50 protein-coding genes and 1 tRNA gene (1 of these 51 cut by a window edge) are annotated in these 56977 nt (G+C 74.0%); 25 read left to right on the top strand and 26 right to left on the bottom strand.

Going from position 1 to position 56977, the window contains the following annotated elements:
- On the top strand, positions 1-125 hold the 3' portion of the coding sequence (locus Cco03nite_RS29550; RefSeq protein WP_203695974.1) for a nucleotidyltransferase domain-containing protein. The gene continues 658 nt to the left of window position 1, outside the view; the window shows 125 of its 783 coding nt (coding positions 659-783); its start codon lies beyond the left edge, outside the window; the stop codon is at positions 123-125.
- Between the two features lie 49 nt (positions 126-174).
- Here the strand turns inward: Cco03nite_RS29550 and Cco03nite_RS29545 are convergent, their stop codons facing one another.
- Positions 175-564: an acyl-CoA thioesterase gene (locus tag Cco03nite_RS29545; RefSeq protein WP_203695972.1), complete on the bottom strand. Its 390-nt coding sequence runs from the start codon at positions 562-564 to the stop codon at positions 175-177.
- Between the two features lie 147 nt (positions 565-711).
- Here Cco03nite_RS29545 and Cco03nite_RS29540 point away from each other — a divergent pair, with 147 nt between their 5' ends.
- The 3 genes from Cco03nite_RS29540 (at position 712) to Cco03nite_RS29530 (ending at position 5129) form a co-directional block, all read left to right on the top strand.
- A complete protein-coding gene (locus Cco03nite_RS29540; RefSeq protein WP_373314356.1) occupies positions 712-2250 on the top strand; it encodes a M28 family peptidase in 1539 nt (512 codons plus the stop codon).
- 216 nt (positions 2251-2466) lie between these two features.
- Positions 2467-3654 carry a type III PLP-dependent enzyme gene (locus tag Cco03nite_RS29535; protein WP_239167762.1) on the top strand — a complete coding sequence of 396 codons (1188 nt, stop codon included), beginning with the start codon at positions 2467-2469 and terminating at the stop codon, positions 3652-3654.
- The gene (locus Cco03nite_RS29530; RefSeq protein ID WP_203695969.1) at positions 3651-5129 is read left to right on the top strand and encodes a saccharopine dehydrogenase NADP-binding domain-containing protein; all 1479 of its coding nucleotides are present in this window, start codon (positions 3651-3653) and stop codon (positions 5127-5129) included. The genes Cco03nite_RS29535 and Cco03nite_RS29530 overlap by 4 nt, the downstream gene beginning before the upstream one ends.
- Before the next feature lie 111 nt (positions 5130-5240).
- Here Cco03nite_RS29530 and Cco03nite_RS29525 read toward each other — a convergent pair whose 3' ends face one another.
- Together Cco03nite_RS29525 and Cco03nite_RS29520 are read right to left on the bottom strand one after the other, a co-directional pair.
- On the bottom strand, positions 5241-5777 hold the full coding sequence (locus Cco03nite_RS29525) for a hypothetical protein (protein WP_203695967.1): 537 nt from the start codon (positions 5775-5777) through the stop codon (positions 5241-5243).
- Positions 5737-6918 (bottom strand): DMT family transporter, encoded by a 1182-nt coding sequence (locus Cco03nite_RS29520; protein WP_203695966.1) that lies wholly within the window; start codon positions 6916-6918, stop codon positions 5737-5739. The genes Cco03nite_RS29525 and Cco03nite_RS29520 overlap by 41 nt, the downstream gene beginning before the upstream one ends.
- A gap of 94 nt (positions 6919-7012) precedes the next feature.
- On the opposite strand from Cco03nite_RS29520, the gene Cco03nite_RS29515 reads away from it, so the two are divergent.
- Positions 7013-7939: a LysR family transcriptional regulator gene (locus Cco03nite_RS29515; protein WP_203695964.1), complete on the top strand. Its 927-nt coding sequence runs from the start codon at positions 7013-7015 to the stop codon at positions 7937-7939.
- A 267-nt stretch (positions 7940-8206) separates the two neighbouring features.
- Complete coding sequence (locus tag Cco03nite_RS29510; RefSeq protein WP_203695962.1) at positions 8207-8701, top strand: hypothetical protein; 495 nt, start codon at positions 8207-8209, stop codon at positions 8699-8701.
- A 52-nt stretch (positions 8702-8753) separates the two neighbouring features.
- On the opposite strand, the gene Cco03nite_RS29505 is transcribed toward Cco03nite_RS29510, so the two are convergent.
- The gene (locus tag Cco03nite_RS29505) at positions 8754-9827 is read right to left on the bottom strand and encodes a hypothetical protein (RefSeq protein ID WP_203695960.1); all 1074 of its coding nucleotides are present in this window, start codon (positions 9825-9827) and stop codon (positions 8754-8756) included.
- Positions 9828-9903: 76 nt separating this feature from the next.
- On the opposite strand from Cco03nite_RS29505, the gene Cco03nite_RS29500 reads away from it, so the two are divergent.
- Positions 9904-10533 carry a hypothetical protein gene (locus Cco03nite_RS29500; RefSeq protein ID WP_203695958.1) on the top strand — a complete coding sequence of 210 codons (630 nt, stop codon included), beginning with the start codon at positions 9904-9906 and terminating at the stop codon, positions 10531-10533.
- A 66-nt stretch (positions 10534-10599) separates the two neighbouring features.
- Positions 10600-11259, top strand: coding sequence for a class I SAM-dependent methyltransferase (locus Cco03nite_RS29495; protein WP_203695956.1), 660 nt, complete (start codon positions 10600-10602; stop codon positions 11257-11259).
- Here Cco03nite_RS29495 and Cco03nite_RS29490 read toward each other — a convergent pair whose 3' ends face one another.
- The 5 genes from Cco03nite_RS29490 to Cco03nite_RS29470 form a co-directional block, all read right to left on the bottom strand.
- Positions 11260-11847: a TetR/AcrR family transcriptional regulator gene (locus Cco03nite_RS29490; RefSeq protein WP_203695954.1), complete on the bottom strand. Its 588-nt coding sequence runs from the start codon at positions 11845-11847 to the stop codon at positions 11260-11262.
- A 13-nt stretch (positions 11848-11860) separates the two neighbouring features.
- Positions 11861-12871, bottom strand: a complete 1011-nt coding sequence (locus Cco03nite_RS29485) for an aldo/keto reductase (protein ID WP_239167761.1) — start codon at positions 12869-12871, stop codon at positions 11861-11863.
- A gap of 33 nt (positions 12872-12904) precedes the next feature.
- Entirely contained in the window at positions 12905-13582 is a 678-nt protein-coding gene (locus tag Cco03nite_RS29480) for a glycine zipper family protein (protein WP_203695952.1), read from the bottom strand.
- Between the two features lie 178 nt (positions 13583-13760).
- Positions 13761-14381: an SGNH/GDSL hydrolase family protein gene (locus Cco03nite_RS29475; RefSeq protein WP_203695950.1), complete on the bottom strand. Its 621-nt coding sequence runs from the start codon at positions 14379-14381 to the stop codon at positions 13761-13763.
- 38 nt (positions 14382-14419) lie between these two features.
- A complete protein-coding gene (locus tag Cco03nite_RS29470) occupies positions 14420-15022 on the bottom strand; it encodes a hypothetical protein (protein ID WP_203695944.1) in 603 nt (200 codons plus the stop codon).
- Positions 15023-15130: 108 nt separating this feature from the next.
- Between Cco03nite_RS29470 and Cco03nite_RS29465 the strand changes: the two genes are divergently transcribed.
- Entirely contained in the window at positions 15131-15709 is a 579-nt protein-coding gene (locus tag Cco03nite_RS29465; protein WP_203695942.1) for a TIGR03086 family metal-binding protein, read from the top strand.
- 30 nt (positions 15710-15739) lie between these two features.
- Here Cco03nite_RS29465 and Cco03nite_RS29460 read toward each other — a convergent pair whose 3' ends face one another.
- The 3 genes from Cco03nite_RS29460 to Cco03nite_RS29450 all read right to left on the bottom strand — a co-directional run bounded on the left by Cco03nite_RS29460 (position 15740) and on the right by Cco03nite_RS29450 (position 17277).
- The gene (locus Cco03nite_RS29460) at positions 15740-16093 is read right to left on the bottom strand and encodes a VOC family protein (RefSeq protein ID WP_203695940.1); all 354 of its coding nucleotides are present in this window, start codon (positions 16091-16093) and stop codon (positions 15740-15742) included.
- A gap of 68 nt (positions 16094-16161) precedes the next feature.
- Positions 16162-16416 (bottom strand): DUF6343 family protein, encoded by a 255-nt coding sequence (locus tag Cco03nite_RS29455; RefSeq protein ID WP_203695938.1) that lies wholly within the window; start codon positions 16414-16416, stop codon positions 16162-16164.
- Between the two features lie 39 nt (positions 16417-16455).
- Positions 16456-17277 (bottom strand): GNAT family N-acetyltransferase, encoded by an 822-nt coding sequence (locus Cco03nite_RS29450; RefSeq protein ID WP_203695936.1) that lies wholly within the window; start codon positions 17275-17277, stop codon positions 16456-16458.
- Positions 17278-17371: 94 nt separating this feature from the next.
- Here Cco03nite_RS29450 and Cco03nite_RS29445 point away from each other — a divergent pair, with 94 nt between their 5' ends.
- The gene (locus Cco03nite_RS29445; RefSeq protein ID WP_203695934.1) at positions 17372-18214 is read left to right on the top strand and encodes an SDR family oxidoreductase; all 843 of its coding nucleotides are present in this window, start codon (positions 17372-17374) and stop codon (positions 18212-18214) included.
- 58 nt (positions 18215-18272) lie between these two features.
- On the opposite strand, the gene Cco03nite_RS29440 is transcribed toward Cco03nite_RS29445, so the two are convergent.
- The 5 genes from Cco03nite_RS29440 to Cco03nite_RS29420 all read right to left on the bottom strand — a co-directional run bounded on the left by Cco03nite_RS29440 (position 18273) and on the right by Cco03nite_RS29420 (position 30686).
- Entirely contained in the window at positions 18273-20183 is a 1911-nt protein-coding gene (locus Cco03nite_RS29440; protein ID WP_203695932.1) for a hypothetical protein, read from the bottom strand.
- Between the two features lie 79 nt (positions 20184-20262).
- Positions 20263-23796, bottom strand: coding sequence for a DUF5682 family protein (locus tag Cco03nite_RS29435; RefSeq protein WP_239167760.1), 3534 nt, complete (start codon positions 23794-23796; stop codon positions 20263-20265).
- 1 nt (position 23797) lies between these two features.
- The gene (locus Cco03nite_RS29430) at positions 23798-24955 is read right to left on the bottom strand and encodes an ATP-binding protein (RefSeq protein ID WP_203695928.1); all 1158 of its coding nucleotides are present in this window, start codon (positions 24953-24955) and stop codon (positions 23798-23800) included.
- Complete coding sequence (locus tag Cco03nite_RS29425) at positions 24952-29730, bottom strand: hypothetical protein (RefSeq protein WP_203695926.1); 4779 nt, start codon at positions 29728-29730, stop codon at positions 24952-24954. The genes Cco03nite_RS29430 and Cco03nite_RS29425 overlap by 4 nt, the downstream gene beginning before the upstream one ends.
- A 29-nt stretch (positions 29731-29759) precedes the next feature.
- A complete protein-coding gene (locus Cco03nite_RS29420; protein ID WP_203695924.1) occupies positions 29760-30686 on the bottom strand; it encodes a DUF4132 domain-containing protein in 927 nt (308 codons plus the stop codon).
- A gap of 340 nt (positions 30687-31026) precedes the next feature.
- Here Cco03nite_RS29420 and Cco03nite_RS29415 point away from each other — a divergent pair, with 340 nt between their 5' ends.
- From Cco03nite_RS29415 to Cco03nite_RS29375, 9 genes are all read left to right on the top strand, one after another.
- Positions 31027-31863 (top strand): patatin-like phospholipase family protein, encoded by an 837-nt coding sequence (locus tag Cco03nite_RS29415; protein WP_239167759.1) that lies wholly within the window; start codon positions 31027-31029, stop codon positions 31861-31863.
- Between the two features lie 376 nt (positions 31864-32239).
- Positions 32240-32312, top strand: a tRNA-Cys gene (locus Cco03nite_RS29410).
- 26 nt (positions 32313-32338) lie between these two features.
- Complete coding sequence (locus Cco03nite_RS29405; protein ID WP_203695920.1) at positions 32339-33760, top strand: SDR family NAD(P)-dependent oxidoreductase; 1422 nt, start codon at positions 32339-32341, stop codon at positions 33758-33760.
- Positions 33754-34899: a leucine-rich repeat domain-containing protein gene (locus Cco03nite_RS29400; protein ID WP_203695918.1), complete on the top strand. Its 1146-nt coding sequence runs from the start codon at positions 33754-33756 to the stop codon at positions 34897-34899. The genes Cco03nite_RS29405 and Cco03nite_RS29400 overlap by 7 nt, the downstream gene beginning before the upstream one ends.
- A complete protein-coding gene (locus tag Cco03nite_RS29395; protein ID WP_203695916.1) occupies positions 34896-36545 on the top strand; it encodes an ankyrin repeat domain-containing protein in 1650 nt (549 codons plus the stop codon). The genes Cco03nite_RS29400 and Cco03nite_RS29395 overlap by 4 nt, the downstream gene beginning before the upstream one ends.
- 64 nt (positions 36546-36609) lie before the next feature.
- Positions 36610-37788, top strand: coding sequence for an AAA family ATPase (locus Cco03nite_RS29390; RefSeq protein WP_203695914.1), 1179 nt, complete (start codon positions 36610-36612; stop codon positions 37786-37788).
- On the top strand, positions 37785-39140 hold the full coding sequence (locus Cco03nite_RS29385) for a vWA domain-containing protein (RefSeq protein ID WP_239167758.1): 1356 nt from the start codon (positions 37785-37787) through the stop codon (positions 39138-39140). The genes Cco03nite_RS29390 and Cco03nite_RS29385 overlap by 4 nt, the downstream gene beginning before the upstream one ends.
- Before the next feature lie 68 nt (positions 39141-39208).
- On the top strand, positions 39209-39721 hold the full coding sequence (locus Cco03nite_RS29380; RefSeq protein WP_203695912.1) for a hypothetical protein: 513 nt from the start codon (positions 39209-39211) through the stop codon (positions 39719-39721).
- A gap of 94 nt (positions 39722-39815) precedes the next feature.
- Entirely contained in the window at positions 39816-40514 is a 699-nt protein-coding gene (locus Cco03nite_RS29375) for a class F sortase (RefSeq protein ID WP_239167757.1), read from the top strand.
- A gap of 40 nt (positions 40515-40554) precedes the next feature.
- Here the strand turns inward: Cco03nite_RS29375 and Cco03nite_RS29370 are convergent, their stop codons facing one another.
- From Cco03nite_RS29370 to Cco03nite_RS29360, 3 genes are all read right to left on the bottom strand, one after another.
- Positions 40555-41004 (bottom strand): Lrp/AsnC family transcriptional regulator, encoded by a 450-nt coding sequence (locus tag Cco03nite_RS29370; protein ID WP_203695911.1) that lies wholly within the window; start codon positions 41002-41004, stop codon positions 40555-40557.
- Positions 41004-42347, bottom strand: coding sequence for a transaminase (locus Cco03nite_RS29365; RefSeq protein ID WP_239167756.1), 1344 nt, complete (start codon positions 42345-42347; stop codon positions 41004-41006). The genes Cco03nite_RS29370 and Cco03nite_RS29365 overlap by 1 nt, the downstream gene beginning before the upstream one ends.
- 139 nt (positions 42348-42486) lie before the next feature.
- Positions 42487-45252 (bottom strand): helix-turn-helix transcriptional regulator, encoded by a 2766-nt coding sequence (locus Cco03nite_RS29360; RefSeq protein ID WP_203695907.1) that lies wholly within the window; start codon positions 45250-45252, stop codon positions 42487-42489.
- A gap of 118 nt (positions 45253-45370) precedes the next feature.
- Here Cco03nite_RS29360 and Cco03nite_RS29355 point away from each other — a divergent pair, with 118 nt between their 5' ends.
- A complete protein-coding gene (locus Cco03nite_RS29355) occupies positions 45371-46045 on the top strand; it encodes an esterase/lipase family protein (RefSeq protein WP_203695906.1) in 675 nt (224 codons plus the stop codon).
- An 85-nt stretch (positions 46046-46130) separates the two neighbouring features.
- Here Cco03nite_RS29355 and Cco03nite_RS29350 read toward each other — a convergent pair whose 3' ends face one another.
- Together Cco03nite_RS29350 and Cco03nite_RS29345 are read right to left on the bottom strand one after the other, a co-directional pair.
- Positions 46131-47966, bottom strand: coding sequence for a glycoside hydrolase family 15 protein (locus Cco03nite_RS29350; RefSeq protein ID WP_203695904.1), 1836 nt, complete (start codon positions 47964-47966; stop codon positions 46131-46133).
- Positions 47967-47970: 4 nt separating this feature from the next.
- Positions 47971-48765, bottom strand: coding sequence for a hypothetical protein (locus Cco03nite_RS29345; protein ID WP_203695902.1), 795 nt, complete (start codon positions 48763-48765; stop codon positions 47971-47973).
- Positions 48766-49021: 256 nt separating this feature from the next.
- On the opposite strand from Cco03nite_RS29345, the gene Cco03nite_RS29340 reads away from it, so the two are divergent.
- The 5 genes from Cco03nite_RS29340 to Cco03nite_RS29320 all read left to right on the top strand — a co-directional run bounded on the left by Cco03nite_RS29340 (position 49022) and on the right by Cco03nite_RS29320 (position 52927).
- Positions 49022-49432 carry an RlpA-like double-psi beta-barrel domain-containing protein gene (locus Cco03nite_RS29340; protein WP_239167755.1) on the top strand — a complete coding sequence of 137 codons (411 nt, stop codon included), beginning with the start codon at positions 49022-49024 and terminating at the stop codon, positions 49430-49432.
- Positions 49433-49449: 17 nt separating this feature from the next.
- Entirely contained in the window at positions 49450-50052 is a 603-nt protein-coding gene (locus Cco03nite_RS29335; RefSeq protein ID WP_203695900.1) for a cell wall protein, read from the top strand.
- A gap of 104 nt (positions 50053-50156) precedes the next feature.
- Positions 50157-51047, top strand: a complete 891-nt coding sequence (locus tag Cco03nite_RS29330) for a MauE/DoxX family redox-associated membrane protein (protein WP_203695898.1) — start codon at positions 50157-50159, stop codon at positions 51045-51047.
- A gap of 268 nt (positions 51048-51315) precedes the next feature.
- Complete coding sequence (locus Cco03nite_RS29325) at positions 51316-51753, top strand: hypothetical protein (protein ID WP_203695896.1); 438 nt, start codon at positions 51316-51318, stop codon at positions 51751-51753.
- A gap of 52 nt (positions 51754-51805) precedes the next feature.
- Complete coding sequence (locus tag Cco03nite_RS29320) at positions 51806-52927, top strand: hypothetical protein (protein WP_203695888.1); 1122 nt, start codon at positions 51806-51808, stop codon at positions 52925-52927.
- Position 52928: 1 nt separating this feature from the next.
- Here Cco03nite_RS29320 and Cco03nite_RS29315 read toward each other — a convergent pair whose 3' ends face one another.
- The 4 genes from Cco03nite_RS29315 to Cco03nite_RS29300 form a co-directional block, all read right to left on the bottom strand.
- Positions 52929-53360 carry an NUDIX hydrolase gene (locus tag Cco03nite_RS29315; protein ID WP_203695886.1) on the bottom strand — a complete coding sequence of 144 codons (432 nt, stop codon included), beginning with the start codon at positions 53358-53360 and terminating at the stop codon, positions 52929-52931.
- Positions 53357-53812 (bottom strand): MaoC family dehydratase, encoded by a 456-nt coding sequence (locus Cco03nite_RS29310; RefSeq protein WP_203695884.1) that lies wholly within the window; start codon positions 53810-53812, stop codon positions 53357-53359. Before Cco03nite_RS29310 ends, Cco03nite_RS29315 begins: the two co-directional genes overlap by 4 nt.
- A gap of 226 nt (positions 53813-54038) precedes the next feature.
- Complete coding sequence (locus tag Cco03nite_RS29305) at positions 54039-56039, bottom strand: endo-1,4-beta-xylanase (RefSeq protein WP_203695882.1); 2001 nt, start codon at positions 56037-56039, stop codon at positions 54039-54041.
- A gap of 208 nt (positions 56040-56247) precedes the next feature.
- Positions 56248-56977: substrate-binding domain-containing protein (locus tag Cco03nite_RS29300; RefSeq protein ID WP_203695880.1), on the bottom strand; the 730-nt coding region annotated here is incomplete at its 5' end.

The raw sequence follows: 56977 nt of genomic DNA, 5'->3' as shown, positions 1-56977 counted from the left end.
TGTGCGAGCGGGTCGTACGCTCGCGGGCCGGCGGCGACGAGCCGTTCACCGCCACCGACGGCGTGGCCTGCCTGCGGCTGGTCGCCGACGTCGTCGCCGACGCCCGCACCCGCTGGCCGGGCTGACCGGCCGTCGCCGTGTCCTCGCCCACCCCGCGACTTGATAGACGCCGGCCTATCTGATCGAAAAATCTGAGATCAGACTCGACGTGATAGGCCAACGTCGATATAAGGCGGAACGGCGCTCAGGCGGCGCATGCCGGAACCGGATCACCTTCTCGCGAACTTCCAGCAGCTCAGAGTGCACGGTGACCGTGTCGCCGGCGAAGACTTCGCGTTGGTACACGATGTGCTGCTCCACTGCTGCCATGCCGCGCGCGGCCGACCGGAGGTAGTCCGGCGTGAGGCCCAGCGTGCTGAACAGGTTCCAGGTCGCCTCGTCGAACTTGCCGACGTACCACATGACGTTCACGTGCCCCATGTGGTCGCAGTGCCACGGGTACACCGCGCCCCGGTAGGTCAGGACCGGCTCGGCCATCGCACGCTCCTCCGCCATGACGATCATGCGCGGTCCAGCGCAACCGAACGTTCGTTAAGTCCGGCGCGGAGCGCAGGTCACGGAACGATTAACCACTACGTCCATCTATTCGCATTAATCATTTCGATGGCTAGTCTGCGCCTGCCGGTAACCCCCGGCACACCCCGTGATCCCCTGAGGAGTCAGGCCTTGCGACCCTACGCAGCAACACGCGCCCTGCTCGCGCTCGCCCTGGCGGGCACCGCGCTGGCCGCGCCCACGGCCGCCACCGCCGCCCCGGCGCCCGTCGCCGCGCGGGCCGCGGCACTCGCCCTGGCCGCGCCGGACATCTCGCTGACCAACGTGAAGGCGCACCTGCAGCAGTTCCAGACCATCGCCACCAGCAACGGCGGCAACCGCCGCTCGAACACCGCGGGTTACACGGCGTCGGTGAACTACGTGTACAACAAGCTGGTCGCGGCGGGCTTCTCCGTGGTCAAGCAGAACTGCACCTCCGGCTGCACCAGCGGGGCCGGCCCGAACGTGATCGCGGACTGGCCGGGCGGCGACGCCAACAACGTCTACATGTTCGGCGCGCACCTGGACGGCGTCGCGGCGGGCCCCGGCATCAACGACAACGCGTCGGGCTCCTCGACCGTGCTGGAGATCGCGCTGACCCTGGCGGCGACCAACCCGTCGATGCTCAACCACGTCCGGTTCGGCTTCTGGACCGACGAGGAGCAGGGCCTCAACGGCTCGGAGTTCTACGCCAACAGCCTGCCCTCCGCCGAGCGCACCAAGATCAAGGGCTACTTCAACTTCGACATGGTCGGCTCGACCAACGGCGGCTACTTCATCAACCGGATCACCTCCAGCATCGGGCAGGTCCTGAAGGCGTACTACGACACGAACTTCCCGGGCCTGAACCCGGAGGAGAACGTCGAGGGCGCGGGCCGCTCCGACGACGCGTCGTTCAACGCGGTCGGCATCCAGACCTCGGGCGTGGCGGCCGGCGCGAGCGCGAACAAGACGTCGGCGCAGGTCACCAAGTGGGGCGGCAACACCGGGGACTACGACCCCTGCTACCACGCGTCGTGCGACACGTACCCGTCGAACATCAACGACACGATCCTGAACCGGGCCGGCGACGCCGCCGCGTACGCCCTGTGGACGCTGGCCACCGGCACCCCGGCCACCACGGTGTGGACCGACACGTTCGAGACGGCCACCGGCTGGACGACCAACCCGAGCGCCACCGACACCGCCACCACCGGCGCCTGGGAGCGCGGCGACCCGGCCGACACCAACTCCAGCGGCGCCAAGCAGCTCGGCACCACCGTCTCCGGGACCAACGACCTGGTCACCGGGCGGCTGGCGGGCGCCGCCGCGGGTGACTACGACCTCGACGGCGGCGTGAGCAGCGTACGCTCCCCGGCGGTGACCCTGCCGGCCAGCGGCACGATCAACCTGTCGCTGAACTGGTACCTGGCGCACGGCTCGAACTCGTCCAGCGCCGACTACTTCCGGGTGTCCATCGTGCACAGCGGCGGCACGGCGACGCTGTTCACCCAGGCCGGCGCGGCCAGCAACCGCAACGGCTCGTGGGCGTCGGGCACCTGGAACATCTCGGCGTACGCCGGCCAGTCGGTGCGGATCCTGATCTCCGCCGCGGACGCCTCCACGGCGAGCCTCGTCGAGGCCGGCGTCGACGACGTCAAGATCACGGTTTCCTGACCCTGGTCGATCAACCGGGCCCCACCTGCGCTGTTCGGCGGCGCGGGTGGGGCCCGGAACACGTCCCGGACCGATCGTCACCCACTCGGGGTATGAGCATGAACACAGTGCGTCGCGGCATCCCGAGGGCGATCCGTTCACCGTTTGGCCCTAGACTCCACCGTCGGCAACCACACGGGCCGCATTCACCATTTTCACTGGAGGATTAGCGAGACGATGGCGATGACCAACGGCAAGACCCTGGTCACCATGATCGCGGCAGGAAACCGCGAGATCCAGGACTTCCTCGACTCCGACCAGCGCGAGACTCCCTACCTGGTCATTGATCTGAAGGTCGCGGCGCAGCAGTTCCGCCGCCTGACCGACGCCTTCCGCGAGACGACCGTCTTCTACGCGGTGAAGGCCAATCCCCAGCCGAAGCTGATCAGGCGACTCGCCCAGCTCGGCTCCTCGTTCGACGTGGCGAGCCCCGCCGAGATCGATCTCTGCCTCTCCGAAGGCGCCGATCCGAGCAGACTGTCGTACGGCAACACGATCAAGAAGGCCGCGGACATCCGCTACGCCTACGATCGCGGTGTCCGCATGTTCGTCTTCGACAGCGAAGCCGAGCTGCGCAAACTCGCCGAGAACGCCCCCGGCTCCGCGGTGTTCTGCCGCCTGCTGGCCGGCAGCGCGGGTGCGCAGTGGCCGTTGAGCCGCAAGTTCGGGTGCTCCCCGGACATGGCGGTGTCGCTGCTGGTCCAGGCCCGAGAACTCGGCCTGCGACCGATCGGGGTGTCGTTCCACGTCGGCTCGCAGCAGCTCGACCCCACCCGCTGGGATCCCAGCATCGCGCAGGCCGCCCAGGTCTTCCGCGAGGTGGCCGGGCACGGCATCCACCTGACGCTGCTCAACTGCGGCGGCGGCTTCCCCACGGGATACCAGGTGCCGGTCGAGCCGATCGAGGCGTACGCCGAGGCGATCAACTCGGCGGTCGAGCGGCACTTCGGCCCGTACCGGCCGACGCTGGCGATCGAACCGGGCCGCTTCATCGCGGCCGACACGGGAGTGCTGCGGGCACAGGTCGTGCTCGTGTCCCAGAAGTCCTACGACGACGACCACCGATGGGTCTACCTGGACATCGGGCGCTTCGGCGGGCTGGCCGAGACGGAGGGCGAGGCGATCCAGTACCGCCTGGTCACCTCCCGCGACGGGGAGCCGACCGGCCCGGTCGTGCTCGCCGGGCCGACCTGCGACAGCGTCGACATCCTCTACGAGAAGGCGCCCTACCGGCTGCCGCTGGACCTGGAGCCCGGCGACTACGTCGACATCCTCGGCACCGGCGCCTACACCACCACGTATTCTTCCGTTGGTTTCAACGGCTTTGCACCTTTAGCAACGTTTTGTATCGGAGACAGCGCGTGACGACGATCCCCAAGCTGGCCTTCAGCGGCCGCATCCTCCTGCTCGGCAGCGGCTCGGTGTCGCAGTGCCTGCAGCCCCTGCTGCTGCGCCACGTCGACATGGACTTCACGCGCCTGACCGTGATGGACTTCGAGGACCTCGCCCACACCGCCGCGGAGGTCACCGCCGCCGGCGCGACCTACGTGCGTGAGCGCATCACCCCGGAGAACATCGAGACCAAGCTCGCCGAGTACGTCGGCGAGGGCGACGTCCTGATCAACCTGGCGTGGAACATCGACACCGGCGTCATCATCGACTGGTGCCAGCGCCACGGCACCCTCTACGTCGACACCTCCGTCGAGGAGTGGGACCCGTACGCCGACCAGCTCAACGCCACCCCGCAGTCCCGGACGCTGTACGCCCGGCACATGAAGCTGCGCGAGCGGGCCAAGGGCTGGAAGTCCGACGGCCCGACGGCCATCGTCGAGCACGGCGCGAACCCCGGCCTGGTCAGCCACTGGGCCAAGATCGCCCTGATGGACATCGCCACCGCGATGCTCAAGGAGCCCGAGCGCCTGACCAAGCCGCTGGACGCCGACCGCAAGGTCAAGCTCGAGGAGGCCCTGTCCAACCGCGACTTCGCGGCCCTGGGCATGCTCACCGGCACCAAGGTCATCCACATCTCCGAGCGCGACACCCAGGTCAGCGACAAGCCCAAGCAGGTCGGCGAGTTCGTCAACACCTGGTCCGTCGAGGGCTTCTACGAGGAGGGCATCGCGCCCGCCGAGATGGGCTGGGGCACCCACGAGCCCACGCTGCCCGACAACGCGTACACCCACGAGTCGGGTCCGCAGAACCAGATCTGCCTCGCCCAGACCGGCATCACCACCAAGGTCCGCTCCTGGGTGCCGCTCGGCGGCCCCATCATCGGCATGGTCGTGCGCCACGGCGAGGCGTTCACCATCAGCGACCACCTGACCGTGTGGGAGGACGGCAAGGCGGTCTACCGCCCCACCGTGCACTACGCGTACCAGCCCTCGGACGCCGCGCTGAACAGCCTGCACGAGTGCCAGATGAACGGCTACACGCTGCAGACCGACCAGCGCATCATGAACGACGAGATCATCAGCGGCATCGACGAGCTCGGCGTCCTCCTGCTCGGCCACGAGCTCAACGGCTGGTGGGTCGGCTCGCAGCTCGGCATCGACGAGTCGCGTGCCCTGGTCCCGCACCAGAACGCCACCACCCTGCAGGTCGCCGCCTCCGTCCTGGGCGCGGTCTACTGGATGGTCAACAACCCGAACCGGGGCCTGTGCGTCCCCGACGACCTCGACCCCGAGGCCGTCCTCGACGTCGCCAACCCCTACCTGGGCCCGGTCCCGTCGGTCCACACCGACTGGACCCCCCGCAGCTCCTACTACGAGCCGTTCGCCAACTTCCGCCCGAAGACCGGCGACGACACCGAACCCTGGGCCTTCGCCAACTTCCTGGTCTAAGGCAAAGGAAGGGCACCTTCACATCGCTCTGCGTTGTAGAAGGGCACCTTGTTAACGCCGCGGCCCCGGCCACCTGCGGGTGGTCGGGGCCGTCGTGCGTCTGCCGGCGGATCAGGCGGGCAGCGATTCCAGCCGGTGGTCGGCAGCCGTCATGATCCGCTCCAGCCACCACTCGGCGGTCCGCTGGTCCGGGCCCATGCTCGACACCGTGGTCACCACCCCGCCGCGGCCCAGGTAGGCGTAGCAGTTGACCGACCCGGAGACCGCGAAGCAGGCGGCGGCCCCCTTCACCGCGACAGGAAGCTTGATCTTGTTACTCGCCGTGCGGCGGTAGCTGTCGCCGTGGTCGGTGTAGCTCGCACAGCCCTTCAGCATGCTCGCCGCCTTGGCGACCACGTCCTCGGCCCGCTGCCGGGGCAGCACGTGCACCTCCTGCGTGAGCACCGTGCCGTTGACGACCCAGGCCCGCACGTGCGCCTTGACCTGCTTGGCGTCCTTGGCCGCGGACACCGGCCGGGTCCCGCAGGCGGTGACGGTGCCGGCCGGGAAACCCGGCGCGCGCTCACCGTCGTACGCCCGCTCCAGGTCCGTGCCGGACTCGGTCAGCTCAGCCGCCAGCACCTCGTCGGTGACGAGGACCGCGGTCAACTTCTGCGCCGGGGTGAGCACCGCCGCGGGTGACGGGGCGGTCGACGCGGACGGGGCGGCCGGAGCCGACGGGGCGGGAACCCACGCCGCCGGGGCGGAGGGACCGCAGCCCCCAGCGAGCAGCGCCGCCACGACGGCGAGGGGGGCGAGGCGTCTCACGAACGTGCTCATCTCCGGCGGTCGGCGAGGGGACGTCGCAGGATACCGCCACGGCGGCCGTGGCCGCCGACCGGCGGCGCAGCTGGAGCACGGCGACCGACGCCAGCACCGCCAGACCCCCCGCGGCCTGCACCGGAGTGAGGCGCTCGCCGTAGACCAGGGCGGTGGTGGCGACCGTGACGGCGGGCTCGGCGCAGGACAGGATCGCCGCGGCGGACGCGCCGACGTCGCGTACCCCGACGAACATTCCCGCGATCGGCACGACGGTGGACACCACGGCCAGCAGCCCGATCCACAGCCAGCCCGACGCCTGCCCCGGCGCGTGCAGGCTGCCGGTGGCCAGGCCCGCGACCACCATGCTGACCGCGGCGGACGTGCACACGACCGCGGTCACCGCGAAGATGTCCAGGCCGGCGGGCAACCCGGCGGAGACGGTCAGATAGAGGGCGTACGCCACCGCGGCGCCCAGCGCCAGCAGCACTCCCCCGGTGGCGGCCGAGCCGCCGACCCCGCCCGCGCCGAGCATCAGCAGCATGCCCACGGCCGAGCAGCCCAGCGCGGCCAGCCGGCGGCGGTCCGGGCGCTCGCGGCGCAGCGCGATCGCGAGCACGGTCACCAGCGCGGGGTACGCGTACAGCAGCAGCGCGGTCAGCGAGGCGTCGATCTGCGCCAGCGCCCCGAAGTAGAGGCCCGCCTGCAGCGCGTAGCCGAGCGCGCCCAGCCCGACGCAGACCGCCAGGGCCCGCCCCCGGGGCAGCGGCGCGCGCCGCCACGCCACCACGGCCCACAGCAGCACGGCGGCGAGCACGAACCGGCCGGACAGCATCGTCGGCACGTTGAACCCGGCCGCGTACGCCTGCTTGGCGAACACCGCCGACATGCCGAACCCGGTCGCGGAGACGAGCACCAGGACGGCGCCACGGCGGGCCGAACGGGCGCGCGGCGTGCTCACGGGGGCGGGCGCGGAGACGGTGGTGGTCATGGAACAGAACGGTAGGTCGAATCCAGCCATCGAGGTAGCCTTGGTTTCCAGCGTTGTCCGAAGGAATTTCCTATAGATCAGGCGAGGCCGAACCTTGCTGTCGCTGCATCAGCTCCGCTGCTTCCTCGCCACCCTGGAGCACGGGTCGTTCACCGCCGCCGCGGGCGCGCTCGGCTACGCCCAGCCGTCGATCTCCGAGCAGGTCCGGCTGCTGGAGCAGCAGCTCGACACGACACTGTTCCGGCGGGTCGGGCGCGGCCTGGTGCCGACCGAGGCGGCCCGCGCCCTGCAGCCGCACGCCTCCGCCGCGCTGGCCGCCGTCGCCGAGGCGGGCCGGGCCGTCGCCTCGGTGCGCGAGCTGCTCACCGGCACGGTGCGCTTCGGGCTGTTCCGCACCGCCCGGTTCTACCTCACCGCCGACCTCGTCGCCGACGTGCTGCAACGGCACCCCGGCGTGCGGGTCGAGCTGGTCGGGCAGAACTCGGCCGAGGTCCTGGAGCACCTGCGCAAGGGCCGCCTCGAAGCGGCGGTGATCGCGCTGCCGGTCGAGGACGAGAACATGGTCGTCACCCCCGTGCTGCGCGACGAGCTGGTGTACGTCAGCGCCGACCCGGCCCGGCTGCACACCCGGATCACCCCCGCCGACCTGGCCGCGGCCCAGCTGGTGCTGCCCGACGCGAGCTGGCGCGAGACCGACACCACCCGCCGCCAGCTCGCCCAGGCGGTGCAGCGCACCGGCCACCCGCTGCGCCCCCGGATCGAGGTCGAGGACACCGAGACGGCGCTGGAGATCGCGGCCCGCGGGCTGGCCGACACCGTCACCTGGCGCGGCGTGCTGCACGGCCTCGGCGACCGGCTGCCCGCCGGGCTGGGCTGGGCCCCGCTGCGCCCGGCGATGTACGAGACGTTCGCCGTGGTGCACCGCGAGGGCGAGCTCTCCCCCGCCAGCCGCGTCGTCGTCGACCTGGTCACCGCCCGGATGCGCGACCTCGACCGGGCCATGCGGGCGAGGACCGCCTGAGCCCCCCGCCTCCCGCGGTGCCGCCGCGAAGCGGCCGACGGTGCGCTCCGCCTGACGTCGCCGGTGGCAGCCGACACCACCGCCGGGCCGTCCTAGGCTGCTAGGTGAATGGCCCGATCGGACGAGCGCGGGTGTCGCCGTCCACACCGGATCACGACGGGTCGCGTGACACTTCGCCGTCTAGCGTCACTCTTCTATGTGTGGTAAAAATCTTCCCATCGCTGCGCAGCGGACGGCATTTACCTCCAACACCCCAGGAGCACCCCCATGTCCCGCTTCGTACCCCGGGCCCTCGCCGTGGTCGCGGCCGGTGTCATCGCGTCCGTGCTGGCCTTCGCCAGCCCCGCGCACGCCGCGACCTACCTGACCCACTCCGAGGCCGCCGCCCAGCTGCGCGCCGCCGGGATCACCTGGTCGTCCAGCGGCAACTGCAGCGACCGCAACAACTCCACGTGCACCTCGTTCACCAACGTCCGCCAGGTGACGATCACCGGTATCAAGACGCTGAAGAGCGCCAGCGGCTGCGCCATCAACATCACCGCGGGCACCGAGGCCGGACACTCCTCCGGCACGTACAGCCACTGGAACGGCTACAAGCTCGACATCAGCAAGTACACCTGCATCGGCAACTACATCAAGAACAACTTCACCTACGTCGGCTACATCTCCGGCTGGGGCTACCAGTACCGCTCCGGCGCGGGCAACCTCTACACCGACGAGGGCAACCACTGGGACATCCTGTACTACACCTGCGGCTGCTGACCTGCCATCGCAGCCCGCGCGAGGCCGTGCCCCGGGGCACGGCCTCGCCGCGTCACCGGCGCGTGCGGGTGGGCACGGAACCGTCGGGGACCAGGAAGATCTCCTTGTTCTCGGCGACGAACAGCAGGTCGTGCGTGCCGGGCACGTAGCTGCCGCCCTCGACGGAGGCGTTGCCCGCCGCCGACTCGAACGTGGCGGTGTGCACGGGTTTGCCGCTCATCGCCTTGCGCAGGAACTCGTCGCCGGTCAGCTCCGGGTCGGCCGCGAACACCCAGTACCGCGCGTGGCCGGCCAGGGTCAGCCGGGTGCGGTCGTCGGAGACCGTGCTGACCGAGATCTTGTTGACGTTGTAGTCGAACTTCGCCACCGGCAGCAGGGTGACCGGCGTGTTGCGCTCGGCCGGCAGCACCGCCCGGTACACCGGGGAGTTGGCGGTCTTGGCGAACAGGTAGAGCTCCCCGTCGAGCCAGAGCATCGCCTCGGCGTTGCGGGTCTTGCAGCCGGGGGCCGGATCGGGGAAGGCCAGCGGATACTTCGCGGTCACCATGAACGGGTCGTCGGTGTCCGGGTCGGGCTCCAGCGTGCGGTAGAGGTACTGCCTGCTCACGCAGTCGTTGGCCCCGATGTCGCCGATCCAAAGGTTGTCGTCGTCGTCGATGACGACGTCCTCCCAGTCGGCGTTCGGCGCCTCGAAGACCTGCGCGAACGGGAAGTTCTCGCCGCGGCGCACCGGATGGGACTGGGCGTCCTCGCCCAGCCGGATGGTCCACAGCGCGGCCCGCGGCCGCTGCGTCGTCGCGCCGCCGCCGTCGCGCAGCCAGTAGAAGACCCCGGCGTGCCGACGGCTGGCCACCAGGCCGGATGCCTCGTTGGCAGGCAGGTCCGCGGTGTGGATGGCGATCGGCTGCCCCGCCTTGGCCGCCATGCCCGGCATCGCGAACCGCCCGTACGGCGCGGCGGGCGCGGCCGTCTGCGCGGCAGGCGACACCGCGGTCTCCCCCGGCGCGGCGGGGTCGGCCAGGCCCACGGCGGCCGGGTCGGGCTTGCCGGGCCACGGCCGGTTGTCGGGCTCGGTCGCCGACAGCAGCGCCACGGCCGTCGCCAGCACCGCCGCTGCGATGATCACCACTCGGGTCATACCCTGCTAACGGGGCAACCCGCCCCGGCGCAACCGGCGGCCCGCCCGTGGCGTCTAGACATTCATGAACAGCTTTCGATTCACCGGCCGCGCCTTCGCCGCGCTGCTGATCGCCGCGGCCCTGACCGGCTGCGCGGGCCAGGAAAAGGCCGCTGACGAGGCGGCCGCCCCGCCGCCGACCCTGGACGGCGCCGGCACGCCGGGCTGCGGCCTGGCCCGGCCCACGCCCAGCCCCATCGAGACCGCCGGGTCGACCATGTGGCCGACCAGCGCCTCCCTCGACGACGTGCTCGGCCGGATCGGCGTGGCGGGCGAGGGCCGGTTCGCCGAGCACTTCGCCGGCCTGGAGGTGGTGCCGGAGAAGGGGCACGCCATCGTCTACCGGGTGCCCTCGGCCGACTTCGACGCGTTCGTCACCCGCGAGGCCGGGAACGAATGCGTCTACCTGCGTGACGCCGCCTTCGGCAGGGCCACCCTGCAGACCCTGGCCGACCGCGTGATCAACGACTCCGCGTACTGGCGCAAGCAGAACATCCAGATCAACTCGACGTCGGCCGGCAACGACGGCACCGGCGTGACCGTGGGCGTGCTGCCCGCCGACGTCGCCCGCGCCCGCGCCGAGCTGCCCAAGCGCTACGGCACCGCGGTGCCGATCATCATCGAGGAGCAGGAGCCGATCACGCCGGCGTGGTGAACGCGGTGGGCAGACTCACCCGCCCCGCCGTACGCGGCCGGGGCGGGCAGGCGGCACACTTCCAGGGTGACCGACACCGCCGCTGACTTCGTCCGCTCGTACGCCGCGCTCGCTCCCGTGCCCTTCCTGCCCGAGCTCAAGCTGCACCTGGCCGACGAGCCGATCGGCCTGTGGGAGCTGACCGAGGGCGAGTACCGCAGCGAGCAGCCGCCGCCGTTCTGGGCCTTCGCCTGGGCCGGCGGGCAGGCGCTGGCGCGCTACCTGTTCGACCACCCGGAGACGACGGCCGGCAAACGGGTGCTGGACCTGGCGTCGGGCTCCGGGCTGGTCGCGGTGGCCGCGGCGCTGACCGGGGCCGCCTCGGTGCGCGCGGTGGACATCGACCCGCTGTCGGCCGCCGCGATCGGGCTCAACGCCGCCGCCAACGGCGTGCAGGTGTCCGTGGAGCAGGCCGACATCCTGGGCGGGGACGCCGCCGACGCCGAGGTCGTGCTGGCCGGGGACGTGTTCTACAGCCAGGCGATGGCCGACCGGATGACCGGTTTCCTGCGCCGCGCGGTCAAGGCCGGCGCGCGGGTGCTGGTCGGCGACCCCGACCGGGCGTTCCTGCCCAAGCCGCTGTTCGGCGAGCTGGCCGCGTACGACGTCCCGACGCCGTTCGCGCTGGAGAGCGTGACGGTCAAGCACACCCGGGTGTGGGAGCTGCGCGGCCCGGCCAGGAGCTGATCAGCGGGGCACCCCCAGGCCGCTGAGGATCAGCAGCCACACGCCCTCGAAGTCGGTCTTGATCTCGGGGTCGTTCCACTCCGCGAGGTGCGCGGGGTTGTGGAAGCGGCTGGTGGCGTCGAACACGGCCCGGCCCGTCCGGAACGGGTCGGCGACCGTGAAGTCGCCCCGGCCCACCCCGTCGGCGATGATCTCGCCGAGCTGGACCGCCAGCGCGTTGACGTGCGCCCGGACCACCTCGTCGGCCTCCAGCGCCAGCTGGTAGTACGTGGTGAACAGCTCCGGCTCGTCGCGCGCCCGGCTCTGCTTCGCGTCGCACAGCGCGTCCAGCCACCGGCGCAGCCGCGGCTGGGCGGGGCCGCGCTCGGCGGCGATCTCGGCCAGCGGCTCGGCCAGCCGCGCCAGCCAGCGCTCGGCCACGGCCCCGCGCAGCGCCGCCTTGCTGGGGAAATGCCGGTACACGCTGCCGTGGCTGACGTTCAGCGCGCGCGCGACATCGACGACGTTGGCCTTCGCCGGTCCGAAGCGGCGGAGGGCGTCCTCCGCCGCTTCCAGGATCCGGTCAGGTGTGAGCGGAGCGTCTGCCATAACGAGGCAGACCTTACCTCTCGCTGTCGAGCGCCGACATCGAATGCGGGTCATAGCGGTCCCCGGACACCGCTCCGGCCGGCACCGCCGACGCGATCCGGGCCAGGTCGGTCTCGGTCAGCACGACCGGCAGCGCGCCCAGCGACTCCTCCAGCCGCGCCCGGGTGCGCGCCCCGACCAGCGGCACGATGTCGCCGCCCTGGGCCAGCGCCCAGGCCACGGCGATCTGCGCGACGCTGGCGCCCTTGTCCTGCCCGACCTCGCGCAGCGCCTCGACCAGGGCCAGGTTGCGGTCCAGGTTGTCGCCGGCGAAGCGGGGCAGGTGCCCGCGGAAGTCGCCGGGCGCGGTGGCGCGCTCGCGGGACCAGTGGCCCGACAGCAGGCCGCGCGACAGCACGCCGTACGCGGTGATGCCGATGCCCAGCTCACGGGCGGTCGGCAGGATGTCGCGCTCGATCCCCCGGGAGATCAGCGAGTACTCGATCTGCAGGTCGGCGATGGGGTGCACGGCGGCGGCCCGGCGCAGCGTCGACGCGCCGACCTCGGACAGCCCGACGTGCCGGACGTAACCGGCCTTGACCAGGTCGGCGAGCGCCCCGACGGTCTCCTCGATCGGCACGTTCGGGTCGAGCCGGGCGGGGCGGTAGATGTCGACGTGGTCGGTGCCGAGGCGCTTGAGGGTGTACGCGAGGAAGTTCTTGATCGCGATCGGGCGGGTGTCGACGCCGTTCCAGCCGCCCGTGGCATCGCGCAGCGCGCCGAACTTGACGCTGATGACGGCGTTGTCCCGGTCGCGGCCCTTGAGCGCGTCGCGCAGCAGCAGCTCGTTGTGGCCCATGCCGTAGAAGTCACCGGTGTCGAGCAGGGTGATTCCGGCGTCCAGGGCGGCGTGGATCGTGTTGACGCTCTCCGCCTCGTCGGCGGGGCCGTACAGGTCGGACATGCCCATCAGGCCGAGCCCCAGCGCGGAGACGCGCGGGCCGGAGGTGCCGAGCGGGCGGGTGGTCATGGTGTCGGTAGCCATGCCCAGAACCATAGGGATGACAGATGACAGATTTCAAGTTTTGTCAGTCGTATAGTGATCACGGTCACCCTGATCGTGGCGCCCACGCCGGGAGCGGGCCCTGCGGCGGACTCGGCGACCCGGCCTGGGCACGGGCAGGTCGCCGTAGCGGTCCCGGACGTCGCGGCGGTATGCCCAGGCCTCGTGCCAGACGTGCAGGTAGACGCCGCGGGTGAAGTAGCGGCCCGGTCCGGTGATCGGGTAGCCGGCGTGATCGTGGTAGAGCCACCACACCGGCAGCACGCTGAACAGGGCGTAGTTCAGCCCGACCAGAGGCAGGTAGAGCGGCCCCAGCAGGCGCGCCTGGCGTACGTGCAGATCTTCGTGGCGCTCGTTGGCCGGGGTCCCGCCGGCGATGACGTTGCCCAGCGTGGTGGCGTACCCCCGGACGGCCTGCTCGTGAAGGTCGATCCGGCCGCGGTGGCAGCAGCGCGGCGGGTCCAGGTGATGCCCGCGGGCGAGGTTGACGGCCAGGAATCCGGCCCCGGCGATCGTGTTGACCAGGCTCCAGCTGTGGTCGACCGCGAACAGCGCCACCCCGCGCAGGCTCGCCGGATACGCCCGCACCCGCCCGACCGCCCAGCCGTACGGCACCGCCACGCCCGCGACCGCCACGCCCGCGACCACCGCCCAGCCCGCACCCAGCAGCGACCCGGCCGCGACCGCCGCCACGACCTGCACCAGCGCCGACAGCGCCCCGACCGCATACGCCCCTATGCCCGCACCCTACCCACCCGCCACACCCCGGGCCGTCTCGATCATCCGACTTGCCCGGCAGTCGGGCGTATCTTGGACCGCCATTCGCCCATGTGCCAGGCAAATCGGATGATCATCCGGCGCGGCGGGCGGGTCAGCCGATGACGTCGAGGAACGCGCGGGCGATGACGGCGTGCCCGGCCAGGTTGGGGTGGATGCGGTCGTGGGCCCAGTCGGCGGGCCGGGTCGAGGCCAGCACCCGGTCGAACGCGGCCTGCACGGGCACGTGCAGCGCGCCGAACTCCTCGGCCAGCGCGGCGACGGTCGCGGCGTAGTCGCCGGTCATCGCGTACTGGGGGTCGTCGTGATCGGACTCGATCAGGTACGGGTCGGCGAGGATCAGCCGGCAGCCGGTGCGCTCGACCGCCGTGGCCAGCAGCGTACGCAGGGTGGCCGTGTACTCGTCGAGCGGCACCGCGGCGTCGGGCCGGTTCTCGAAGAAGCGCCAGACGTCGTTGATGCCGATCTTCACGCTGAGCCAGTCGGGGCGCTCGCCGACGACGTCGGTCTGCCACCGGGCGGCCAGGTCGCGCACGGTGTCGCCGCTGACGCCGCGGTTGACCCAGCTCAGCCCGAGGTCGGGGCGGGCCGCGGTCACGAACGCCTGCACCAGGCTCATGTAGCCGTCGCCGTACGGGGCGGCGATGTCGCGCCGGCCGCAGTCGGTGATGCTGTCGCCGATGAACACGATGCGCTGATCCTGCTCGAAAATCACCGGCCCATGGTAGGTGCCCGGCAGCGCGGGCGCGACCCTCAGCGCGGCGAGAACAGCCAGGGCTCGGTCAGGTCGTGATAGGACAGCATGGACGTCAGCTCCTCGGCCCGGTCCAGGGCGCCCTGCAGCTCCGGCGGCAGCCGTCGCTGCTCCCCGGCCCGCGCCTGCTCCAGCGAGGTGAAGTACACCGCCTCGGTGAAGGTGCCGTCGTGGTGCAGCGCCACCGTGCCGCCGATCAGGTCCGGGCGGAACTGGTGCAGGCTGGCCGACAGCCGTACCACGCTGTCCATCATGCGGTCCGGGTCGCTGGTCTGGCCGGTGATGACCTGCACGAACCCGGCGTCGTCGGAGCCGGTGGCCAGGTAGCCGCGCACGTCGGCGCTGTCGTGGAAGGTCGGGTCGAACACCAGCGGCGCGGTCTGCCGCCACCAGCGGTCCTGTTCGGGACGCCTGCTGTTGGCCCGGGCCGCCTCCTCCGAGGCGAACCGGGCGAGCACCACCAGCCGCCCGTCGGCGGTGACTCCGCCGGTCGTGCCGAGCCAGCCGTCCGCCCCGGGCGACAGGTCCCGCACCCAGCCGTCGAACGCCTCCCGGGCCGCCTCAGGATCGGACACGCGGCCGCGGATGACCTGAACGAACATGGCGGACCTCCCCTCCCCCCGACGGTACGTCCCGCCCGGCCACCCGGGTCGCCGAAGCCGGATCTCGGCCCGTTCCGCCTGCATATACTGCTTGGCGAGGTGGATGCCATGGACCTGCTGAACGGCTACCGGGCCAGTCTCGCCGAGTTCACCGACCGCGTCGCGCAGGTGCGGCCGGAGCAGTGGACCTCGCCCACACCGTGCACGGAATGGGACGTCCGTTCGCTCGTCAACCATCTGGTGGGCGAGGACCGGTGGACCGTGCCGATCTTCGCCGGGGCGACCATCGACGACGTCGGCGACCGGTTCGCCGGCGACCTGCTGGGCGCGGACCCGGTCGCGGCGGCCGCCGACGCCGCGCGTGAGGCCGAGGCCGCGGTGACCGCGCCCGGGGCGATGGACCGCATCGTGCATCTGTCCTTCGGCGACACCGCCGCCAGCGAGTACGCCTACCAGCTCACCGCCGACCACCTCGTGCACGCCTGGGACCTGGCCGTGGCGCTGGGCGTGGACCCGCAGCTGGATCCGCAGGCGGTGCGGGTGGTCGCGGACTGGTTCGACACCGAGGAGCACGCCTACCGCGGGGCCGGGGTCATCGGGCCGCGAATCGACCTGCCCGACGGGTCCGACCCGCAGGACCGGCTGCTGGCCGCGTTCGGCCGCGACCCCGCCTGGGCCCCGGACTGAGCCGGGGCCGGTGAGCGCGCGGCGAGCGGGTCAGGCCGCGCTGTACGCGGTGGCGTGGGTGGGCCGGTAGACGCCCAGGGTCGCGCCGCCGGGCAGGCGCACCACGGCCTCGGTGCCCCACTCGCGCACGGTCGGCGCGACGATGACCTCCAGGCCGCGCTCACCCCACTGCGCCACCGTGGACTCGACGTCGTCCACAGTCAGGTAGAGCTCGCAGCGGGTGTGCGCCTCGGCCGGGTGGAACGCGATCTCGGCGGGCGGAGCCTTGAAGATCAACCAGCCCTCACCGGTGTCCACGTGCGGGAAGCCGAGCACGTCGCGGAAGAAGGCGCGGTCGGCGTCGGCGTTCGTGCTGTAGATCAGAGCATGCATACCGTTGATCATGTCTTGATTTTATGCCGCCTGACCTGCACGGCAGCCCGCTTCACCGGGGTCCGTTTCGCACGGACGGCTCACTCGAAAAGCGAGTGCGGCGCGCCGTGGTCCTCGCGGCGGCGCTGCCTCCGGCGGCGGGTGATCACGATCAGGTCGACGACCGTCACGGCCATCAGCAGCACGCACAGCCAGCCCAGCCAGCCCAGTCCGAAGGCGAACGAGATCACCGCCAGCACGCCCGCGAACACCAGCCCGAACCCGGCCAGCGCCAGGCGCAGGTTCAGCGCGCTGTACGGATGGTCGTGGGTGCCGTCCGGCGGGTGTCTGGTCATCGTGGCCTCAACCACCATGGTAGTCCGTATCGCGGCCGCTCAGGACGACCCCGCAGGCCGGGCGCCGAGCATCACCCGGTCCAGCACCGGCCGGAAGCCCAGCGCGCGGTACTTCGCGCCCGCGGCCGCGCTCCCGGCGAAGACCAGCACATGGTCGGCGATCTCGGTGGCGGCGGCACAGGACGCGGCGAACACCGCGTCGGCATGGGCGTCGTCGCCGCCCGGCGCGTGCACCGCGCCCAGCCGGACCATCCCGGCCACCAGCCTGCTGCGACCCGCCATCGCCACCGGCCCGGCCGCCTCCTCCCACAGCGTGATGCCGCCGAAGCCGAGCGGGTCGTCCACCACGTACGCGGCCTCGCTGGGGTCGTCCGGGTAGGCGGCCATCAGCTCGTGGAACCAGGTCAGAAGCAGGTCCCGGTCGGCGGGCCCGGCGACGCGGGCCCGGCCGGGCGGCGGCGTCGGCGGCGTGAACTCCGCGAGCCGGTACAGCGTGATGCGCGAACGCTCGACGGGCCGGTCGCCGCGAGCGGCCCGCCACGCCTCGGCCACCCGGTCGACCAGGCCGCCGTCCACACCCACCGCGTCGACTTCGCCGAGCGCGTCGAACAGGGCGGCGATCGCCGTGTCGGGCAGCAGGGACAGGATCGGCGCGTGCCCCGGCGCTCGCAGGAAGGCCCCCGCGACCTCGCCATCGCTTCCCCGCCACCAGCCGTGATGCTGGTCGGGGACGGCGCTCGGGCGGGCCTGGAGGTAGGCGGCCTCGGTGAGCAGCGCCGTGTGCTCGACCGGGCGCGAGCGCAGGAACTCTCCCGCCGCGTCGAGCAGGGCGTGGACGTCGGTGGCGGTGGACCAGGTCACGGTCACATCCTTGCGGTCCCCGTCGTCGCGCCGCCAGCCCCGTCCCGCAGCGGGCGCATAACATGAGAAAACACTCCAGCAGGCAGGAGATGCCATGTCCGAGGCGACGATCGCCGTCACCGGGGCCACCGGCCGGCTCGGCGCGCGGGTGGCCCACCGCCTGGCCGAGGCCGGGCTGCCCCAGCGCCTCGTGGTGCGCGACCCGTCCCGCGCCCCCGAACTGCCCGGCGCGGAGGTACGCCGCGCGGCGTACGGCGACCGCGCGGCCGCCCTCGACGCGCTGACCGGCGTCGACACGCTGTTCATGGTCTCCGGGGCGGAGTCCGCCGAGCGGGTCGCCGAGCACCGCACGTTCATCGACGCCGCGGTCGCCGCCGGGGTGCGGCGGCTGGTGTACACATCGTTCTTCGGCGCGGCGCCCGACGCGACGTTCACGCTCGCCCGCGACCACTGGGCCACCGAGCAGCACCTGCGGGACACGCCGCTGGCGTGGACGTTCCTGCGCAACAACCTTTACCTGGAGATGCTGCCGCTGTTCGCCGGGCGCGACGGGGTGCTGCGCGGCCCCGCGGGCGACGGCCGGGTCGCCGGCGTCGCGATCGACGACGTGGCCGACGTCGCCGCCCTGGTGCTGCGGGAGCCCGGCCGCCACGGCGGGCAGGTCTACGAGCTGAGCGGGCCGCAGGCGCTGACCCTGGAGCAGGTCGCCGAGATCATCACGTTCGTGACCGGACGCGAGACCGGCTACCACGACGAGACCGTCGAGGAGGCGTACGCCTCCCGGGCCGGGTACGGGGCGCCGGACTGGCAGGTCGAGGCCTGGGTGAGCACGTACCTGGCGATCCGTGACGGCGAGCTGGCCACCGTCACCGACACCGTCGAACGGCTCACCGGCGTGGCCCCGCTGACCCTGGACGACCTGCTGCGCCTGGGCTGACGCCGGTGCGGCGGCCCGGCCCGGCCGCGACGTCGCCGCGCGGCCGGGCCGGGTCGGGTCAGCCCCGGGGCAGCCAGGTGGCGTGGGTCAGTGCCGAGGTGGCGTGCTGCTCGTACACCGCCGCGGCCAGCCAGGCCGTGGTGAACGCCTCCGCGTCGTCGCCGGTGAGGCGGCCGAACGCGTCCCGGGGCCGGAACCGGGCCGCGCCGCTCAGCTCGGCCAGCAGGTACGCGCCGAGGTCCAGGCGGGCCCGCCGCAGCCGGCGCTCCTGGCCGTCGGCGAGCGCGTGCACCGCCCGGCCGCCGCTGACCACCCGCTCCAGGTGGCGGCGCAGCAGTTGCAGCGCCGGATCACCGGTCACCGGCGGACGCCCCGCCACGGCCGGCGGCTGCTGCCCCGACAGCAGCTGGCTGCGGTGCAGGCGGTCGTAGCCCAGGTCGGCATGGCCGGCCCAGGCCTGCGGCAGGCGCAGCCCGTCACCGGTGCCGGGGGCCGTCCCGATCGACAGTGCCTCGACGGTGGCCCGCCGGCCGGGGTCGGGGCGGCCCACCACCAGCAGTTCCAGGCCCGCCGCCGCTCCGAGCAGCCGCAGGTTGTCGCGGTAGGCCAGCTCCGGGTGGTCGTCCGCGACCGTGAGCAGCACCGGAGCCCCGTCGAGGGTCTCGGCGAGCACGGCGTCGCCGGTGGCCGCGCCGCGCAGGCGCACCGACAGGAACACCAGGTCGGAGCCGGCCACCCGGTCGCCGACGGGCTCGGCCAGCGCGCCGAAGGCCCGGCTGACCTGCTCGTCCAGCGGCTGTTCCCACAGCGCGCGGAGCGGCGGTTCGGTCCAGGCCGCTCCGGTGGCCCGCACCGCGCGCACCGACCGGCCCGCGCCGAGCCGCCCCGAGGCGCTCGCCGTACCCCCGGAGACGATCATGCCCGCGCGAGTGAGCTGCCGGTGGCTCAGCCCGGCCTCGCCCAGCGCCACCACGGTGTCGCCGGAGCGGGCGGCCCGGTCCGCGCCGCCCGGGGCGACGTCGGTGACCGTCCACAGCCGACCGTCGCGGTCCGCGACGTACGTGACCGTGCCGGCATATCCGGACTCGGCGACGACGGGCACCGTGCACAGGCCGTACAGGCGCAGCCCGGCCTGCGGGTCGTAGCCGCGGCGGGCCACGCCGAGCAGGTCCGCGGACTGCTCGGCGGGCAGTTCCCCGGCCCGCAGCCGGTGCGCGACGGTCAGCACCTCGCGCAGGTCGTCGGTGAGCTCGGCGAGCCGGAACTGCGGCTGCGCCTCACGCAGCGCCTGCAGCCCGGCGGCGACCCGGGTGCCCGCCGCGGCGGCGCGGTGCAGGCCGTTGGCCCGGCCCTCGTGCACGGCCCGCAGCAGCGCGGTACGCAGCACCAGCCCGCTGCCCGAGGTGCCCGCCGCGAGCACCGCCGCCGCGGCCCGCCACAGCCCCTCGGCGGCTTCCCGCTGCCGTGGCGGGAGCACGACCGGCTCGCCGCCTGGCACGCCGCCGTCTGCTGCCACGTCACCGGTCACCGCGACGGAGGATCCCGCGTCACCGGTCTTCGCCGCACCTGGCCGCTGCCCGTCCGCGGCGCCGAGCCCGCTGTCCGCGGTCGCGGAACCACCGGCCACCGGCGATCCGGCGACCGCTCCGCCGGACCCGGCCGGCTCCGGCTCGTCGTCGAGGCCGTCGTGTACCGGGGCCAGGGCCAGCACCGCCACCCGGTGCAGGCAGTTGGGCGCGAGCAGGCAGCTGCACCGGGCGTCGGCCCCGGTGCGCACCACGCCGCCGGTGAGCACCAGGGTGACCGTGGTGCTCTCGTCGACGGTGACCGTGACCTGGCCGTCGGCCGTGGACACCGGCCAGGCGGCGGCCCGGGTGACGGCGTCGTCGACCTTCTTGCGCAGCCGCCCCGGCAGCGCGTCGAGCGTCTCCGCCAGCGCCGGGGCGGTCACCGCGGGAAGCCCGCTCATGCCCGCTCCTCGCTGCGCTCGTCACGTGCCCGAGCCACCCGCTGCCATGTGGTCCGCTCGCCCTGCTCGCTCGTCGTGGTCATGCGCGCACCTGCTCTCCGACCCAGCGGGCCAGTTCGAGCGGGCTCAGCGCCGCGATCGGCATCCCGGCCGCGACCAGCTGTCCCGCGGCCGACACCGAGTACCGCGGCCGTCCCTCGTCGTCGAGGCTGGCGCAGCCCAGCACGGTCGCGCCGGACTCCACCAGCGCGCGCACCTCGGCCAGCAGGCCGCCCATGGGGTATCCCTCCTCGAAGTCGCTGACCAGCACCACCAGCGTGCGGGTGGGCACGGTGACCAGCGAGCGGGCGTGCCGCAGCCCGGCCGCGATGTGCGTGCCGCCGCCGACCTTCACCTCCAGCAGCAGGCTCAGCGGGTCGCCGACGCGGTCGGTCAGGTCCACCACCTCGGTGGAGAACGCGACGAAGTGCGTCGTCAGCGCGGGCACCCCGGCCAGCACCGACGCGGTCAGCGCCGACCAGATCACCGACGCCTCCATGGAGCCGGACACGTCCACGACCAGCACCAGCCGCCAGTCCACGCCACGGCGGGCGCGGGTGCGGAAGACGGGACGTTCGGGCACCACGGTGACCCGGCCGTCCGCGTCGCGGCGGCTGGTCGCGAGGTTGGCCCGCAGGGTGCGGGCCAGGTCGAGCCGCCCGCCCGGCCGGGAGGTGGGCCGGGGCGTGGTGAGGCCGTTGAGCGCCGGGCGCAGCGTGGTGGCCAGTTCCCTGGTCAGCTCCGCGATGATGCGGGCCACCAGCGGGCGCAGCCGGGCCACGATGCCCTCGGGCAGTCCCCCGGCCAGCGACAGCACGTCACGCAGCAGGTCCATCGAGGGGCGCACCGCGGCGGGGTCGAGCTCCAGCGCGGCGTCGAGGCGGCCGGACTCCACGGCGGCGGCCAGCACCTCCTCACGTACGCCCGGCCCGAACAGCGCGGACAGCTCCTCGGACCATTCGCGTACGCCCGGGAACGACGGTTCGCGCCCCGCTCCCGCGCCGCGGTCCTCACGTGCGCCCTCGCCCCGCCCCCTGCCGTAGAGCTCGTCGAGCGCGGTGGCGTACCGCTTGGCCTTGCCGCCCATGCCGCTGCGGTCGCGACCCAGGATGAGCCGCCAGCGGTCGGCCGGCGACAGCTCCGCGCTCGGCGGTCGCCGGACGGGCTCGCCGGTGAGCCGCGCCGGGCCGCCGGTGTTCCCCGGATCAGCGGCCGGAAGATCCGGATCCGTCGCGGTCGGACCGGCGCCGGCACCCTCGCCGTGTTCCGGTCCGGTGGCCGCGAGCAGCCCCAGCTGCTCCAGCGCGGCTCGCCCGGCCCGGTCGGCGAGCAGCCGGGCCAGCAGGGCGTCCGGGTCGTCGACGTCGCCGAGGTCGGCCACGTCGTGCCCGCCGAGGCGTTCGTCGACCACGGCCAGCAGCCGGTCGCGCCCGGCGGGGCTGGCCGTGTGGAAGCCGCCGCGCAGCGCGGGCAGCCGGTGCAGGAACGCCTCGTCGGGCAGGTTCTCGACGCGGTCGAGCAGCCCGGTCAGCACACCCTCGGCGGCCTGCAGCAGCGGCTCGGCGACGGCCAGCAGGCCGCTGACGTGCCCTTGCAGGGCGCGGCGGGCGTCGTCGGTGCCGGCGGTGTCCACCCAGGACGCCACCCGCACCCCGAACTCCTCCGGCGGCACGTGGCCGAGCAGCACCCGCACCGCGCCCGCCGCGGCGGCCATCAGCGGCGTACCGCGCGCGGCGAGCCGGGCCAGGGCGTCGGCCAGGCGCAGCGCCGACCCGGACGCCTCGGCGCGCTGCGCGAGCGCGGCCAGCGCCCGCGCGTCGTCGACGGCCTCGGAGCCGGCGAGCCCGTCGACCTGCCGGACGGCGGCGGTCTCCACCGCCTCGGCGGCTTCGGTCACAGCGGCCCGGTCGGGTTCGGGCAGGCCCGGCACGTGGCCGTGGCGCAGCCGGTCGAGCAGGGCCAGCGCCGCCATCGCCTCGGTGAGCGAGCCCTGGGCGGGCACCACCGCGGCGACCTCGGCCAGCCGCCGCGCGGCCAGTGCGGGCAGCCCGCACATCGCGGCGGCATGCAGGCCTTCGACGACCTCGGCCGCCGTCGGGCCGCCGTCGGCGGTCTCGCGGCGGCGGCGCTCGCCGAGCGCGCCCTCGGTGGCCTGTTCCAGGGTGACACCGCGCAGCCCGGCGACCTCGATGCCGGCCTCGGTGTGCGGGGTCCACTGCAGCCGCCAGCGGGTGGTGATCGCGTCGACGCCGCCCGCGCCGCCGTCGCCGGCGATCGGTTCGGCGTACCCGACCCCGCAGGTGGAAAGCCGCTGCAGGGTGATCTCGCGGCGGCGGTCCAGGTCGGAGCGCAGCGGGTCGAGGCGGACGTCCTTGGCGGCGTCGCCGGGGCCGGGCAGCCGCAGGGACGCCAGCAGCTCGCGGACCGCGGGTCCGAGGCCCGAGCGCGGGGTTCCCGCGGCCAGGCGGCCGCGGCGGTCCCCCACCATCACGTGCTCCATCGCGGTGGCGACGACGCGGCCACGGCCGAGCACCTCGCCGTGGGCGAGCACGCTCTGCAGCGCCTCGACCAGCTCGCCGCGGCCCGGCGCGGGCAGGCCGCGCAGCCGGGCCAGGTCGACGGCGAGCCGCACGGCCTCGCGGGCCTCGGCGGGCCCGGCCGGGTGCCCGGCGGCGCGCACCCGGGCGGCCACCGCGACGACGGCGGCCAGCGCCGCCGCCTCGACCTGGGCCGGGTCGCCCGCGGCGGCGAGCACGGACTGCTGCCACTGCGGGTCGCGGATACCCGCCGGATAGCCGGACCGGGCGTCGAGCAGCCCGAAGGTGTACGGCACCAGCGAGGTGACCACCTTGCCGCCCACCGGGGCCGGGTTCGCCGGTCCCGCCGCGCGCAGAGCCGGGGCGTGGAACGCGCCGACCAGCATCGCGACCTGCTGCCCGGCGTGCTCGGCCAGGCAGCCGCGCATGTACGCCTCCCGGCGCAGGTCCAGGGTGGACACCCCGTCCCCGGTCTCGGCGTCGCGGCGCAGCGCCCAGCCGACCAGCAGCGCCGCCCGGCGTACCGCCTCGGCGTCGGCGCCCGGCGCGCGGGCCTCGACCATCCGGTCCCACATGTCCTCGTCGGCGCGGCCGGTCGCGGCACCCTTGAGCGCCCCGGCCAGCGACAGCCGCTGCCCGGCCGGGCCCGCCGCGGGCTGTTCCCGCTCGTGCCAGGCGCGGTCTGCCAGCGGCAGGTCGCACGGCACCACGGGCACGCCGTGCCGGTGCGCCCAGCGCACGGCGGCCAGCTCCGGGGAGAAGTCCGCGAACGGGTAGAACGCCAGACCCGCGTCCCCCACCGCGCCCGCCAGGGCGACGGGCGCGGTGGTGTCCGGGTCGGCCAGCCAGGGCAGCCACTCGCCCAGCTCCGGGGGCAGCTCCAGCAGCAGCGCCTCGGGCGCGTACCGGTCGAGCAGCTCGGGCAGCACGACCGACAGCGCGGGCGAGTGGTGCCGTACGCCGATCAGGAACGGGGCGCGCTGCCCGGCCAGCTCGGCGACGGCGACCGCGGGGTCGCCGTCGAGCTCCGTAGTCACCTCAGCCACCGAGGACATCACGCAGTTCCCACAGTCGCCGCCACAGCCGCGCGCCGTCCTCGGCGCGGCGGCGCACCGCCCCGTCCCAGTAGCCGAGCAGCTTCGCGCCGTCGGCCGGGTCGTCCTTGCGCACCACGCCGAGCAGGTGCCCGGGCAGCAGCGACAGCACGTCCCGGTCGCCGGGGAAGTACGCCTGGGCCAGGCCCAGCGACGTCGCCACGGCGACCGCCTCGGCGGTGCTCATCACCGTCGACGGGCGCTCCACGTCCCAGCCCTCGACCGAGCGGCCCTCGCGCAGGTCCCGGAACGCGGTGACCAGCGCTTCGAGCACCGCGTCGTCGACCGCGAACGGGGCCTTGACCCGCTCCAGCGCGGCGCGGGCCTGCTTGCCGACCAGCGCGGTCTCGGCCGCGAGGTCGCCGATCGGGCCGACGGTCTCGAAGTTGAAGCGGCGCTTGAGGGCCGCCGACATCTCCGACACGCCCCGGTCGCGCAGGTTCGCGGTGGCGATCAGGGTGAAGCCGGGCGCGGCGTGCACCGTCGCGCCGTCGGTGCCGGCCAGCTCCGGCACCGCGATGCGGCGGTCGGACAGCAGCGACACCAGCGCGTCCTGCACCTCGGGCAGGCAGCGGGTGATCTCTTCGACGCGGGCCACCGCGCCGGTGCGCATCGCCGACAGGATCGGCGAGGGCACCAGCGCCTCGCTGCTCGGGCCGTGGGCCAGCAGCAGCGCGTAGTTCCAGCCGTAGCGCAGCTGGTCCTCGGTGGTGCCCGCGGTGCCCTGCACGACCAGCTCGCTGCTCCCGCAGACGGCCGCGGACAGCAGTTCGGACAGCATCGACTTGGCCGTGCCCGGCTCGCCGACCAGGAGCAGGCCGCGCTCCCCGGCGAGGGTGACCACGCACCGCTCGACCAGGGCGCGCTCACCGACGAACTTCGCCGGGACCGCCAGCTTGTTCGGCAGGCCGTCGCGGCGGTCCTCCTTGGCCAGCTCCAGCTCGCGGCCGTCGCTGCCGGTGATGAAGGTGACCACGGCGCGGGGGGTGAGCCGCCAGCCGGGCGGGCGCGGCCCGCCGTCGTACGCGGCCAGGAACGCCAGCTCGCTGGCGTACGCGTGCTCGGCAGGGTCGACCTGCCGGGCAGGGGTGGTGGTGGTCATCGGCGCCTCTCGGTTACCAGTTCGTCGAATCGGGGTCCGTCGCCCGCGGTGATCCTGTCCCAGGCCAGCGCGAACAGCTGCGGCGCGGGCGCGACCGGCAGCACGATGTCCAGGCCGGACACCCCGTTCTCGCCGCCGATGAGCAGCGGCAGCTTCCACCGCTCCAGGGGCAGGTGCGGGGCCTTGAGCGCGAGCCAGCCGCAAGGCAGGAACAGGCTGCGCCCGGCCCGGGGCCGCTTGGCCTCGACCACGAGGTCCGTGGCGGCCAGCGCGGCGCGGGCCGCCTTCAGCCGGGCCGGCTTCCAGCCCGTCCACAGCGCCGTGTTGCGGTCGGTCGGGTCCGGCAGCGCGAGCAGCTGCAGGTACAGCGCCGCCGCGTCGGCGGTCAGGCCGCGCTCCTGCGCGACCCGGGCCACCAGGTCGGGCACGGACCGGGTCGGGTCCTGGGCGTACCCGTCGATCCCGGCCGGCACCGGGTAGCCGACCAGCCGCGCGAGCTGGCCGCCGAGCAGCGCGTGCAGCGCCGCGTCGACACCGTCCTGATGGCTGTCGAGCCTGGCCCGCAGCACGTGCCGCACCGGGTCGTCGACGCCGGTCAGCAGCGCGGGGCGCAGGTGCACGACGCGCCAGCCGGTGTCCGGCGGCAGCAGCACCGCCCCGGCCGAGATGCTGCCGTCGGCGCCGTCGACCCGGGTCGCGCCGGTCGCCGCCAGCATGCCGTCGGCCTTGCGTTCGGTGACGTAGCCGATCGGCAGGGACAGCGCCGGGTCGGCCAGCCGGGCCTGGGCCAGCTCGACCGTTCGGGGTAGCGCGGCCCGGATCGGGTCGTCGGCCGGCAGGTGGTAGACCAGCCACGGCAGGCACTTGGCGAGCGCGACGAACACATCGTCGTCGTCGATGCCGTCGACCGTGCCGTGCAGCCAGCGGCAGGTGTCCGGGTTGGCGATGCCGTGGATCAGCTCGGAGGCGTTCATCGAGCCGTCCACATCGGCCTTGTCGATGGCGACGATCAGGTCGTCGCGCACCGGGCGGCGCACGCCGTGGCGCTCCGTCCACGCGGCTGCGAACTGCCCGGACGCCGGACCGGACCGCCACAACGCGGCCAGGTCAGACGGCAGCAGCAGGGCCAGCATCCGCGCGGTCGCGGTGACGCTGCCCGACCGCATCCGGCTCGCGGCGGCGGCCGCCGCGGCGGGGTCGACGCCGAGCAGCTCGCGCACCCATTCCGACTCCGGCTTGTGCCACGCCTGCTGGGGCAGGCCCGCCAGCACCATGGTCGCCTCAGCGAGGCTGATCCCCGCGGCGTCCGAGAGCGCGGCGACCCGATCGGGCTGCCACGCGGTCGGCCCGTTCGCGGCCAGCAGGCGGGTGAACTCGGCGAGCACGGCGGGGGTGGCGATGCCGGTGTCCAGCACCCGCTCCCTGGTGATGGCGTATCCGGGCAGCGCGCCGAACACCCCGTCCGGGGCGTACTCCAGCCCCTTGACCTCACGGTCGTCGGCGTCGGCGGACAGCACCAGCAGGCGGCGCGCGCCGAAGGTCAGCACCGTGCCGGGCAGCCCGTCCTCGTCGACGGGCTGGTCGGCCTTCAGCTCGAGCTGCCGCAGCCGGGAGCCCGGCGTGAGCAGCCCGCTGCGGGCGCACACGTCGAGCAGTTCCAGCAGCGCGGCCCGGTGCTCCGGGCTGGTCACCGGGCTCGCCGCGCGGTACATCGCCGCAGGCAGCACGCCGAGCACGTCGAACCAGTCGTCGTCGGCCTCCAGGTCGAGGTCGCCGGTGGGCGCCTCGGCGGCGGTGAACGCCGCTCCCGTCATGGTGAGCAGGCGCACCGCGCTGTCGCGGCGGCTGTAGCAGTACGGCATGAGGCCGGACAGCGCGTGGCTGAGCACGTGGTCCTGCACGCCGCCGGTCCACTCCTCGGCCGGCTTGGCCGCGGTCTCGACGGCCCGGCCCGCGCACCGGTCGCGCAGCCCGGCGAGCCGGGTGACGTGCACGGTGGCCCGCTCGACGAGCCCGGCGACCCCGGCCCGCAGCGCCGGGTCGGTGATCTCCGGCAGGCGCTCGGCGACCAGCGCCTTCAGCGCCGCGTGCCCGGCCGCGGCGTCCTCCGCGGCGGTGACCGCCGCGGCTGCCGCGTGCAGCAGTTCGGCGCACCGCTCGTCGGTGAGCGCGCGCAGCGCGGCCGAACCGGCCTCGTCGCGCGGGCGCAGCAGGTGCCAGTAACCGGCCCCGGGCACCAGCCGGGTGCCGCGGGCGTACGCCGACGGGCCCTGCGGGGGCGTGTACTCGCCGAGGATCATGCCCGCCGGGTCGACCAGGGTCAGCGTGCTGCTGCGCCAGTTGTTCGAGGTCAGCACCCCGCAGACCACGTCGGAGCCGGGCAGGCGCAGCGCGCCGGTCAGCTCGCCCTTGGCCTTGGCGCCGGCGGGCAGCGTGTACGCGGTGCCGTCGGTCGCCACGCCGGTCAGGCTGCCGTCGGCACCGCGGCGCACCCGCCAGCCGAGCAGCTCGGACGACGGCATGGCCGGGTCGCGCGGCGCGAGCCGGGACGCGGTCAGCACCAGCGATTCGCCGTCGGCCGCGCCGTCCTCGAAGAACGCGGGCAGGCTGGCCCGGCCGCGCTCGCCGGTGACCGGGTTGAACTCCTGGCTGACCAGCTTGTCGCCGTTGTGGCGGATCACCCAGTGCGTGACACCGTCGGTGAGCACCCGGCCGACGCGGCGCTCGCTGCGGTCGCCGACGTGCAGCGGGCGGCCGCCCGCGGTCCGGCCGCCGCCGGGCAGCGGCTGCGAGGCGGTGTTGCCCGTCTCGAAGGCGTCGTCGGGCACGATGAACACGTCGTCGGGCGCGCCGCTCCAGTAGCCGGCCCGTTCCCGGCCGATGTCCCAGCAGACCAGCAGCTGCCCGCCGGTGTAGCGCAGCACCAGCCGCCACAGGTAGTGGCGCTGGTCGGCGGGGATGCGCAGCATGTGCTCCATTTCGACGCCGTTCTCGCCGACGACCAGCACCAGGTCGCCGCGGCGCAGCACCAGGTGCGGCCACTGCGCCACCACGGCGAGGTTGTCCTCGTCGTCGTCGACGGTCACGCCCAGCCGGGCGACCGCCTCCTCCAGCGCGGGCCAGCCGAGCTCGTCGAGCACCCCGGCGCGCAGGGTGCGGCCCAGCAGCGCGGCGACGTCGTGGCCGAGCACCCGCTCGGCCGCCTCCGGGTTGACGGCGACGCCGTCGGAGCAGCCCAGCAGGGCCATCCGGTCCAGGTGCGCGGCGAGCGTGGGCAGGCCGTGCCCCGCGCCGTCCGCGGCGAGCCGGTCCAGGAAGGCATGGGCCGCGGTGCGCAGGCCCGGCACGGCGGTGACGGCACGCACCCGCTCGGGGTCGCCCGCGGTCTCCCGGTAGTTCGGCCGCAGGTGCTGCTCGACCGCTTCGGCCAGCGCCCGCAGGAAGCGGCCGTCACCGGCGATCGCGACCAGGTCCCGGCGGCCCTCGCCCTCATCGGACAGCCAGCGCGACACCTGGTAGCGGGCGTTGCCGTCGGGGTCGGCGATCGGCACGCCGGCCGCCAGGCAGGCGTCGAGCAGGTCGAGGTCGACACCGCTGTGCCGGCGGCACAGCACCACGGGCAGCCCGTCGGCCTTCAACCTGCCGGACATCCGGTCGAGCAGCGCCAGCAGGCGGGCCGAGCGGCTGCCGCCGTTGCGCCAGCCGCGGCGCTGGCGGTGCACGTCGAAGCGGCCGAGCCAGCCGGCCGGTCCGTCGGGCGACTCGGCCGCGGCGGGCACCGTGCCCTGCGGCTCGGTCAGCGCGGCGGTCGCCGCGGCCCGCTCCAGCACCTCCAGCCAGACGTCGTCGGCGACGTGCTGCGGGAACATGCCCAGCAGGCGGCCGCGCAGGGCCGGGTCGGCGGCGGCGAGTTCGGCCAGCGCGCCGGCGTACGCGGCCCAGAAGCCCTCCGGCGCGCGCGACAGCGACGGGGCGGACAGCAGCTGCGCGAGCACCTGCCGGTCGGCCTCGGCCTGGTCGAGCTTGGCGGCCTTGGCCAGGCGGCGCAGGTCGACGTGCATCTGCGCGTACGGCGGCAGCCCGCCCAGGGTCCGCTCCACGCACAGCCGCAGGAAGCGGTCGTACGCGTCGGCGGGCGTGCACCGCGCGGCCAGCTCGCGGGCGTGCTGCGACAGGGCCTTCGCGGTCAGCGCGCCGGCCAGCGCGAACTCCAGGAACACCGCGTGCTGGCGCTCCTCGTCGATGCGCAGCGCGTACGCCCGCTCGGCGTCGCGCGCCTTGCCGAACATCGTCGCCGCGTACGTGGTGCTGTCGGCGGCCAGGAACGCCCGGCCCGCCTCCTCGTAGTAGGTCGGCAGGAAGTGCGGCACGGCACGGGCCAGCCGCTCGCCGAGCGCGTTGAAGCCGTCCTTGGCCGGGCCGATGCGCGACTTCGCCTGCCGGGCCAGCCGCTCGATCTCCTTGACCAGGGCCAGCGCGTGGTGGCCGTTGGCCGGGTCGTGGACCAGCGCCCAGGCCGGGAAGCCCAGCGCCTGCTGGCGGACCAGTCCCACCTCGTTGACCGGCGCGGGCTTGTCGAAGCCGAGGAACTCCATGCTCAGGTCCTCGGCCGCGCCGATGGTCCCGGGCACCAGCCGCACCACGGTGCGCTCGCCCAGCACCGGGTGCCGGTAGGCGCGCGAGGTCAGCGCGTCGACGGTGTCGTCCTTGACGACCGCCGACCCGGCGGGCAGCACCGCACCGGCCTCCAACAGCGTCAGGTTCTGCTCGCTCATGCCAACTCCTCGGGGGGTGGGGTGCGCGCTCATTCGTCGTCGTCCTCGTCGTCCGTGTCGTCCGCGTCGTCACCCGACTCGTCGGCGTCCTCGTCCTCGTCCTTTTCCACCACGCGCCCCGCGTACAGGGCCGCCGCCATGCGGGTGCCCTCGGACCAGGCGACCGGGCCGACCTCGGCCAGGGTCAGCGCGGTGCCGTTGCGGTCGGTGAAGACCAGGTCCCCGGTCTCGGTCTCGTAGTACGGGTCGTCGGAGCCGACCCAGGAGCGCGCCTCGACGGTCACGCCGCCCTCGAACACGCGGCAGACCGCGTTGCCGCCGCGCACCGGGTAGCCGAGCTTGGTCGCGCGGGCCGTCAGGTGGCGCAGCTCGGCGTACTTGCCCCCGGAGTACTCCGCGACGCGCCGAGCGGCCGGATCCGCATCGGCCGGGCGGACGAAGATCTGCCGGAACAGCTGGTCCACGGACTGGGACACGCCCAGGTCGGCGGCGAACTCCCGCAGGTCGTCGAGGTCGGGCAGGGTCACCGGGTGCGGGATGACCACGCGCTGCGCGGGCAGCCGCACCGTGTCGCCGTCGAGGTTCACGATGCCGATCTGCCCGGCGGACGCGTCGCGCAGGAAGCCGACCTCGTCCGGGTCGAACGCGCCGTCGTCGTCGAGCACCCCGACCACCAGGTCGGTCAGCGCCGCGCGCCAGGTCTCGTCCGGCCACACGTCGGCCAGCACCGCGACCGGCACCGGCAGCGAGCGGACCATCCACCGCTCGATGTCGGCGCGGCACTGCGCCTCGTGCCGGCCCAGCCACTCGGTGAGCTGCCGCAACCCGGTCACCACCGGGTCGTCGCGCAGCGCCGACGGCACCGACTTCAGCTCCTTGCCCTTGGCGTTACGGGCGATCAGATCGCTCCCGCGCAGGGTGACCTCATAGCCACCCGATGCCACCAACCATCCCATGTGGACGGCCACCTCCCTGTCGAAGACACCGGACGCTAAACCACCGCGCCGACAGTCCGGCCAACGGCTGGTCGCGGCCCCGCCCCGTCCGCGGCATACCGACCGGGAACCATTCGGCCACACCGCTCGCGGCGGCGCGCAGCGGGGTCCCCGCGCGGCCCGCACCCCGGCCGTGAGGTGTGGAAAGCCATGTCAACGGGTATATGCAGGCATGACCACGCGTCTCGGGAGTACCGTCGAAGGTCCAGCGCCGGGCACGCCGCCGGTCGGCCGCAGCCGCACGGATGCGGGCGTCGCAGGGCCGCTGGGCGGTACGTCAGCGGTGACGAAGGAGGCGGCGGTGAAGGGCAGAGCGCTCGTGCTCGGTGGCGGCGGGGTCACCGGCATCGCGTGGGAACTGGGCATCCTGGCCGGACTCGCCGAAGCCGGGGTCGATCTGAGCACCGCCGACCTGCTCATCGGCACGTCGGCCGGGTCGGTGGTCGCGTCGGTGATGGCCACCGAGCCCAGCCTCGAGCAGCGGTACCAGACCCAGCTGGAGGATCCGAAGGACGAGGTCGCGGCCCGCATCAGCACGCGCACCCTGCTGGCGTACGGCTGGGCGATGGTCCGCAGCCGCGCCCCGGAGCAGTACCGCGCCCGCCTCGGCGCGCTCGCGCTGGCCGCCGCCTCGATGACGCCCGAGGAGCGCAAGGCCGTCATCGCGTCCCGGCTGCCCGTGCTCGAGTGGCCCGACCAGCCCCTGAAGATCACCGCGTCGGACGCGCACACCGGCGAGTTCACCGTGTTCGACCGCGACAGCGGCGTCGAGCTCATCGACGCCGTCGCCGCCAGCTGCGCGGTCCCCGGCGTATGGCCGCCCGCGGCGGTCAACGGCCACCGCTACATCGACGGCGGCATGCGCTCGGCGACCAACGCCGACCTGGCCCAGGGGCACGAGCGGGTGGTCATCATCGCCCCGGTCACCGTCGGCGGCGGCCTGGTCACCAGCACCGCCCGGCACGTCGCCGAGCTGAAGGCGGCGGGCGCCCTGGTGACGGTCATCAGCCCGGACCGCGACGCCCGCACCGCGATCGGCCGCAACATGCTCGACCCGGCCCGCCGGGCGGCGTCGGCCCGCGCCGGGCGCGCCCAGTCGGCGTACGTCGTCGAGCAGGTCGGCGCCGTCTGGTGCTGACCCGCCGCCGAACGTCCGTTCAGGATCTCTGCGCAACCTCCCCGGCGACGCGCATGACGGTCGCTACCGCAACGCCCCGACCAGCCGAAACCCCGTGTGACGCCACTCTCCCCGGCCGGCGCGGACCCGGAGTGGCCAAAGCTTTCGGCTAGCGCTATGCTCGACCGTGACGCCCGTCTTGGCGACTTCCCCCGTGGTTGCCAAGACGGGCGCTTTGTTTTGCCCGCGCCCCTTCCACACACCGTCCACTGTGGAAGGAAGGGCACCTTCACATCGCCATAGGTAGAGCAAGGTGCCCTTCTTAACGCCCCTCTGCCGCGTACCGCGCAGCCGGGTTGCTCGATTGTCGGCCGGGTCGGGTATCGTCCCGCGCGGCGAGGCTGTAGCGCAGAGGTCGTCGCGCCTTGACTGCAAGCTGGAGGACGTCGGTTCGAATCCGACCAGTCTCGCCCCTACCTGACCCCGGGGAGAGTGCATGCCGCACCGCAGCACCGACGTGCCGGCGGCACGCGTGCCCGCGGACGGCCCGCCCGGCCTCGGGGACGCGCCGATCAGCCCGTCCGATCTGGACGCCTGCCTGCGGGTGCTGGCTGCCGCCGGTCGTGGCGCGCTGGACGGTCCGGCCGCGCTGGCCGTCGAACGGGCCGTCGCCGAGGCGCACCGCGGCGGCAAGAAGCGCCGCAAGGCCGACCGCGCGGCGACCCGCGAGCAGGCCGACCGGCGGTTGCTGGCCACGGCCAGCCGCTACCGCGAGGAGATCCCCGCCGCCGCGCCCCGGCCCCAGCTGGGACCACCTGAGCAGGCGGCGTCCGCGCTGCTGCACCGACCGCGCCGCTGCTACGTGTGCAAGGAGCTGTTCCGGCAGGTCGACGCCGACTATCACCAGCTGTGCCCGCCGTGCGCCGAGCACAACCGGCAGCGCCGCGACGCCCGCTGCGACCTGACCGGCCGCCGCGCGGTGGTCACCGGCGGACGCGTGAAGATCGGTTTCCACATCGCACTGAAGCTGCTGCGCGACGGCGCGGACGTGCTGGTCACCACCCGCTTCCCGCGTGACGCGGCGCGCCGCTTCGCCGCGCTGCCCGACGCGCCCGAGTGGTCGCACCGGCTGCACGTGCACGGCGCGGACTTCCTCGACCTGGCCGGGGTGGTCGGCCTGGTCGACGCGGTCGGGCAGCGCTGGGGCCACCTGGACATCCTGGTCAACAACGCCGCGCAGACCCTGCACCGGCCCGCGGCATACCACCGCGAGGTGCGGGCGGCCGAGGCGCTGCCGCTGACCGGCCCCGCCGCCGCGATCGGCACCACGGCGACCCGGCACCGCCCGGACACCGCCGTCGCGCTGCCCGAGCTGGCCCAGGCGCTGTTCCCGGCCGGGCACACCGACGAGACCGGCCAGCCGCTGGACCTGCGCGAGGTCAACAGCTGGACGCTGCAGGCCCACGACGTCAGCCCGCGCGAGTGGCTGGAGGTGCACGTCGTCAACGCCTTCGTGCCGTTCCTGCTGACCTCCCGGCTGCGCCCGCTGCTGGCCACCGCCCCGCACCCGGTGCGGCACGTGGTGCAGGTGTCGGCGATGGAGGGCAGCTTCTCCCGGGAGAACAAGACCCGACGCCACCCGCACACCAACATGGCCAAGGCGGCGCTGAACATGCTGACCCGGACGCTGGCCGACGACTACCACGGCGACGGCATCCTGATGAACAGCGTGGACACCGGCTGGGTGACCGACGAGCGGCCGCACCCGGACAAGCAGGCCCAGCGTGAAGCGGGCTTCCGGCCGCCGCTGGACGTGATCGACGGCGCGGCGCGGGTGTACGACCCGATCGTGCGCGCGGAGGCCGGCGACCCGGTGCACGGGGCTTTCCTCAAGGACTACCGGCAGGTGGCATGGTGACCGAACCCGAGACCCCCGCGAACCCGGTGCGCTGCCCGGCGATCAGCCATCCCGAGTCGGGGCTGGCCGACCCGGCCGACTTCGACGCCCTGCTGTCCCGGCTCGCCGACCCGGCCGGGGTCGCCGCGTCCGAGGACTTCCCGCGCGGCACGCTGCAGCCCGACGGCCGGCTCGACCTGTGCAAGCAGGGCCTCGGCCCGCAGGTCGCGGCCCGGGTGGTGCAGGCGGCCGTACGCTTCCCGCACGCCACCCACCTGCTGCTGGGCACCAACGGCCTGGGCAGCGACGGGGCCCGCGCGGTCGCCGACGCGCTCGCGCCCGGCCACCACGTGCAGACGGTCTACCTGGGCTGCAACCGCATCGACGCGGACGGCGCGGGCGCGCTGGCCGACCGGCTCGCCGGCGACGCGACGGTGCGGGCGCTGTGGCTCAAGCGCAACCCGATCGGCGACGAGGGCGTGGCCCGGCTGTGCGCCGCCCTGGCCGGCAACACCACCCTGCGCACCCTGGACCTGGTCAACACCGGGCTCACCCGGCACGGGCTGGCGGCGCTGGCCCGGGTGCTGGCCGACCGGAGCACGCCGCTGGAGCGGCTGTTCCTGGGCGGCAACGGGCTGCGCCCCGACGCGGTGCCCGCGCTGTCGGCGATCGCCCGCGACGGGCGGGTACGCGAGCTGTACCTGGCCGCCAACCACCTCGGCGACGAGGGCGTGGCCGCGCTCGGTGAGGCCGTCGAGGGCCTGCCGATGACGCTGGGCCTGGGCGGCAACGGCCTCACCCCGGCCGGGGTGACCGCGCTGGCGGCGCGGCTGGGCGCGTGGACGGCGCTGGACCTGGCCCGGCCGCCGTCGGAGCGGGCGCTGGGCGCGCTGCCCAACACCGTCGGCGACGAGGGCGCGGCGGCGCTGGCCGCGGTGCTGCCCGCGAGCCGGCTGCGGCGGCTGGACCTGCGCTTCACCGGCATCACCGGCCGCGGCGCGAAGCTGCTGGTCGCCGCGCTGAACGACGACATGCCGCTGCGCTACCTGGGCATCAACCACGGCGTGCCGCGCCGGCTGCGACGCCTGGCCGCGGCCACCCTCGGCCCGGCCGAGCTGCCGCACCCCGACATCAGCGCGATCGCGAGCGTGTACCGGTGAGCGACGCCGAACTGACCGTCTGGCAGCGGGTACGCCGCTACGCCGTGCCGTCCCGCATGATCACCGAGTGCACGGACCGGCGGCTGGCCGGCGACTGGCGCGGCGCGTGTGCCGCGGGGCGGGTCGACACCGACGTCGACCTCGCCGCGGTGGCCCGCAGCCACGGCGCCGCGGCCGCCGAGCGGATCGGCGCGGAACTGGCCGGGTTCGCCCCCGACCTGCTGCGCTGGCACCTGCCGCGGGCGCTGGGCGGGCGCACCAGCCTCGCCACCAGCCTCACCTTCACCCTCGCGCCGCGGCTGGAGGTCGTCGGCCAGGACACCCCGGCGCTGCAGGTCGAGCTGCCCAAGACCGTGGACGGCTCGCAGCGCCTGCGGCTGACCGTCGCCCCGCTGGGCAAGGCCCCCGGCCCGGAGCTGCCCGGCCACCTGTGGCACGCCGACGACGCGCCGCAGCTGCGAACGGCGTACGGCGGCGACGCGCACCGGCTGCCCTTCCTCACCTCCGGCGGCGCACCGGTGCCGGTCGCCGGGTTCGCCGCCGCGACCGGTGACGGCACGCCCGCGCGGGCGGAGCGCGCCGCCGCGCTGCTCGCCGCGGACCAGCTGGTCGAGGCCTGGCGCGAGGCGGGGCTGGAACTCGACGAGACGCTGCCCGCGTTCCGGTACAGCCACTACAAGGTGTCCCGCGAGCAGGTGCTCGGGCAGCGGCTGCACCTGGTCGCGCTCGCCCCGGCGGTACGCCGGCTCGCCTCGCGGTACGCCGCCGAGGGCGTGGTGCTCAGCGCGGACTGGCGGCTGCGTTTCCTGTTCATCCCCGACGGGGACACGGTGCGGGTCCGGATGCTCGGCGAGAACGATCGCCGCGCCGAGCTGCCGGTGCTGGCCGAGCCGCTGTACCGCGTACCCCCCGATCTGGAGCTGCTGTATCGCGGCCTGATCTCGCCGGCGGACCTGCACCCCCTGGTGCGCGCCGCGCTGTTCCCCGACGCGCCCGGTGGTGTCCCGGCGGCGCGCGGCCCCGTGTTCGGGCCGGTGCGGGTGCGCTGCCGGGGGCAGTGGCACCGGATCGACAACGCGGGCGGGCGGCTCGTCCCGCTCGACCACACGCCCGAGGAGGTGCAGCGCGAGCAGGCGCTGCGGGCGCTCGGCGGCAAGGTCGCCGGCTGCTTCGCCGCCCAGCAGGGCTGGACCGACGGCAGCACGCGGCTGCCCCGGGCGCTGCAGGACCAGCGCCGTGAGCTGATGCAGACCATCCTGCACGGCGACACGCAGGGACTGCTGGCGCTGCTCGACGCGGGGCTGGACCCGCACGTGCGCGACGGCCGCGGCTCGACGCTGCTGCACCTGCTGCGCTGCCTCGACCACGAGGCGCTGCTCCCCCGGCTGCTGGCCGCGGGCCTGCCGGTCGACGCCCGCGACCACCGCAGGCGCACCCCGCTGCACGTCGCCGTGGGCTGGGTGGGCACGCCCGCGCTGGTGCTGGCGCTGCTGGAGGCGGGCGCGGACCCCAAGGCCGAGGACGACAACGGCACCTCCGTCGCCGACCTGGTCGAGTACAAGGGCTTCGAGTACTACGAGGACGAGACCGGCGAGAACCACGCCGACCTCAAGCTGATCTCCCAGTACATCCAGGAGCGTTCATGAGCGAGCGAAGCGAGCGAACCATGGGCGGCTGGCCCGTGGGTGACGAGCGAAGCGAGGAGCACGCGTGAGCGAGGCTTTGCGTACGGCGGACGAGCTGATCGCGGCGACCCGGGCGTGGCGCAGCGAGCCGGTGGCCGACCCGCGGGTCGAGGCGCTGGCCCTGGCCGTGTCGGCGAACCTGCCGGTGCTGCTGTGGGGCGAGCCGGGCATCGGCAAGTCCGCGTCGCTGCAGCAGCTCGCGGCCGGGCTGGGCGTGCCGCTGGAGACGGTGATCGCCAGCGTGCACGAGCCGTCGGACTTCTCCGGCCTGCCGATCGTCGGCGACGACCCGGCCGCCGACGGGGTGCCGATGGCCCCGCCGGACTGGGCGGTGCGGCTCGCGCGCAGCGGGCAGGGCCTGCTGTTCTTCGACGAGCTGTCGTCGGCCCCGCCCGCGGTGCAGGCGGCGCTGCTGCGGGTGGTGCTGGAACGCCGGGTCGGCAGCCTGGAGCTGCCCCCCGCGATCCGGATCGTCGCCGCGGCGAACCCGCCGTCCAGCGCCGCCGACGGCTGGCACCTGAGCCCGCCGCTGGCCAACCGTTTCGTGCACCTGCACTGGACGCACGACCCGCGCGTGGTCGCCCGCGGCCTGGCCGGCACCTGGCCCGCGATCACCGTGCCGACGGTGCACCCGGCGCGCATGGCCGGGGCGGTGGCCCGCGCCCGGGGCACCGTCGCGGGTTTCCTGACCGCGCGGCCGGGCCTGGTGCACCACCTGCCCGGCGACGCCGACAGCCGGGGCGGGGCGTGGCCGTCGCCGCGCAGCTGGGAGATGGCGCTGCGGCTGCTGGCGTTCCACCTGGCCACCGACACCGGCCGGGACGCGCTGACGACCGCGCTGGTCGGCGCGGTCGGCGACGGCGCGGGCCTGGAGTTCGGCACGTACCTGGAGGAGCTGGACCTGCCCGACCCGGAGCGGGTGCTGGCCGATCCGAAGGCGTTCGCGCTGCCCGACCGGGGTGACCGGCAGCTGGCGTTCCTCACCGCGGTGGTCTCGGCGGTGCAGGCCCGCACCACCCACCAGCGCTGGGACGCGGGCTGGGTGGTGCTGGCCAAGGCCGTTGACGCCGGGGTGCCCGACGTCGCCGCCCGCGCCGCGCTGGACCTGGCCGCGCTGCGCGACACGAACTGGCCGGTGCCGGCCGAGATCGACGCGTTCGTCGAGGTGCTGAGCCTGTCGGGCATGCTGCCGGCCGCGCGATGAACACGCCCGCCCCGGCGCGGACCGGGCAGCAGCCGCCTGCCGGGCAGGATGCCGACGCCCGCGGGCCGGCCCGGACCGTGCCGCTCGACCGGGCGAAGCTGCTGGCTGCCCGGTTCCGGGCCGCGGGCGAGCGGCCGTACCTGGCCAGCGCGCTGTACAGCCTGACCGTGGTGCCCAGCGACCGGGTGCCGACGATGGGCGTGGACCGGCACTGGCGCTGCTACGTGTCTCCCGCGTTCGTCGAGCGGACGCCCGTCGAGCAGCTCGCCGGGGTGTGGATCCACGAGGTGGCGCACCTGCTGCGCGACCACCACGGCCGGGGCGACCGGCTGGCCGCCGACCTGCGCTCCGACCACCACCGGGTCAACCTCGCCCAGGACTGCGAGATCAACGACGACCTGGTGGCCGACGGGCTGCCGCTGCCCGAGGGCCGCATCCATCCCGACCTGTACGGCCTGCCCACCGGCCAGCTGTTCGAGCAGTACCTGCCGTCGCTGCCCGCCTCCCCGCCCTGCCGCGGACAGTGCGCCGGGGGCGCGGCGGCGGGCGGGGCCGGGCAGGGAGCAGGCGGCGCGGGCGGCGGGGCGGTGTGCGACTGCCCGCCCGTCGAGTGCGGCTCGGGCGCGCACGGCCACCCTGCACCGTGGGACCTGCCCGAAGGGGGCGCGCCGGCCGTGCGCGGTGTGGAGGCCGACGCGATCCGGCGGCAGACCGCGCAGTCGGTGCGCCAGCACGTACGCGGTCGCGGCACCGTGCCCGCGGGCTGGCAGCGCTGGGCCGAGCAGGTGCTCGAACCGACCATCGACTGGCGGCAGGCGCTCGCGGGCGCGGTGCGCGAGGCGGCGGCCTGGGCGGGCGGGGCGGTCGACTACACCTACCGGCGGCCGTCGCGGCGCGGGGCGGCGCTGCCCGGCGTGGTGCTGCCGAGCCTGCGGCGGCCGCTGCCCCGGGTGGCGATCGTCATCGACACCTCGGGCTCCATGTCGGAGGACGACCTGGCCGCGGTGCTGGCCGAGGTCGGCGGGGTGCTGCGGGCGGTGGGCGTACGCGGCAACCGGGTCGCGGTGCTGGCCTGCGACGCCGACGTGCACGCCGCGCGGCGGGTGTCCACCGTCGGCGAGGTCGTGCTGGCCGGCGGCGGGGGCACCGACATGCGGGTCGGCATCAGGGCGGCGCTGGCCGTGCCGGAGCCGCCGCATTTCGTGATCGTGCTGACCGACGGGTACACGCCGTGGCCGGACGCGGCGCTGTCGCGTACCCGGATCATCGCCGGGCTGGTCGGGGCGGACGCCCCCAAGCCTCCATCCTGGATCGAAGCCATCCCGATCATCATGACTTCACGCAAAACATGAGCTGCGTCCGAGAAAGGGTGCTTTTGTAATACCCAGCAGATCTTCGGATCTCGGGGAAGGAAACAGCCATGGGTACGTCTCTTCGGCGTGCGGCCCTGTCCGCAGCCATCGGCGCCGCCGCCGCGGCGCTGGTCTCGCCGGCGGTGGCGCTCGCCGCGGCCGACGTCACCGTCAACCCGTCCGCGGTCGCCCCGGGCGGCCGGTTCACGCTCGCCGCGTACTGCGGGGCGGGCGCGGTGTCCGCCTCGGTCAGCGGCACCACGATCGGCGGGCCGTCCGAGATCACGCTGAACCCGTACACCGAGGGCGGGCCGGGCGCGTTCAACGCCGAGCTGACCGTGCCCTCGACGACGCTGCCGGGCACGTACCAGCTGAACGTCACGTGCAGCGACGGCGAGACGGGCGCGGGCACGCTGGTCGTCTCGCCGACCGGCGCCCCCGCGGGCGGCGGCGGGTCCACCTCCGACGGCCCCAGCCGCGCCCTGCTCGGCGCGGGCTCCGGCCTGCTGGCGGCGTCCGGCGTGGGCGGCGTCGTGCTGCTGGTCCGCAGCCGGAGGTACCGTGGCCACCACTGCGCCTGAGCCACCGGCCGGGACCGGACCCGGCTCGACGCCGGACGCCGCTGCCGTGACCGGGCTCGGACCCGTCCTTGAGGCCGGTCCCACGGTAGAGGCCGTGCCCACGGCCGCGATCCTGGCCCCGCGCGGGCGGCACCGCACGGCCGGGCGCACCGGGCGCAGGGCGGTGCTGCTGCTGGTGGGCGCGGCGCTCGCCGGGCTCGGCCTGATCGCCGCCGCCTTCCTGATCACCCCGGTGGGCCCGCCCCAGCCGTCCGACGACGCCTCCGGCCGCTACCAGCTCGTCGACACCGACCGGCGGCCCGACGCGCGCGGGATCCGGCCCCTGGACCGGTCCGCGCCGGTGCGGGTGAAGATCCCGTCGATCAAGGTGGACGCCGTCGTGGTCACCGTCGGCACCAACCTCGACGGCAGCCTGCAGGTGCCCGAACTCAAACACCCGGACCTGACCGGCTGGTACCGCTACGGCCCCAGCCCCGGCGAGCGCGGCAACGCGGTCATCGTCGGGCACGTCGACACCCGTACCAGCGGCCCTGCCGTGTTCTTCCAGCTGGGCTCCCTGAAACCCGGCACGAAGATCGAGGTGCAGCGCCTCGACGGCTCCCTGGCCACCTTCACCGTCGACGTCGTCAAGTCGTTCCCCAAGGACGAGTTCCCCGCCCACCGCGTCTACGGCGCCACCGACGACATGGGCCTGCGCCTGGTCACCTGCGGACCGCCGTACGACCGCACCGACCGCAACTACCTCAACAACATCGTCGTCTTCGCCACCCTCACCAAAACCCGCGCCGGCTGACGGCTCGCCGGACCCCGGGCCGCCGCGGCGGCGGACGGGGTCAGTCGGGGACGCCCCAGGTGAAGCGGTGGACGTGGATGCCGAAGTACGGGAACGACTCGATCGCGGCCACCCCGGGGACCGGGCGGATGTGGTCGTTGACCAGGTCGGACAGGTCGGCCATGGTCGCGCAGACGACCTCGGCGAACAGGTCGAACGAGCCGGCCGTGGCGACCAGGTAGACCACCGCGTCCAGCTCGCCGAGCGCCGCCGCGACCGCCCCGGCGTCGCGGTCGACCCGGATGCCGAGCAGCGCCATCACCGGCCGCCCCGTCTTCAGCGGGTCGGTGACCGCGGCGATCTGCATGACCCCGGCGTCGGTGAGCCGCTGGATGCGCTGGCGTACGGCCGGCCCGCTCAGCCCGACCTCCAGCCCCAGCTCGGTGTACGACGCCCGCCCGTCCACCTGCAGCCGCCGGATCAGCGCCTTGTCGGTCGCGTCGAGGTCCATCAGCCGACCAGCTCCGCGACGGCCTGCTCGAACACCTCGGCGTGCTGGGCGATGTCGGCGTCGGTGGTGTCCGGGCACATCAGCGCCATGTTGTGGAACGGCGTCATGAGGATGCCGCGGTTGAGCGTGTACAGGTGCATGTACTCGTCGAGCAGGTCGTCGGCGGCCGCCGCGGACTCGCCGCCGGAACGCGGGGCGGGCCGGGTGAAGCGGTACTCCGCCCGCGCGCCGAGCTGGGTGACCGACCACGGCACGGCGGCGGTGTCCAGGATGCGCCGCACGTCCTCGGTGTAGTCCCCGGCGAGTGAGATCATGTGCGCGAACGCGTCGTCGGTGAGCACCTCGTCCAGCGTGGCCCGCATCGCGGCCAGCGACAGCGCGTTGCCCGCGAGGGTGCCGCCCACGCCGCCGACGTCGACGATGTCCGCGCTGCCGGTGGCGGTGATCCGGTGCACGCGGTCGGCGATCTCCTCGGTGAGGCCGTACGCCCCGCACGGGATGCCGCCGCCGAGCGACTTGCCGATGACGAACACGTCCGGGCGCAGCCCGTCGCGGGCCGTCATGCCGCCGGGGCCGGCCGAGATGGTGTGCGTCTCGTCGATCATCAGCAGCGCGCCGTATCGCGTGGCCAGCTCGCGCAGCCCGGCCAGGAAGCCGGGTTCGGGCAGCACGATGCCGATGTTGGTGAGCGCGGGCTCGGTGAGGATCGCGGCGACGTCGCCGTGGGCCAGCTCGCGCTCGACGGCGGCGAGGTCGTTCCACTCGGCGACCCGGGTGGTCTGGGTCGGGTCGACGGCGGGGGCGACGTTGCCCGGACGGCTGCGCGGTCGGCCGTCCGGTCCGACCACGATGAACGTCTCGTCGACGGAGCCGTGGTAGCAGTACGAGAAGACCAGCAGTTTCGGCCGGCCGGTGACCAGGCGGGCCAGGCGGGCCGCCCAGCGGTTGGCGTCGGTGGCCGACAGCGTGAACGACCACCGGGGCAGGCCGAAGCGGCGGGCGAGTTCGGCGCCGACCCATTCGGCGTCCTCGGTGGGCAGCATGGTGGTGATGCCGCCGTCGACGGCGATGCGCCGGTGCACCGCGGCGACCGTGGCCCGCGGGCTGTGCCCGGCCATGGCCCCGGTGTCGCCGAGCGCGAAGTCGAGGTAGGTGTGGCCGTCCACATCGGTGATCCGGTTGCCGTGCGCGGTGGCGTACGCGAGCGGGAAGCCGCCCGCCCACTTGCTCATCCACGTCATCGGCACCCGCCCGAACAGGTGCCCGGCCTGCTCGTGCACGCGCAGCGACCCCGGGTGCGCCGCGCGGTAGGCGTCGCGTTCGCGGCCCACCAGTGCGCTCACCCGACTACGATCAATGGTGGTCATGGCCGCACAGTAACACGATTTCTGAAGCAGAAACCCGACCCTGCTTTGAAATCCGAACCAAAACCATGGCATGGCGTACGCCCATCGCGCGCGTCAAGAAGGTGCCCTTCCTTGCTCAGGGGAGGAGTTTGGCGAGTTCGACGCGGGAGCGGACGGACAGTTTGGCGAAGATGTTGCCGAGGTGGTGCTCGACGGTGCGGGGGCTGAGGAAGAGCTGGGCGGCGATCTCGCGGTTGGTGGCGCCCTGCGCGGCCAGGCGGGCTATCTGGCGCTGCTGGGGGGTCAGTTCGCCGTCGCGGTCGGGCCGGCGGGGGCGGGCCGATTCGCCGGTGGCGCGCAGTTCGGCGCGGGTCCACTCGGCCCAGCGGTCGGCCTGCAGGCGTTCGAACGACTCCAGGGCGCTGCGCAGCTCGGCGCGGGCCTCGGCACGCCTGCGGCGGCGGCGCAGCAGCGAGCCGTAGAGCAGCTCGGTGCGGGCCCGCTCGAAGGCGCGGTCGCCGACGGCGTGCAGGTCGAGCGCGGCCCGGAAGTGCTCCTCGGCCTGGGCTCCCTCGCTGAGCAGGGCCCGGCAGCGCGCGGCCAGGGCGAGGTTGTCGGGGCTGCTGGTGCTGTCGGCCCACGGCTCGAACGTGGTGAACGCGGCGCGGGCCGCGTCGGCGGCCCCGGTGCGCACGGCGGCCTCCACGTACGTGGGCACCGACAGCGCCGCCACCGCCATGTGGCCCTGGCCGGGGCCGGCTCGCGCCAGCCCGCGCAGGCGGCCGGCGGCGTCGGCGTGGCGGCCCAGGGACAGGTCCAGGAACGCCAGCGCCCACGTGCTGAGCGCGGCGGGCAGGCCGAGGCCGTACAGGCCGGCCCGGTCCAGGGCGGTGCGGGCACGCAGCCGGCAGGTCTGCTCGTCGCCGTGGATCGCGTCGAGCAGGGCCAGCGCGGCCAGGTGGTGGCAGGCGCCGTTGCCCTGGCCGGTCTCCGTGGCGGCGCGCAGGCCCTCCAGCGCGTTGGCCGTCGCGGCGGCGTGCCGCCCGGTCCAGAACTCGGCGTACGCGCTGAACTCCAGCGCTTTGGGCACCATGGTCAGCGCGCCGCGCCCGCGGGCCAGCGCGACCGCGCGTGCCGCCATCACCCGGCCCTGCGCGTTGTCGCCGAGGATCAGCGCCGCGATGCTGGCCCAGATCAGCGCGGACGGGTCGTCGATGCGCGGCGCGCCGTCCAGCACCGCGCGCAGCGGGGCCAGTGCCGCGCCGAACCGGCCGAGGAAGATCGCCGACAGCGCCTCCAGGTAGTCCAGCATCACCGTGGCCTGCGGTGAGCGCGCCGTTCCGCGCAGCGCGGCCGCCTGTGCCGCGACCTGGAGGAAGCGGCGGTGGTCACCGGCGTACACGCCCGCCTCGCCCGCCCGCATCATGGCCCGGACGGCCAGCTCCGGGTCGACGGGCGCGAGCCGGTGGGCGGCGGTGAGCAGCGCCTCGTAGGCGTCGCCGGCCCGCCCGTCGCGCAGGTCGATGTCGCCGCGCAGCAGCTCCAGCTCGCCGCGGGCGGCCGCGCCCGGGGCCGCGGGCAGGGCACGGTCGAGCAGGTCGCGGGCGCGCGCGGAGTGGCCCGCGTGCCAGGCGTCGCGGGCCGCCGCGGCGAGCCGCCGCGCCTTGGCCCCGTCGTCTCCGGTGCTCAGCTCGGCGGCGCGCTCGTAGGCCGCGGACGCGGTCGCGTACCCGCCGCGGTGGCGCGCGGACGCGGCCGCCGACTCCAGCTCCTCGGCCAGCTCGTGATCGGGGGCCAGCCCTGCCGCGGCCCGGTGCCAGGCCCGGCGCAGCGGGTGGCGGGCCCCGTCGAGCAGCCGGGCCAGCAGGGCGTGCGCGGCGCGGCGGCGGGCCAGCGGCGCGGTCTGGTAGATCGCCGCGCGCAGCTGGGGGTGGCGGAACTCCACGCCCGCGGGACCGACCCGCACCAGCCCGGCGGACTCGGCCGGTTCCAGGGCGGCCAGGTCGAGGCCCGCTTCGTCGGCGGCGCGTACCAGCAGGTTCGTGTCCAGCTCGGTCTCGGCGGCGGCGATCAGCAGCAGCCGACGGGTCTGCTCCGGCAGCGCCCGCACCCGGCGCAGGTGCGCGTGCTGCAGCCCGGCGCAGGGCGGCAGCGGCTCCGGCAGCGGGCGGACCCCGTGCAGCTGCTCCGGCGTCAGCGCGGCGACGAGTTCGGCGGCCGCCTGCGGGTTGCCCGCCGCCGCGGCGGCCAGGCGCAGGCGTACGCCCTCGGCGACGGCGACCGGCGCGACCTGGTCGACCACGGCCGCGCAGGCGGCGTCGTCCAGCACGGACAGGGTGAGCACCGGTAACCCCGGTGGCGGCAGCTCGTCGTCGTCACCGCAGGTCAGCAGGATGACGACGGCCTCGCCCGCGGCGCCGCCGAGCCTGCGGGCGGCGAAGGCGAGCGCCTCCCGCGACGGCGCGTCGAGCAGGTCGGCGTCGTCCACGCACACCAGTACCGGCGCGTCCCGGGCCAGCAGGACCAGCAGGGCGAGCAGCGCCGCGGGCAGCAGGCAGGCCGCGTCGCCGGGTTCGCCGGGTTCGCCCGCCTCGCCGTCGAGCACCCGGCGCAGCGCCTCGGCCTGCCGCGAGGACAGCTCGGGCAGCCGCCGGGCGACCGGCCGCAGCAGCCGGTGCAGGCCCGCGTAGGGCAGGTCCGCCTCGGGCTCGACCCCGCAGCCGGGCAGCACCTGGAAGCCGTCGGCCGCGCCGATCGCGTACCGGAGCAGGGCGGTCTTGCCCAGGCCGGGCTCGCCGCGCACCAGCAGCGCGCCCCCGTGCCCGGCCCGCGCGGCGTCCAGCATGGACGACAGCGACAGCAGCGCGCTGTCGCGGCCGTGCAGCGGGGTGAGCGGGGTCACGCCCAGAAGTTACTCACAAGTTAACGTTCCGCGAAAGACCGATGCGTCGTTTCACGGATGCGAAGCACGTACGACATCGCGCACGCTCTGTCCCACTCAATTCCATCGAGGAGGACAGATGCGGAAGTCAGCTGGCGTGCTCAGCGCGCTGTGCGCCGTACTCGCCATGGTCGTGGTCGCCCCGTCGCCGGCGCAGGCCGCCGAACGTGATCCGGTCATCTTCGTGCACGGGTACAAGGGCGGGGCGTGGAACTGGAACGACATGATCGCCGATTTCAAGGCCGACGGGTGGAGCGGCGGGAGACTGTTCGCGATGTCGTACGACATCGCGCAGTCCAACAAGACCACCGCCGCGCAGCTGCGCTCCCTGGTCGACTCGGTGCGCGCGCAGACCGGCGCGGCGAAGGTCGACATCGTCGCGCACTCCATGGGCAGCCTGAACTCCCGGTGGTACCTGAAGTTCCTCGGCGGCACGTCGTACGTGGACCAGTGGGTGTCGCTCGGCGGGCCCAACCACGGCACCAACCTGACCCCGATCTGCTCGTGGCTGATCACCTCGTGTGCGGAGATGGCCCCGGACAGCTCGTTCCTGCGCGATCTCAACGCCGGGGACGAGACGCCGGGCGGGGTGCGCTATCAGACGTACTGGTCCAGCTGCGACGAGTTCATCAACCCCGACCAGAGCAGGATCCTGACCGGCGCGGCCAACACCAACGTCGGCTGCATCGAGCACGCCTGGCTGCTGGTCAGCGACCCGGTCTCGCTGAAGGTCCGCACCCTGCTCAAGTCCTGACTCGTATCCGCAGCTCAAGGGCATCTTCGCGTTAAGAAGGTGCCCTTGCTCTACGTATGGCGATGGGAAGGTGCCCTTCCTTCGGTCACATCGCGGCGCGGTGGCGGGCTTGGGTGATGGACCAGGCGGCGTTGATGAGGCCTATGTGGCTGAAGGCTTGGGGGAAGTTGCCGAGGAGTTCGCCGGTGCGGGGGTCGACTTCTTCGGCGAGCAGGCCGACGTCGTTGGCGTAGGCGATCGCGCGTTCGAAGACCTCGGTGGCGCGGTTGACGCGGCCGGCTTCGGCCAGCGCGTGGGCCAGCCAGAAGGTGCAGAGCAGGAAGGTGCCCTCGTCGCCGGCAAGGCCGTCCACGCCGCCCTCGGTGCGGTAGCGGTAGACCAGGCCCCGCTCGTCGGTGAGGCGGTCGGCCACGGCCTCGATGGTGGCGAGCATGCGCGGGTCGTCGGCGGGCAGGAAGCCGACGATCGGCATCATCAGGCAGGACGCGTCGAGGTCGGTGGAGCCGAAGTACTGGGTGAACGCCCCGGCGGTGTCGCTCCAGCCGTCGCGCAGCACCCGCTCGCGGATCTCGTCGCGGGCCGTGGACCAGGCCGGGACCCGGTCGGCCGCGCGCAGCCGCTCGGCCAGGGCGATCGCCCGGTCCAGGGCCACCCAGCACATCACCTTGGAGTAGACGAAGTGCCGGGGCTCGCCGCGTACCTCCCAGATGCCGTGGTCGGACTCGCGGCAGCGGACCACGGCCGTGTCGGCCAGCGCGACCAGGAACGCGCGCATGTCGTCGTCCATCTCGGAGATCTTGTCGGCGAGCAGGTGGGCCGCGCCGAGCAGCTCGCCGTACACGTCGATCTGGTGCTGGTTCCAGGCCCCGTTGCCGACCCGCACCGGGGCGCTGTCGCGCCAGCCGCGCAGGTGGGGCAGGGTTCGCTCGGTCAGGTCGTGCTCGCCGTTGACGCCGAACATGATCTGCAGCGGGTAGTCCGGGCCGATCGCGCCAGCCGCGGCCGTGGTCATGAAGGTGAAGAAGTCACCGGCCTCGTCCGGGCAGGCGGCCACCCAGAGCGCCTCCATGGTGAAGCTGGCGTCGCGCACCCAGGCGAACCGGTAGTCCCAGTTGCGCCCGCCGCCGATGCTCTCCGGCAGCGACGTGGTCGGCGCGGCGACGATCGCGCCGCTGGGCCGGAAGGTCAGCCCCTGCAGCACCCGGCCGCTGTGGTGCACCAGGTCCCGCCAGGGGCCCTCGTAGTTCTGGTGCAGCTTCGACCAGGCCCGCCAGGACTGCACGGTGACCGTCATCCAGTCGGCGATCTCGTCCTGCTCCCAGATCCGGGCCGGTTCCAGCCCCCACGTGGAGCGGTGCAGGGCGAACCACAGCTCGTCGCCGACGCGCAGCGTCACCTCGCCGTACGCGGTGCTCTCCGCGCAGTCCAGCTCCATCGGGCTGGACAGCATCAGCCACTCGGGCCCGCCGCGCACGTTGAGCCCGCCCGGCACGTGCGTCATCAGTGGGCGCAGCAGGCCGTACTCGGCGCGCGGCTCGAACCGCAGGCGCATCCGGACCTCGCCGTCGCGGCAGCTCACCGCGCGCACCAGCATGTGCGGCGCGCCCACGCCCAGCGAGTGGCCGTGCGGGTGCTCGTTCGGGCCGACCGCCATCGCGTCGGTGACCGCGAGCGTGCCGGTCGGGGTGTGGAAGGTCGTCTCCAGCACCAGCGTCTGGTCCAGGTAGCGCCGGGTGGCGGTGAACGGGCCGACCGGCCTGATCGACCAGTGCCCGGCGTCGTCGTCGAGCAGCCGCCCGAACACCGACGGGCTGTCGAAGCGCGGGCAGCACAGCCAGTCCACGGAGCCGTGCCGGGTGACCAGCGCCGCGGTATGGCAGTCCGACAGCAGGGCGTGGTCGGCGATCGGCACGCCGCTCATCGGCTCAGCCCCCGGAGTGCGCGGCGACCAGCTCCGGGTCGACGCCCGCGGCCAGGCACTCGGCGACGGCCTCCTGGCGGGCGGACTCCCAGTGGCCGCGCCGGGCGGCGATGGCCGCCGCGATCGCCGCCAGCTCCCGCACGGAGCGGGAGTCGGCGTCCGACGGCGGGTTGGTGCGCGCGGCGTCGAACGCGCCCGCGATGGCGTCCGGCTCGGCCTCGGCCAGCTCCGCGATCTCGTCGAGCTCCCAGTCGTGGTGCACGACCAGGTTGGCCGCGTACAGGTTGCGGTTGGCCGCCACCACGTCCAGGTGGTAGCTGGTGAAACGCACCATGTCGGTCGCCTTGAGCACCTGGGCCAGCGGGTCGGCGGGCAGCACGAGTTCGGCTTCGCGCAGGTGGCGCACCGCCGTGGCGCGGGCCTCCGACAGCAGGTCGCGCAGTTCGTTGGCGAGCTGCTGGCGGTGCAGCAGCTCGTGCCCGGCGTCGTACAGGTGCTGCGGGGCGCTCGACCACTCCGCGATCAGGCGCACCCGCCGCTCGTGGGCGCGGTGGCCGCAGATCACCTCGGCCAGGTCCTCGGTGGTCCAGTCGCGGTTGCCGTGCAGGTAGGCCGCCGCCTCGTCGCGGGCGCGCAGCGCAGTGCCGTACGCCTGGCGGATGTCCGCGCTGACGGTGCACGCCTGCATCGCCCCGGAGCTGGTGCCGAGCGCCTGCACGGCCGCCAGGTCGGAGCGGAGCCGGGAGACATTGATATGAGCCAGCGGGTCGCTGCCGACGCCCGCCCGCGCTGCGTCCATTTATGCAGCGTACGCCCATCGGCGGCAGCTCGCGGCCGGTCACTTCAAGGCGCCGCGGGCCGCCGGACGAAGGTGACGGCGACCGCGAAACCACCCAGGAAGCGCAAGCGTTGTCGCCGAGTTGCATCTCCGAAGAAATATTTCAGTGTATGGATTGACGACGAAGCTCTCCGCCGCCCATGATGTTCGACAAACGTCGATGGGCCCATCGCCGCTCCTCCTGGTAAACACCCCCCACCACGAAAGGAGGCGGACAGTGGCTGCCCTCACCGGAACGATGTCCTGGTTCTGCTGCGGCAACTCCTGGGGTCCGTGCGGCACCGCCGGGCACGGCGCCTGCGGCACCTGCAACAGCGGGAGCTACCAGCACGCCTGGCCGAACGCCTCGGCCGCCTGTTTCGACATCACCCGGCCCGACCGCTGCGGTGTCAGCATGACCCGCCGCGGCTGCGGCTTCCGGCACTACACGACCAACCGCTGCAACGGAAAACGCGTCGGCACCACGATCGCCGACTGCGGCCCGCAGACCGACCTGTGGTGCGGCGAGCGCGCGTGCTGCGGCTCGGTGTGCGGCACCAACCGCATCGTCGACCTCACGCCGGCCGCGTTCAGCCAGATCGGCAGCCTCTCCTCCGGCCTGCTGCCCTGCAGCGTCGACACCGTATGAGCCGGGAAGGAACCGACATGACCGAGACCGTGGACCGTCGCCGCCTGCTCACCTCCGCCGTCGTCGGCAGCGCCGCCCTGGCCGGCGCGACCGCGCTCGGCTCGCTCGCGCCCGAGGCCGCCTTCGCCGCCGACGCGCAGCCGGTCGAGCCCGGCGCACCCGATCCGAACTTCGCCGAGGGCCGCGTCACCGGCATCAGCGCCGGGATGCTGTTCGTCACCGGCTCCGACATGGCCCTCTGGCGCATCCGGATCACCGGCGGCACCAGCGTCTGGAAGCTGCGCCCCACCACGTTCGACCAGGTCGCCGTCGGCGACGGCCTGTACGCCCGCGGCCTGCGCCTGCCCGACGGCACGCTGGCCGCGGACTCGGTGTGGGTCAACATCGTCAACGTGCACGCCCACATCGCCGCCATCGGCCGCAACGTGCTGCACCTGGATCACAAGGGCAAGCGCATCGTCGGCCACGTGGTGCCCGGCACCTCCGCGGCCCGCTACAACGACACCCCCGCCGTGGCCGACATGTCGCTGCTGCGCGTCGGCAAGCACGTCCAGGTCATCGGCGCCTGGGTGCCCGACACCAACGAGGTCGAGATCGCGACCGTGTACGCGGCCGCCTGAACCGGGCGGCGCCGCCCCGCGCCGCCGCCGAACCGGGCGGACGCTCCAACCCCCCGAGCGTCCGCCCCCTCCCCTACGACGCCCTTCGACACCCCGGAGGATCGATGATCTCGTGGATCGCGCCGCTGCAGCCGCTGCTGCTCGGCCTCGTGCTGCTCTGGTCGGCCCGGCTCAAGCTGCTCTCCCCGCTCGCCGCCGCGGCGGCCGGCCGCAGCGCGCTGGCCCGGCTCGTCGGCGACACCCGCGCGCTGCCCGCGTACCGGCTGGTCGGCGCGGTGGAGGCGGCCCTCGCGCTGGTCCTGCTGGCCCCGCCCGCGCTGCCCGCCGAGGCGCTGGCCGCCGCCGCGCTGTCGCTCGGCTTCACCGGCTACCTCGCCTACGCCCGGATCGCCGCGCCCGAGTCGTCGTGCGGCTGCCTGTCCGCGACCCGTACCCCGATCCGCGGGCGCGCCTTCGCCCGCACCGCCGCGCTGCTGGCCGCGAGCCTGCTCGCGCTACCCGCGACCGCGGGCTGGGCCGAGGCGCTGTCGGCCCGGCCGCTGCCCGCCGTCGCGCTGCTGCTGGCCGAGGCACTCCTGCTGGTCGCCCTCTCCCCCGAACTGGACCGGCACTGGCTCGACCCGCTGCGCCAGCTCAAGGTCCGGCTGACCCGACCCCTGCCCGCGGGCGGCTTCGACGTGCCCCTGGCCTCCACGGTGGAGCAGCTGCACCGCAGCCCGGTATGGCGCGAGACCGCCACCCTGCTCACCTCCGACCTGCGCGAACACTGGGACGACGACGACTGGCGCATCCTCGTCTTCACCGCCCGCCACGCCGGCCAGGAGGCCTCAGCCGTGTACGCGGTCCCCCGCCTGCGCTTCCAACCCGCCGCGGTGCGAGTGGTCCTGGTCGACGAACCCACCGGCCAGATCCTGCTCAGCCTCCAGTCCCCTCCCGACACCCCCACCCCCGACTGGACCCGCCCCACCCCAGCCCCAGCCCCAGCCCCCGCCTGACCCACCCCCCCTCCGCGTTGATCATGAACTTATGGCACGGCTCGACGGCGTGTCGTCGCCATAACTTCATGATCGACCGGGAAGCGGCAGCGGTCGGGGGTGGAATCCGGTTTCCCGAAGGGTGGGCTTTCGGCGGCGGGGTGAGGTCCGGTGGTGTGGACTGTAGGCACGAGCGCAGCGTCGGGCTCTCGCGGCGACCACCCCCGCCGCACCACCGCGTCGCGCTCCCCACCCCGAGTCGCGTACGCCGCGACCTCCGGGAGTCACCGTGCTCGCTGCCGTCCCCCCGTCTCAGGCCGCCGCGCTGCGTCACGCCGCGACCGGCCTGTCGACCACCACCACGCTGCTGGCCGGACGGGGCAGGCGCACCGCCGACGCCTGGCCGGGCCTGCCCGAGCTGCCCGCCGCCTGGTCGGCCGATCCGGACAGCCGGATCAGCACCGCCACCCAGCGCTTCACCGCCTACCGGCGGGGCGCCACCGAGATCCAGCTGCACTCCGTGCTCGGCTTCGACGAGGACAGCCTGGAGCGGCAGATCGCCCGGATCAACCTCGGCCCGCACCGGGTACGGGTCAGCGCGGGCACCACCTGGCGCGGCTTCGAGGCCCGCTGGGCCTGCGACGACATCGCGCACCGGCTGGTCTGCCGGGGCCCGCAGCGCCTCGCCGACTTCCTCGACCTGCTCCTCGGCCTCGGCTGGCACTGACCGCGGGGCGGCCACCGGGAAGGTGTCCCACCGGCCTGCGATCATGTGCGCCGTGGACGGTGTGACGGCAGAGCTGGTCGGGTCCGTGCGCGTGCCGGGAGAGCCCGGTGTCGACGATCCCCCGCGGCTGCTGACCGGGCCGGGCCGCCAGCCGCTGGTGCTGGTGCGGCGGGACGCGGAGATCGCGGTGTACGAACTCGGCCGGCTGCGCGCCGGCGACCCGACGCCCGCGGCGGTGTTCCCCGCCCCGTGGCCGCGCGCCGTCGGCGGGACCGTCGCGGTGAGCCCCGACCTGGCGTTCGCGGTCTTCCCCGGGGTGCACGCCGTGCGGGCCGTCGAGCCGAGCGGGCAGCTGCGCTGGGAGGTCCGGCACACCTGCTGGGCGGGCCTCTGCCTGGGTTACCACGAGTCGTACGCGGAGTACGCCGGCGACCGGGAGCACCGCTACCCCGACGGTGGATCGAGCTGGGTCGGCCACGACGGCACGACGGTGTGGGCGCACGTCCGCGGCCCGCTGCCCGCCGACGACCGGTCCACGGAAGACGACCCGCGAGCGAGCCACGAGACCTGGCTGGTGCTCGCCGCCGCCGACGGGCGGGTGCTCGCCCGCGCGGCGACCGGCACCTACGCGGCCGGCTCCCACCACGTCCCCCACCCCGACCCGGCGGTGATGGGACTCGGCGTCGGCGAGGGGCAGGACGGCGCACCGCTGCTCTGGGGTCGGCTGCACGAGGGCGGCCTCGACGTGCGGCGCTTCGGCGACGACGCACACGTGCTGGTCGGCGCTTCACCGGACGGGAAGCGGTTCGTCACCATCGACCACGCGGCTGGCGAGCAACTCGCCGTGCACCGGCATCCGGACGGCACGGTCACCGGGATCCTGTTCGCCGACCTGCCGCCGTACGGCGATCCGGCGGCCGACATCGGGCGCCGCGGCTGGGATCTCATGGACCACGGCTTCCTCGACGACCGGGTCATGGCCGCGGCCACGAGCGTGGGCTACGGCGAGGACCCGGTGCGGCACTGGCTCGTCGACGTCGCCACGCTGAGCGGCGAGGGCCCGATCAGCTACCCGCACCCCGTGCGGGACCATCCGCTCGGCGTCGGCGGCGGGCACTGGGTGACCCGCGACGGCTTCGACCTGCACGTCTGGCGGCGCGCGCCGTCCCGGTGACTCAGTCGAACAGGCGGCCCAGGTGGGAGCCCTGGCCGAACGCGACCACGTGCGCCTGGTCCAGCGGCATCCAGTGCAGGTCGAAGCGGATCGGTTCGTGGACGCCGTCGCCGGTCTCGTACGCCGTCCAGCATTCGGGGACCTCGTCGGCGTCGACGGCCAGCTCGTAGAAGTGGCGCACGTGCACGGCGTCGTGGGCGGGGCGCGCGTCGTACTCGCCGACGCCCAGGTAGCGGATCAGGCGCAGGCCGGCGAGCCCGGTCTCCTCGTACGCCTCCCGCAGCACCGCGTCCTCGGGCAGCTCACCGGGCTGGATCGTGCCGGCGGGCACCTGCAGCCCGGCCAGCGCGAGGGTGTCGTGGTCGCCGTGCGCGAACACCACGACCCGCCCGTCGCGCACGATGTACGCGACGACCTTGCCCACCCGCTTCACGAGAAGAACACCCTGGTCACGGTCTCGGCGACGCAGCAGGGCTTGTCAGAGCGGTCGGTCTCGATCGTCATCCGGGCGGTGACCTGCACCCCGCCGGGGACCTCCTCGACGGAGGCGAGGGACGCCGACAACCGCACCGACGCCCCCACCGGCACGGGCGCCGGGAAGCGCACCTTGTTCAGCCCGTAGTTGACGACCATCCGCGCGCCCTCGAACCGGTACAGGTCGCGTACCAGCAGCGGCAGCAGCGACAGGGTGAGGTATCCGTGCGCGATGGTCCCGCCGAACGGCCCGGCCGCGGCGCGCGCCGGCTCGGTGTGGATCCACTGGTGGTCGCCGGTCGCGTCGGCGAACGTGTCGACCCGGGCCTGCTCGACAGGGTGCCACGGGCCGGGCCCGATGCTCTGCCCGACGGCCTCGGTCAGCTCGGCGGCGGAACTGAACACTCTCACGGCATACCTCCGGATCACGGCTGGTCCGGGTGATCCTAGTCGGCTGCGTAACCGCCTCGGCGAACCGTCGTGGCGTAGACGTTGGCCTATCTCATCGAGTTTCCGAAGATCGAACTCGATGAGATAGGCCAACGTCGATCAGTAAGGGACGGGCTGCCCGCGCCGCCGAGCAGCCCGTCGAGGGTGGCTCACGGCCCGAAGGGAGGGAGCCGTGAGCCGGGGGTCGTCACGGCGTGGCGCAGGTGAACCCGCTCGCCGTGCTGTTGTCGCCGCTGGGCCGGGCGACCTGGAACCCGAACGTGGTGCTCGCACCGGGCGCGAGGCTGCCGTTGTAGGCGGCGTTCTTGGCCGTCGCGGTCTGGCCGCTGGTGGTGATCACGCCGTTCCACTGGCCGACGAGCGTGTGGCCGGGCGGCAGCGTGAACGTGACGGTCCAGCTGCTGATCGCCGAGGTGCCGGTGTTGGTGACGGTGATCGGCTGCATGACGTAGCCGCCGTTCCACTGCGTCTGCACGGTCGCGGTGACCGAGCAGCCGCCGCCGGTGCCGCCCCCGGTCGTGGTCACCGTGACGGTGTTGGACACCGCGGAGACGTTGCCGGCCGCGTCACGGGCGCGGACCTGGTACCGGTACGACGTGTTCGCCGACAGGCCCGTGTTGCTGAACGACGCTGTGGTCGACGTGCCGACCTGCGCGAACGAGCCGCCGGAGGTGCCGGGGGCGCGCAGGATGTCGTATCCGGTGACCCCGACGTCGTCGGTGGACGCGGTCCAGGACAGGTTGGTGCTGCTGGACGTGGTGCCCGACGCGGCGAGGTTGCCCGGCGTGCTCGGGGCCTGGGTGTCGCCGGTGCCGCCGCCGGTCGTGGTGACCGTGACCGTGTTCGACACCGCGGAGACGTTGCCGGCCGCGTCACGGGCGCGGACCTGGTACCGGTACGACGTGTTCGCCGACAGGCCCGTGTTGCTGAACGACGCCGTGGTCGACGTGCCGACCTGCGCGAACGAGCCGCCCGAGGTGCCCGGCGCGCGCAGGATGTCGTACCCGGCCACGCCCACGTTGTCCGTGGACGCGGTCCAGGACAGGTTCACGCTGCTCGACGTGATCCCCGAGGCGGCCAGGCTGCTCGGCGTGCTCGGGGCCTGGGTGTCGCTCGTGCCGTTGTCGAGCGCGTTGTGCACCGCCGTGTAGGCCGGTTTCTGCTGGTAGTTCGCATCGTAGAGCAGCGCCGCGCCCTCGCTGGGGAAGGTGTCCGGGACCCAGGAGTACTTGTCGGTGAAGCCCCAGATGGTGACACCCGCGCAGGCGGTGACGGCCATGCACGCGTTGACCACGTTGCTGTAGTACGTCGCCTGGGTGGTGTCCTTGGCCGTGCTGCGCGGCATCACGATGCGCACGTCGAGCTCGGTTACCCGGACCTGCACGCCCAGCGCCGCGAAGCGCTGCATGTTCTGCTGCAGGTCGCTCGGGAAGCCGTACTGCGTGGCCAGGTGGCCCTGGAAGCCGACGCAGTCGACCGGCACGTTCTGTGCCCGCAGCGACTGGACCAGGTTGTACATCGCGGTGCTCTTGGCGTTGATGCCCTCGACGTTGTAGTCGTTGATGCACAGGCGCGCGTCAGGATCGGCGGCGCGGGCGTAGCGGAACGCGTCGGCGATGAAGCTCTGGCCCAGCGTGTTGTACCAGAAGCTGGACCGGAAGCCGCCGTTCTCGTCGAACACCTCGTTCACCACGTCCCACGACACCACGGACGCGTTGTTGGCGTACCGGCCGACGAGCGTGGCGATGTGGTCCTGCATCGCGGTGCGCATCGCGGTCGCGCCCAGGCCCTGCACCCAGCCCGGGGTCTGGCTGTGCCAGACCAGGGTGTGCCCGTGGACCTGCTGGTTGTTCGCGACGGCGAAGTTGACGATCTGGTCCGCGCCGCTGAAGTTCCAGTTGTTGTCGGACGACTCGGTGGTGTCCCACTTCATCACGTTCTCAGCGGTGATCTGGTTGAACTCGGTCTGCGCGATGGTGCGGTAGGCGGCCTCGTTGGCCAGCGGGCTGGTGGCCGCCGCGAAGCCGATGAACTTGCCGCGGGCCGCGGCGTGGGTGCGCAGGGGCCCGGAGGCGCTGGCGGGCGAGGCCGACAGCACCGGCACCGCGAACGTCGACAGCAGCGCCACCACGGCGAGCTGGACGAGGCGGCGGCGTGATCTGCGGACGGGGACGCGTGGGGGCGTCATGGGTGTCCTCCTCATGATGGCGGAGCGTCAGTGCGGCGCCTGGAGCGGCCTCTCCCGCGTGGAACGGTGCGACGTCTGGTCCGGGCAGGGGACGCCGGCGGTGGAGGACACTCGGTGTAGGACACGGCACACATCGATGGAAGCGCTCCCAATCCTGCGCCCCAGCATCGCCGTAAGTCAATAACTTCCGGAAACTATCGGCCGGCGATCAGGCGCGCGGCGGCGCGGTGCTGTCGCGCACGACCAGCTCGGTGGCCAGCTCGATGCGCGGGCTCTCGATCTTCTCGCGCTGGGCCAGGCGCAGCAGCGTGCGCGCGGCGACCATGCCCATCTCCGCGAGGGGCTGCCGGACGCTGGTCAGCGGTGGCGAGGACCAGCGGACCTCGGGCAGGTCGTCGAAGCCGACGACGCTGACGTCGTCGGCGACGCGCAGGCCGCGGCGGCGGATCGCCTCGTACACGCCCAGGGCCATCTGGTCGCTGGAGGCGAAGATGGCGGTCGGCGGGTCGGCCTGGTCCAGCAGCACGGTGCCGCCCGCGTAACCCGACTCGTGATAGAAGTCGCCCTGGTAGAACAGGCTGTCGTCGACGGGCAGCCCGGCGGACTCCAGCCCGGCCCGGAAGCCGTCCAGGCGGGCCCGGCTGCACATGAGGCGCGGCGGTCCGGCGATGAAGCCGATGCGGGTGTGGCCGAGGCCGATGAGGTATTCGGTGGCGCGCAGGCCGCCGGCCCAGTTGGTCGCGCCGATCGTCGGGGCGTCCATCGTCGACACCCCCGCCGGGTCGACGATGACCACGGGGATGTTGAGGCGGCGCAGTTCGGCCTGCAGCGGCGGTTCCAATGCCGACGCCACGAAGATGACGCCCTCGGTCGCCCGGGCGCGCATGTTGTCCATCCACTGCTTCGCCGAGGCGGAGCGGCGGTGGATGGCCGAGACG

Source organism: Catellatospora coxensis (assembly GCF_016862635.1).
In the GTDB taxonomy this organism is placed as follows: Bacteria; Actinomycetota; Actinomycetes; order Mycobacteriales; family Micromonosporaceae; genus Catellatospora; species Catellatospora coxensis.
Note: the sequence above shows the minus strand (reverse complement) of the source record. Positions and strands in the feature narration are given on the sequence as shown.

Excerpts from the sequence above, each read along its gene's own strand:
- Cco03nite_RS29440 (WP_203695932.1), bottom strand. The coding sequence starts at position 20,183 with ATGAGCGGGCTTCCCGCGGTGACCGCCCCGGCGCTGGCGGAGACGCTC.
- Cco03nite_RS29380 (WP_203695912.1), top strand. The coding sequence starts at position 39,209 with ATGGGTACGTCTCTTCGGCGTGCGGCCCTGTCCGCAGCCATCGGCGCC.
- Cco03nite_RS29400 (WP_203695918.1), top strand. The coding sequence starts at position 33,754 with ATGGTGACCGAACCCGAGACCCCCGCGAACCCGGTGCGCTGCCCGGCG.
- Cco03nite_RS29345 (WP_203695902.1), bottom strand. The coding sequence starts at position 48,765 with ATGGACGCAGCGCGGGCGGGCGTCGGCAGCGACCCGCTGGCTCATATC.
- Cco03nite_RS29405 (WP_203695920.1), top strand. The coding sequence starts at position 32,339 with ATGCCGCACCGCAGCACCGACGTGCCGGCGGCACGCGTGCCCGCGGAC.
- Cco03nite_RS29535 (WP_239167762.1), top strand. The coding sequence starts at position 2,467 with ATGGCGATGACCAACGGCAAGACCCTGGTCACCATGATCGCGGCAGGA.
- Cco03nite_RS29430 (WP_203695928.1), bottom strand. The coding sequence starts at position 24,955 with ATGACCACCACCACCCCTGCCCGGCAGGTCGACCCTGCCGAGCACGCG.
- Cco03nite_RS29305 (WP_203695882.1), bottom strand. The coding sequence starts at position 56,039 with ATGACGCCCCCACGCGTCCCCGTCCGCAGATCACGCCGCCGCCTCGTC.
- Cco03nite_RS29485 (WP_239167761.1), bottom strand. The coding sequence starts at position 12,871 with ATGGCTACCGACACCATGACCACCCGCCCGCTCGGCACCTCCGGCCCG.
- Cco03nite_RS29425 (WP_203695926.1), bottom strand. The coding sequence starts at position 29,730 with ATGAGCGAGCAGAACCTGACGCTGTTGGAGGCCGGTGCGGTGCTGCCC.
- Cco03nite_RS29330 (WP_203695898.1), top strand. The coding sequence starts at position 50,157 with ATGATCTCGTGGATCGCGCCGCTGCAGCCGCTGCTGCTCGGCCTCGTG.
- Cco03nite_RS29500 (WP_203695958.1), top strand. The coding sequence starts at position 9,904 with ATGAACAGCTTTCGATTCACCGGCCGCGCCTTCGCCGCGCTGCTGATC.
- Cco03nite_RS29510 (WP_203695962.1), top strand. The coding sequence starts at position 8,207 with ATGTCCCGCTTCGTACCCCGGGCCCTCGCCGTGGTCGCGGCCGGTGTC.
- Cco03nite_RS29445 (WP_203695934.1), top strand. The coding sequence starts at position 17,372 with ATGTCCGAGGCGACGATCGCCGTCACCGGGGCCACCGGCCGGCTCGGC.
- Cco03nite_RS29335 (WP_203695900.1), top strand. The coding sequence starts at position 49,450 with ATGACCGAGACCGTGGACCGTCGCCGCCTGCTCACCTCCGCCGTCGTC.
- Cco03nite_RS29455 (WP_203695938.1), bottom strand. The coding sequence starts at position 16,416 with ATGACCAGACACCCGCCGGACGGCACCCACGACCATCCGTACAGCGCG.
- Cco03nite_RS29520 (WP_203695966.1), bottom strand. The coding sequence starts at position 6,918 with ATGACCACCACCGTCTCCGCGCCCGCCCCCGTGAGCACGCCGCGCGCC.
- Cco03nite_RS29355 (WP_203695906.1), top strand. The coding sequence starts at position 45,371 with ATGCGGAAGTCAGCTGGCGTGCTCAGCGCGCTGTGCGCCGTACTCGCC.
- Cco03nite_RS29470 (WP_203695944.1), bottom strand. The coding sequence starts at position 15,022 with ATGTTCGTTCAGGTCATCCGCGGCCGCGTGTCCGATCCTGAGGCGGCC.
- Cco03nite_RS29420 (WP_203695924.1), bottom strand. The coding sequence starts at position 30,686 with ATGGGATGGTTGGTGGCATCGGGTGGCTATGAGGTCACCCTGCGCGGG.
- Cco03nite_RS29465 (WP_203695942.1), top strand. The coding sequence starts at position 15,131 with ATGGACCTGCTGAACGGCTACCGGGCCAGTCTCGCCGAGTTCACCGAC.
- Cco03nite_RS29385 (WP_239167758.1), top strand. The coding sequence starts at position 37,785 with ATGAACACGCCCGCCCCGGCGCGGACCGGGCAGCAGCCGCCTGCCGGG.
- Cco03nite_RS29460 (WP_203695940.1), bottom strand. The coding sequence starts at position 16,093 with ATGATCAACGGTATGCATGCTCTGATCTACAGCACGAACGCCGACGCC.
- Cco03nite_RS29370 (WP_203695911.1), bottom strand. The coding sequence starts at position 41,004 with ATGGACCTCGACGCGACCGACAAGGCGCTGATCCGGCGGCTGCAGGTG.
- Cco03nite_RS29350 (WP_203695904.1), bottom strand. The coding sequence starts at position 47,966 with ATGAGCGGCGTGCCGATCGCCGACCACGCCCTGCTGTCGGACTGCCAT.
- Cco03nite_RS29545 (WP_203695972.1), bottom strand. The coding sequence starts at position 564 with ATGATCGTCATGGCGGAGGAGCGTGCGATGGCCGAGCCGGTCCTGACC.
- Cco03nite_RS29490 (WP_203695954.1), bottom strand. The coding sequence starts at position 11,847 with ATGGCAGACGCTCCGCTCACACCTGACCGGATCCTGGAAGCGGCGGAG.